The sequence below is a fragment of the Pseudomonas sp. KBW05 genome, assembly GCF_003852405.1.
Classification (GTDB): domain Bacteria; phylum Pseudomonadota; class Gammaproteobacteria; order Pseudomonadales; family Pseudomonadaceae; genus Aquipseudomonas.
In genome coordinates this window covers 1-57,671 of the sequence record NZ_QAJM01000027.1, presented here as the reverse complement: position 1 = coordinate 57,671, position 57,671 = coordinate 1, and the positions used below count along the sequence as shown (strand labels likewise).

The window sequence follows — 57,671 nt, the reverse complement described above, 5'->3', positions numbered from 1 at the left end:
ACGCCGTCCAGGCCCACACAATCCGCGAGCAACTTATCCTGACCTGCCTCAGCCCGGAACCGTCTGCCCTGCCCCGCCGCCAGCACAATCGCCGTGACCGTCACGCCACCACACCATTCTTGATCGCCACAATTTGCGCCAGCAACGACAGGGCAATCTCCGCCGGCGTATGACTGCCGATATACACGCCGATCGGCCCGTGCAAGCGCGCAATCGCCTGCGCCGACAACCCCAGCGCTGCCAAGTCTTCACGGCGCTTCTGGCTGTTGACCCGCGATCCGAGGGCGCCTATATAGAACGCGTCGGAATTGAGCGCCGTGAGCAACGCCATATCATCCAGGCGCGGATCATGGGTCAGGCAGACGATGGCCGTGCGCTCGTCGGTCTGGATAGTCAGCACCGCTTCGTCAGGCATGCCCGGCACAAAGCGGCCGTGCTGTTCTTCCCATCCGTGGACGAACTCGGTACGCGGGTCACAGATCAACACCTCGAAATCCAGCAGCCGTGCCATCTGCGCCACGTAGCGCGACAGTTGGCCGGCGCCGATCAGCAGCAGGCGCCAGCGCGGGCCGTAGATGGCGCGCAGGCGTTCGCCGTCGAATGTCAGCGCATCGGCCTTGCTCGCGGCGCTCAGCGTGACCTCGCCAGTGGCAAGGTTCAGCTCACGGGCGACCATCTGATGATCCTCACAGCGCGCCAGCAGCTCTGCCACCCACGCCCACGCCTCCACCCGCTCCTCGGTCAGGCGCAGGGTGCCGCCACACGGCAGGCCAAAGCGCGCGGCCTCATCGCGGGTGACACCGTAGGTCACCAGTTGCACGGGAGGCCCATCGTCGGCCAGTCGGCCGTCGTACAACCGGGCGATCAAGTCATCCTCGATGCAACCACCGGACACCGAGCCGATCACCACCCCGTCGCCGCGCAAGGCCAGCATCGCCCCCGGCGGACGCGGCGCGCTGCCCCAAGTCTGCACCACGCTGTACAACACCACGCGCTGTCCGGCACGGCGCCATTCGAGCACGCTGCGCAGGACATTCAGATCCACGCTGTCCATCAAACCTCCAGCAAGCGTTACCACGCAAAACAGATGCCCCACTGTAAAACAAAAAAACCGCCAGAAACGCAAACGCCCCGAACAGGTCGGGGCGTTTGTGCGTAGCGGTGGGCGTCAGTTCACGCCATCAGCGCCTTACTTGACGGCAGGTGCAGGGCCTTCGGCCACGCCCAGGTCGTCCAGTTCGCGGGTTTCCGAGATACCGGTACCGCCAGACGCCAGCTCGCTTTGCAGCTTGTCGGTGTCCAGTTCCTTGACCCACTTGGCCACAACGATGGTGGCAACGGCGTTACCCACCAGGTTGGTCAGTGCGCGGGCTTCGGACATGAAGCGGTCGATACCCAGGATCAGCGCCAGGCCGGCAACCGGCAGGTGGCCTACGGCCGACAGGGTGGCAGCCAGTACGATGAAGCCCGAACCGGTCACGCCAGCAGCGCCTTTGGAGGACAGCAGCAGCACCAGCAGCAAGGTGATCTGGTGGGTGATGTCCATGTGGGTGTCAGTCGCCTGGGCGATGAACACGGCCGCCATGGTCAGGTAGATCGAGGTACCGTCGAGGTTGAAGGAGTAGCCCGTTGGAATCACCAGGCCTACTACGGATTTCTTCGCGCCCAGACGCTCCATCTTGATCAGCATGCGTGGCAGTGCGGATTCGGAGGAGGAAGTACCCAGTACGATCAACAGCTCTTCACGGATGTAGCGGATCAGTTTGATCACGCTGAAACCGTGAGCGCGGCAGATACCGCCCAGCACCACCAGCACGAACAGGATGCAGGTGATGTAGAAGCAGATCATCAGCTGGCCCAACTGCACCAGCGAACCGACGCCATAGGCACCGATGGTGAACGCCATGGCGCCCAGGGCACCGATTGGCGCGAGCTTCATGATCATGTTGATGATATTGAACATCACGTGGGCGAAGCGATCGATGAAGTCCAGTACCGGCTTGCCGTAGGCACCCAGGCGGTGCAGGGCGAAACCGAAGATCACCGAGAACATCAGCACTTGCAGGATGTCGCCGTTGGCGAAGGCGCCGACGATGGTGTTCGGGATAACGTTGAGGATAAAGCCAACGATGCTCTGGTCTTTACCGGCGGTCACGTAGGCCGCGACTTTGGACGCATCCAGGGTCGCTACGTCGATGTGCATGCCGGCGCCCGGTTGCACGACGTTTACCACGATCAGGCCGATCAGCAGCGCGACGGTGGAAACGATTTCGAAGTACAGCAGCGCATAGCCGCCGGTCTTGCCCACCGATTTCATGCTTTGCATGCCAGCGATACCGCTGACAACGGTGCAGAAGATGATCGGGGCGATGACCATTTTGATCAGTTTGATAAACCCGTCACCCAGCGGCTTGAGGGCCACGCCGGTGTCTGGGTAGAAGTGACCGAGCAAAATGCCGATTACGATGGCAACGATCACCTGGAAATACAGGGATTTGTAGATTGGCTGACGAGTCGTCATTGCAAAGTTCCTCAATCGTCCCGTGTGGCAAAGATCCGCCATTGCCCACGACACTTCAATTGCGAACCCTCCTGCACTGGAGGGATTTGTTGTTTGCGAAGCCTGTAGGTCCAGGCCTGCGCTGTAATCCTTATCGCAAACGTCGTGCCACTTTCCTGAAAACGCCTGAAGGCCTTTAGACATCAGGGCTGCGGGTTTTCAGACGCCTTCCAGAGCGCCGAATCAGGTGGCGGATTTCCGCCCACTCATCCAATCCCGTCCTACAATTTGGCGGATATCCGCCTTGTCGCCTTATCCGCCGATGGCTAAGATCCGCCACTCCATGGACGAGGCCTTCGCATGCGTGAACGTACCATCGCCAGTCACTACGCCCGGGCCGCGCTCGGCGGTGCACGCCGGGCGGGTTACGACTATTCGGGGCTGTTGCAGCAGGTGGGGATCACCCCGGAACTGCTGAGCGAACCCCGCGCGCGCATTGCCCCGGAGCAATTCACCCGACTGCTGCAAATGCTCTGGCTGGGGCTGGATGACGAATACCTGGGCTTCGCCGAGGGCCCGAGCAAACGCGGCACCTTCGCCATGATGTGCCACGCGCTGATCCACTGCCGCACCCTGGAGAAGGCGCTGGAACGCGGCTTATTGTTTTATAGCCTATTCCCACAGGGCCCGCGCTGGCAGCTGACGCGCGAAGGCGACATGGCCCGCTTGAGCCTGGACGACTCACAACTATGGGACCCGGATCACTTCCTCAGTGAATGCCTGCTGGTGATCTGGCATCGCCTAGGCAGTTGGCTGATCGGCCAGCGCATCCGCCTGCACCAGGCCACGTTCAGCTACCCGATGCCGGCCCATGCCAGCGAATACGACTTGTTGTTTCCCTGCACCCTGGTATTCGGCGCACCGAACAGCAGCCTGGTGTTTCCCGCACGGTACTTGAGCCTGCCGCTGTTGCAGGACGAACGCACGCTCAAGCACTTCCTGGAGCGCTCACCGGCCGACCTGCTGTCGCGGCCGGACGAAGGCGACAGCTTGAGCAGCCAGTTACGCCGCCTGCTGAGCCGCGACCGGACGCCCTGGCCGGATCTGGAAGCGGTCGCCCAACACCTGCATATCAGCCCGCAGACGCTGCGCCGACATTTGCGCGAAGAAGGCACCAGCTTTCAGGCACTCAAGGATGAGCTGCGGCGGGACATCGCCATCTATCATTTGGGACGGGCGAATTTGTCGTTGCAGGAGATTGCCGAGCAGTTGGGGTTTTCTGAGCCGTCGGCGTTTCATCGGGCGTTCAAGAAGTGGACGGGGGTGACGCCGGGGGCGTATCGGGCGCAGGAGAGTTAGAGGTGTGTTGGTTAGGCTGGCCTCATCGCGGGCAAGCCCGCTCCCACATTTTTGATTTGTGAATGCATTCAAGTGTGGGAGCTGGCTTGCCTGCGATGAGGCCAGCAAAAGCAATAAAGATCAAACCGCCGGAAAATGAATCTTGAAAGCGGCCCCACCCAACGGCGAATCCCCCAAGGTCAGCCGCGCGCCGTAACTTTCTATGATGTCCTTGACCACCGCCAACCCGATCCCCTGCCCCGGGTGCTGACGGTCCAGCCGTTCACCCCGTTGCAGAATCCGTGCACGCTGGTCCGGCGGTACGCCCGGCCCATCATCTTCGATGCATAGCTCGCTGCCTTCGAGGCTTTCCACCAGGTGGATGCGCACTTCGCTCAAACACAGGCGATAGGCGTTTTCCAGCAGGTTGCCAAGCATCTCCAGCAAAGCGCCCTTCTCAATGGGTACGTAGCACTCGTCCGGCAAGTCAAAGGCTACGGTGACACCCTTGTCGCGATAGACCTTGTCCAACGTGTCGCACAGGCTTTGCAACACCGGCTCCAGACGCACCTGGTGGCGTACCAGGCCGCTTTTGCGCAGGCTGGCGCGCTGCAATTGATAGCTGATCTGTTGGCTCATGCGCTCGATCTGCGATTGCAGCACCCAGGCCTGATCGCGGTCTTCGGGGCGCTGGGCCATGTCTTCGCTGACGCCCTGCAACACAGCGAGCGGGGTTTTCAGGCTGTGGGCCAGGTCATCCAGGGAATCGCGATAGCGTGCCCGTTGCTCGCGTTCGCTGGCGAGCAAACGGTTGAGGGAGCCGGTGAGGCGCAGCAATTCACGCGGGTGTTCTTCGGAAAGACTCTCGCGGGTGCCGCCTTCGATCTGGTCCAGCTCCTGGCTCAAGCGCCGCAAGGCTTGCAGGCCCCAGGTCAGGCCCAGCCACAGCAACGTCAGCAGCACCAGCAAGGCCGCGCCGAAACCCAGGTAGAGGTTTTCCCGCAGGCCTTCGAGGGTCAGCTGATATTCACGCACCGGCTGCAGGGCGACGATACTGAACGCCGCGCTCTTGCCGCCGAGCAGCTTGACCTCCACGTCATAGACGAAGAATTCCTGGCCATTGGCCTCGCGAATCCGCGCAAACTCATTACCACGCCCGTCGTAGCGCGGCTTGTAGTTGATGTTTTCTTCCTTGGTCGCCCGCGAGCGCCACACTAGATGGCCTTCGCGGTCGTAGATATAGCCGAGCAGGCGGCTGTCAGTCAGGTTGAAGCGTTCGTCGGGCAATTGCGCCGGCATCAGCAGGCGGTTGTTTTCCACGCGTGCGGCGGAGATCAGCGTGGTGACGTCCGACGCCAGACGTTGCTCGATGGAATCCTGCAACGCCAGGCTGAACGCGCCCTGCATCGGCGGCAGCAAGCCGAGCATAAACAGCACGGCCAGGGTGGCGGCCGCCAGCATCAGGCGCACGCGTAGCGAGCGAATCAAACGCAGCGCTCATTGAACAGGTAGCCCAGGCCACGCACGGTGTCGATCGGCTTGAACCCCGCCGGGCCTTCCAATTTGCGGCGCAGGCGGCCAACCAACACTTCGATGACGTTTGGATCGCGCTCGTCGTCATCCGGGTAGAGCTGTTCCATCAGGCGGTCCTTGGCGACCACCTGCTGGTGATGGCGCATGAGGTATTCGAGGATGCGGTATTCATAGGCCGTCAGCGCCAAGGGTTGCTCGTCAAGGGACGCCTGCTTGCGATTGAGGTCGAGCATCAACGGCCCGGCCACGATAGTGGACTGGGTGAACCCGCTGGAGCGGCGCAGCAAGGCGTTCATGCGCGCCTCCAGCTCTTCGAACTGGAACGGCTTGACCACGTAGTCGTCGGCGCCGGCGGCGAGGCCTTCGACCTTGTCCTGCCAGTTGCCGCGCGCGGTGAGGATCAGGATCGGAAAAGTCTTGGCCTGGGTGCGCAACTGGCGGATCAGGTCCAGGCCGCCCATGCCGGGCAGGCCCAGGTCGATGATCGCCAGGTCATGGTTGAATTGGCCGGTCTGGTACAACGCCTCTTCGGCGTTGGCCACGGCTTCAACCACGTGGCCGCTGTCGGTCAGGCGGGTCAACAGGTGATGACGCAGCAGCGCCTCATCTTCCACCACCAGCAATTTCATAAGGCTCTCCAAAGCAAATCAACTGTCCGACAGAGGGATATCATAGCGGCCCTGCAGGTCTTGCGGGCGCAGTTTAGTGCCATTGTAGTGGCCCGTCAGGTGTTCGTAGCCGGTGCGGTACGCCGGTTGTGGCGCAGTAAAGCCCAAGGCTTGGCCCCACGGCGTGGGCTGGCTGCCCGCGTCTTCGAAGCTGACCCGCTGGATCAGCGTGCTGGATTTCTTGGTCTTCTCGCTGCCAAATGCCGGAAAGAATCCGTCGACGGCCTGGGCCCCAGAGGTGGCACTGAGCATGGTTAACGCCAACATCAGCTTTTTCATCGCAGTCATGGTGCTTACCTCTACGCGTTTGGCTGTTGAAGCCAGACTACGCAGGCGCCCCTGAACTCCCCCTGAACAGCGGGCTATCCTCTGGCCTATCAACTCGGCAGAATACCGCCCATGACTCACCTACCCGCCTGCTGCACCCCACTCGACGCCCATTGGCCGCTGCCCGCCCCCTTGCCCGGCACGGTGCTGCTCAGCACCCGGTTCGACCCGGCTTTATTGGCCGAAGGCGACTTCCAGCGCAGCGCCGTGCTGCCACCGCCAAGCATCCAGCGCTCAGTAGCCAAGCGCCAGGCCGAATTCCTTGCCGGTCGCCTGTGCGCGCGTGCGGCGTTGCAACAACTGGATCAGCTCGATTGCATCCCCGCCATCGGGGATGACCGGGCACCGGTGTGGCCTGGGCATATCAGCGGCTCCATCACCCACAGCACCGGGCATGCCGCGGCGATTGTCGGGCACAAGGCGCAGTGGCGCGGGCTGGGCATGGACCTGGAGAATGTGATGCCGCTGGACCGGGCGGAGCGCCTGGCGGGGGAAATCCTCACTGCCGACGAGCTCAAGCGCATGGCCGAGGTGCCGCGCGAGCAGATCGCGTTGCTGGTGACGCTGACGTTTTCGGTCAAGGAGAGCTTGTTCAAGGCGCTCTACCCGATTGTGCAGAAGCGCTTTTATTTTGAGCATGCCGAGGTGGTGGAGTGGAATGAGTCAGGGGCTGTGCGGTTGCGGTTGCTGACGGATCTGTCCAGTGAGTGGTGTTATGGCAAGGAGTTGGTGGGGCAGTTTGTGGTGGCGGATGGGCAGTTGTTGAGTCTGGTGGCTATCGGGGCCTGATATACCGCATTCGCGAGCAAGCCCGCTCCCACAGTTGACCGAGTACATCCTTTGGAATGAGGTCGAATGTGGGAGCGGGCTTGCTCGCGAAAGCTATCTCAGGGTTTCTCCTGATCCCTGGGCCAACTCAAGCTGAAACAGGCGCCACCCAAATTGTTGCTCTTGCCAATCAACGCCCGCCCGCCATGCCAATAGATGATCCGCCGCACAATCGACAACCCCAGCCCATGTCCACCGGAAGCACGGGTGCGGCTGTCATCCAACCTCAAGAACGGCGTAAAGATCCGCTCCCACGCGCTTTCCGGCACACCCGGGCCGTCGTCCTCCACATCGATGCGGCAACGCACCTGCCCCACCTGGTAACTGATCATGACCTGACCCTGGGCATGCCGCATGGCGTTGCTCACCAGGTTTTGCAGGGCACGGTGCAGGTAGCGCGGCTCGGCTTCGACCCAGGCGTCATCCCAATGCGCCGACGACAGGCAAATACCCCGGGTAACCGCGACCTGCGGGCGCAGTGGCGATAATTCGCCGATCACCTGGTCGAGCAACGCACTGAGGTCAACGCGCTGGAAATTCAGCTCCGGCGCGCCCTGCTCCAGGCGGGCATAGGTGAGCATTTCGTCCACCAGGCCATCGAGGTCCTGGATGTCGCTGTCCATACCCTCCAGGTATTTGTGCCGCGCTTCTGGCGTGGTGGCATCGCCGACCATCTCCAGGCCGAAACGCAGGCGCGCCACCGGCGTGCGCAATTCGTGGGACACGGCACGCACTAACTCGCGCTGGATCGCCAGCAATTGCTGCAAGTGCTCGGCCATGCCATTAAAGGCCGCAGCCAGGCGTCCCACCGAGTCGGCACCACGGGCAGGCACGCGCACTTCCAGGTTGCCTTTGGCGATCCGTGTGGCAGCGGCTTCCAGGCCTTTGAGGCGCCGCTCCAGCTGGCGCACCAATAGATAGACGATCAAGCCAATCAGGGTCAGGCCGATCAACGCGATCAGGATCAGCCATTGCGGCGGGTAAGGGTTCATTTGATACAACGGGCCGATTTCCAACACCCACGGCGTGCCGACCATGCCGGCAAACACGCGGATAGAATCGCCACCTTTGCCCAAGGCCATCACCGTGTCGCCTTCCGCGACGCGACGACGCTGGTCGTCGTCCATATCGGCTTGGTCGAGGGCCAACAAGTGCATCTCGAAGCCAAAGCCCTTGGCTTCCTTTATGTCGGCCAAACGTTGCGGCTGTTCGGCCACGGGGTAGCGCACCAGTTCATCGGCCAGCAGGTAAATCGTTGCGCGGGCCAATTGCTCGCTGATCTGCTGCACTTCGCCGGTCAACACCAGCGACTCCTGCTCGCTGACCAAACGCAGCACCCGCGCCGCGTGGGGGCCGGTCTGCTGCACCAGCACCTGGCCGCGTTGCAGGCGATTGCGCTGGCTCAGGTCCAACTGCGCATCGCTGAGGCTGCGCAGTTCCAGGGGAATGCCGAGCAAACGCTCCCAGACCGCCAGGGCGCGCTGGCGCTCGATGGGGCTCATCGGCTTGAGGTTGTCGCCCATCAACGCAAAGGTGCCGTGGGCCAGGCGCTCGCGGTACTGGCCGCTGCGCACTTCGTTGAGCAGGTGCAGGGCCAGCACGCCCAGCAGCGCCACGAGGATCAGGGCCGCGCACATACCACCATAGATGCGCAGGAAGATCGAGTTCACAGCGGCATGTCGGCGGCGGCTTCGGGGACAAACAGATAGCCTTTGCTGCGGATGGTCTTGATCAGACGCGGATGAATCGGGTCGTCGCCTATTTTTGGGCGGATACGTGAGATACGCACGTCAATGGAGCGGTCCTGGCCGTCGTAGCCAATGCCGCGCAGGGCGATGAAGATCTCTTCGCGGGACAGGATGCGCCCGGCATTTGCCACCAGTAGCCATAAAAGGTCGAATTCGGCGCTGGTCAGCTCGATGCCGCCGTCATGCAACCAGGCTTCGCGCAAGGCGTTGTCCACCACCAGCGGGCCGAATTGCAGGCGGCGCAGGTTTTCGACAATGGCCGGCTCGGTCGGCTCGCTGCGCCGCAGCAGGGCCTGGATGCGCGCCAATAAGAGGCGCGGGCGCACGGGTTTGCACACGTAGTCGTCGGCACCCATGTCCAGGCCGAGCACCTGGTCCATGTCGTCGGTGCGTGCGGTGAGCATCAGGATCACGCCGTCGTAGCGCTCGCGCACCTTGCGGCAGATGCTCAGGCCGTCTTCGCCGGGCAGCATGAGGTCGAGGATCACCAGGTCCGGCTGTTCGGCGATGATCCGCGCCGCGGCCAGGGCGCCGTTACCTTCCACCGAGACGCGCAGGCCGTTGCTTTCCAGGTAATCACGGGTCAACTCGGCCAATCGTTCGTCGTCCTCGACGATCAGTATTTGCCAGGCTTCTTGCTCCACGGGTGGTCCTCGTTGTTATTAGAAAGTGGTCGGGATAGCACAGCTTATTTGTAATCTTTTGAGGGCATAACAGAGGCCGATTGTAGCCATGCTGACGGCCTGTAGCACAAGGCGGGAAATCCATTCGGCGATCGGGATATTTTGTGATAGGGTTCGCGCCCTTCGAAAATGGCCCAGCTGTTTTGAGCCGGAAATATTTCATGACAAACGGCGTAACGCAGCAGTAATGCGGCCTACACGCAGGTTGGACCTTTCATACACATTTTACCCACAGCGTTATCCACAGGTTACTGCGTTGCCAACCCTTCCGAAACGCATTATCTTGTACCTCAGCGACACGACAGACCCTATATGTGGGGTTTTCGACCAAATCGCTCAACCACACAAGTGGCTCGGAATTCAAGCGTTTTATTGCTAGCGCAGCATGGAACCAATCGATTTTCAGTAGACCAAACCGCTCACGCGGATGGCAGCTGTTTCCCATTCCCCGATATGGAAAACGGTACGGGTGTTGCAGGAAGAGCCTGGCACTCGCAATCAAATATAGAACGTGGAGACAACCCCCCATGCAAACCGACACAACTCGCGAGAACCCGCAAGGCTCCGTGACGCAGGCCGCTGATTCGAACCTGGATCTGTCCGCCACCGCACCCGGCCAACTGCGCGTGATCAAGCGTAACGGCACTGTCGTTCCTTACACCGATGACAAAATCACCGTCGCCATCACCAAAGCGTTTCTTGCAGTTGAAGGCGGCACCGCTGCCGCTTCGTCGCGCATCCACGACACCGTTGCCCGCCTGACCGAACAAGTCACCGCGACCTTCAAGCGTCGCATGCCATCGGGCGGCACCATCCACATCGAAGAAATCCAGGACCAGGTCGAACTGGCCCTCATGCGTGCCGGCGAGCAGAAAGTGGCCCGCGACTACGTGATCTACCGTGACGCCCGCTCCAAAGAGCGCGCCGTGCGCACCCCGGCTGAAGAAGCTGCCGTGCAAGCTCACCCGTCGATCCGCATCACCCTGGCCGACGGTACCTTTGCACCGCTGGACCTGGGCCGCCTGAACACCATCATCACCGAGGCCTGCGAAGGCCTGGAAGAAGTCGATGGTGACCTGATCCAGCGCGAAACCCTGAAGAACCTGTACGACGGCGTGGCCCTGACCGACGTCAACACCGCCCTGGTGATGACCGCCCGTACCCTGGTTGAGCGTGAGCCGAACTACTCGTTCGTGACCGCGCGCCTGCTGATGGACACCCTGCGTGCCGAAGGCCTGGGCTTCCTCGGCGTCGCCGACAGCGCCACCCACCACGAAATGGCCGACCTGTACGCCAAGGCCTTGCCTGCGTACATCGCCAAGGGTATCGAATTCGAATTGCTGAACCCGATCCTGGCCACCTTCGACCTGGAAAAACTCGGCAAGGCGATCAACCACGAGCGCGACCAGCAGTTCACGTACCTGGGCCTGCAAACCCTGTACGACCGTTACTTCATCCACAAGGACGGTATCCGCTTCGAACTTCCGCAAGTGTTCTTCATGCGCGTGGCCATGGGCCTGGCGATTGAAGAGAAGCACAAAGAAGACCGCGCCATCGAGTTCTACAACCTGTTGTCGTCCTTCGACTACATGTCGTCGACCCCGACGCTGTTCAACGCCGGCACCCTGCGTCCACAGCTGTCCAGCTGCTACCTGACCACCGTGCCGGATGACCTGTCGGGCATCTACCACGCGATCCACGACAACGCCATGTTGTCCAAATTCGCTGGCGGCCTGGGCAACGACTGGACCCCGGTGCGTGCACTGGGTTCGTACATCAAGGGCACCAACGGCAAGTCCCAGGGCGTCGTACCGTTCCTGAAAGTCGTGAACGACACCGCCGTAGCGGTCAACCAGGGCGGCAAGCGCAAAGGCGCAGTGTGTGCCTACCTGGAAACCTGGCACATGGACATTGAAGAGTTCATCGAGCTGCGCAAGAACACCGGTGATGATCGTCGTCGTACCCACGACATGAACACCGCCAACTGGATCCCTGACCTGTTCATGAAGCGCGTCTTCGACGACGGCCAGTGGACCCTGTTCTCGCCTTCCGAAGTGCCGGACCTGCACGACCTGACCGGCAAGGCCTTCGAAGAGCGCTACGAGTACTACGAAGCCCTGTCCCAGTACCCGGGCAAGATCAAGCTGTTCAAGACCATCCAGGCCAAAGACCTGTGGCGCAAAATGCTGTCCATGCTGTTTGAAACCGGCCACCCATGGCTGACCTTCAAAGACCCGTGCAACCTGCGCAGCCCGCAGCAGCACGTGGGCGTGGTCCACAGCTCGAACCTGTGCACCGAGATCACCTTGAACACCAACAAGGACGAGATCGCCGTTTGCAACCTGGGCTCGATCAACCTGCCGAACCACATCGTCAACGGCAAGCTGGACACCGCCAAGCTGGAACGCACTGTCAACACCGCAGTACGCATGCTCGATAACGTAATCGACATCAACTACTACTCGGTGCCACAGGCGCAGAACTCCAACTTCAAGCACCGTCCAGTCGGCCTGGGCATCATGGGCTTCCAGGACGCTTTGTACCTGCAGCACATTCCTTACGGTTCGGATGCTGCGGTCGAGTTCGCCGACAAGTCCATGGAAGCGGTCAGCTACTACGCGATCCAGGCTTCCTGCGACCTGGCCGACGAGCGCGGCGCCTACGAGACGTTCCAGGGTTCGCTGTGGTCCAAGGGCATCCTGCCGCTGGATTCACAACAGATCCTGATCGAAGCCCGTGGCCAGAAGTACATCGACGTTGACCTGAACGAAACCCTGGACTGGGCGCCGGTACGTGCCCGTGTGCAGAAAGGCATTCGTAACTCCAACATCATGGCCATCGCGCCGACCGCGACCATCGCCAACATCACCGGCGTCTCGCAGTCGATCGAACCGACCTACCAGAACCTGTATGTGAAATCGAACCTGTCGGGCGAATTCACCGTGATCAACCCGTACCTGGTTCGCGACCTCAAGGCCCGCGGCCTGTGGGACTCGGTCATGATCAACGACCTGAAGTACTACGACGGTTCCGTGCAGCAGATCGAGCGCATCCCGCAAGAACTCAAAGAGCTCTACGCGACTGCCTTCGAAGTGGACACCAAGTGGATCGTTGACGCCGCCAGCCGTCGTCAGAAGTGGATCGACCAGGCCCAGTCCCTGAACCTGTACATCGCCGGTGCATCGGGCAAGAAGCTGGACGTAACCTACCGCATGGCTTGGTACCGTGGCCTGAAAACCACTTACTACCTCCGTGCCCTGGCTGCGACCAGCACCGAGAAATCGACCATCAACACCGGCAAGCTGAACGCTGTATCCAGCGGCAACCACGGTGATGATTCGGTTCTCGCTGCCCCTGCCGGCCCGGCACCAGTGCCAAAAGCCTGCGCGATTGACGAGCCGGATTGCGAAGCTTGCCAATAAGCTGAGCCAGTGAGCGCTGAGAGGCGCTCACTCGAAACCCCCGACAAGCCCCCTGGGTTTGCCGGGGGTTTTCTTTTATGGGCATGACACAGACCTCTTTTATGCAATGCAATCACCTGTGGGAGCTGGCTTGCCTGCGATAGCTATCTGTCAGTTGATACCTCTTTGGCTGATACACCGCCATCGCGGGCAAGCCCGCTCCCACAGTTGGTCCTCATTGCCCTGGAGATCACCCACAAAAAAGCCCCTCGTATGAGGGGCTTTTTGTTGAGCGCTACCGCATCAGGTCATCTGGATGATGGTCTGCATGATGGTGCTCTGGGTGGAGATGGTCTTGGCGTTCGCCTGGTAGTTGCTCTGGGCCTTGATCAGGTCCACCAGTTCGTTGGTCAGGTTGACGTTGGAATTCTCCAGGGAGCCGGCCACGATCGAACCCAGGGTGCCAGCTTGTGGGGAGTCGTAGCCCGGCTGACCCGACGCGAACGTCTCTCTCCAGGTGGTGCCGCCGGCAGGTTGCAGGCCCTGTTCGTTGTTGAAGCTGGCCAGGGAGATCTGGCCGATAGCCTTGCTCTGCTGGTTGCTGAAGGTGGCGAACAGCACGCCGTTACCGTCGATTTTCAGGCCGGTGATCTGGCCAGTGGCGTAGCCATCGGTGACCGGCGGGTTACGGTAGGTGGCCGAGTTGTATTGGGTGACATTGGACATGTTGATCGCAATGCCGTCTTTGTTCGCCGTCGCGTCATTGGCCTTCCATACGCCGTCGGTCACCGTACCTGGCACCCAATCCTTGATGGTCAAGGTCGTGCCAGCCACACCGCCGGTCACGATGCTCTTGAGATTACCGGCACCGTCGAAGGTCAACGTCGAAGGCACAGGCGCTTTCATGTTCGGATCAGTGCCGGTCGGCGGCGAACCGTCAGGGTTGCGGCCATCGATCAAGGTGTACGACTGCCATTCGTTGGCGTCGGTTTTCACCACGTACTGCACCATCGGGTGGGCGTTGCCTTGGGAGTCGTACAGCGTGGTGCTGTAGGACGTGGTGAAGGTATCGGTCTTCAGTGGATCAAACGGCTTCTTGCTCTGATCGATGACCGGCTCCGAGGAGTTCAGGTTGCTGCTGGAATCCACTTTGGTGGACGCCTTCGGCGGCAGGTTTGCCAGGTTCAGCTGCAGATCGACCAGGCCACCCTTGGTGATCTTGCCATTCTCGTCGGCCGCATAACCTTGCAGGCGCGAGGTGCCGGTGTTGTTGGTGATGTAGCCGTCTTTGTCGGCACGGAAGGCGCCGCTACGGGTGTATTCCAGCGAACCGTCACTGGCCTTCTGCACGAAGAAACCACCACCCTGGATAGCCATGTCCAGGATGCCACCGCTGGCGTTCACTTCACCCTGGGTGAACTGCTGGGACACTGCCGCCAGGTTCACACCGTTACCGATGGTGTTCTGGCCGGTGCCGAGCTTGGACGCGGCATAGATATCGGCGAACTCCGCACGGGACGACTTGAAGCCAGTGGTCGCGACGTTGGCGATGTTGTTGCCGGTCACGTCCAGTTGTTTGTTGGCCGCATAGAGGCCGCTAAGGCCGATGTTAAAAGACATGTTTCTCTCCCTCTGCCGTATTTAGCCGGCTCTATGTACCGATAGTCTGAATTTGCGACAGCTTGACGCTGCCCATGCCGCCTGCAAGGTTGAGCAGCATTTCGCCGCCGGTCTTGCTCAAGGTCACGCTGGTAACCGTGGCTGGCAGCGAAGTCGCCAGGACGACCGCGTCGCCCTTGTCATTCTTGGTGGTGGCGGTAAAGGTGTAAGTGCCAGCCGCGGCGACCTCACCTTTGTCGTTCTTGCCATCCCAGATAAAGTCGGCCGAACCGGCGCTCTGTGCGCCCATTTCGACGGTGCGCACCACATTGCCGTCTTTGTCGGTGATCTTCACCGAGACGTTGCCCACCGCCGACGTGACGGCGACCGAACCGGTCATGCTCTTGCTGGTATCCACCAGGGCCTTGTCGGTCTGGGTGATGATCGAACGCCCCACCAGCGACGACGCTTGCAACGCTTGCGACGAGCTGAAGTTGCTGGAGATCGCATTCACCGAGTCGTTCAGGGTGTTGATGCCTTCCAGGCTGCTGAATTGCGCCAGCTGGGCGACGAACGCGCCGTTGTCCTGGGGCGACAGCGGGTTTTGGTTCTTCAGCTGGGTGACCAGCAGTTGCAGGAACGCATCCTTGCCCAGGGACTGGTTGCCCGTGGCAGCAGTGGCAGTGCTCGCAACGTTGTTCGTGGCGGTCTTGACCTTGGTGTTGAAAAGGTCCTGGACTGCCGTGTTGGTCGTGGTATCAACAATGGCCATTATTTGGCGCCCCTTATCACTGACCCAGGGTCAGGACCTTCTGCATCATGGCTTTGGCGGTGTTCATCATTTCCGCATTGGTCTGGAACGAGCGACTGGCAGAAATCATGTCAGCCATTTCCTCGACCACGTTGACGTTGGGGTAGTAGACGTAACCCTTTTCGTTCGCGGCGGGGTGGTTAGGCTCGTAGCGGGCTTCCAGGTTGCTCTGGTCTTCAACCACACCCAGCACCTGCACGCCGGAACCGGCATTGCCCTGGTCCTGGAACAGCGAATCGCTGCCACCGCTCTGGCCGCCCTGGAACATGGTGGCGAACACCGGGTGACGGGCGCGGTAGGTCTGGTCAATGCTCGACGACACGGTCTCGGCGTTGGCGATGTTACTGGCGACGGTGTTCAGACGCGTGGTCTGGGCGCTCATGCCACTACCGGCAATATTGAAAACACTGGACAGGGACATGGCTTACTCTCCACGCAGGGCTGACATCAGCCCTTTGAATTTGCTGTTGAGCAGGGTAAAGCTGGCCTGGAAGTTCACCGAGTTCTCGGCGTAGGCCGATTGCTCCAGCTGGGCGTCGACGGTGTTCTGGTCGATCGACGGCTGCATCGGCGTGCGATACAGCAGCGACTCGTCCCCACTGCTCAGGCCTTGCGCTTCGATATGACGGTTGTTGGTCATGTTCAAGGCGAAGGTGCCGTTCTTGGTCTTGTCCTGCTGTGCAGCGAGCACGGCGGAGAAGTCCAGGTCCCGAGCCTTGTAGTTCGGGGTATCGGCGTTGGCAATGTTGTTGGCCAGGACTTCGGCACGCTGGGCGCGGAAGCCCAGGGCTTGTTCGTGGATACCGAGCGCTTTATCGAAGCTGATGCTCATGGCGGAAACCTTTAGGCTGACCTGCTGTTCGTTAGCAGGGTTATAGCAAGGTGTGTGCCAGTTTTTCGAAGGCCCGTATTTCAGGGGTTTGCGGGGAGATTGCCGGGCGGCAATGCCAGAAAAGCGGCAACGGGTTTCCGCGTGGTGCCAGTAAAGCGGCAATCCGGGTTGCCGCTATTGAAAGGCTTGCCGCAAAACAAATGTGGGAGCGGGCTTGCTCGCGAATGCAGTCTGTCAGTTGATACATGCATCGACTGACACTGCGCTTTCGCGAGCAAGCCCGCTCCCACATTTTTTACCGCGTACGACTTACTTGGCCTGATAGATGATGCCCGGGCTGCACTGCACCATCTGGTAATGATCCGGCAAACCGTTCAGCGCTTCGGAAGCACCGAGGAACAGATAGCCCCCACGCTTGAGCGTGCCATGGATGCGCAACAGGATGTCTTTCTTCACCTCGGCCGAGAAGTAGATCAGCACGTTGCGGCAGAACACCATGTCGAACTTGCCCAGGCTGGCGTAGCTGTCGAGCAGGTTGAACGAACGAAACTCCACGCGGCTCTTGATCGGCGCCTTGACCGCCCAACGCCCTGCCCCTTTCGGGTCAAAGTAACGCTGCAGGCGCTCTTGGGACAAACCCCGGCCCAAGGCCAGGCTGTCGTACTCGCCGGTCTTGCAGTTGGTGAGCATGGTGCCGGACAGGTCGGTGGCAACAATTTGCGCACCCGCCTTCAGTTGGCCCATGTTGGTCCGCTCGAACTCGTCGATGGACATCGAGATCGAATACGGTTCCTGCCCCGAAGAGCAGGCCGCCGACCAGATGCGCAAGCGCTGGCCCGGGCTGGCCTTGATGGCTTCCGGCAGCACTTTGCTCTTGAGCACTTCAAATGGGTAGGTGTCACGAAACCACAGGGTTTCGTTGGTGGTCATGGCATCGACCACCATTTCCTTGAGCCCGCTGCGCGGCTGCCCCTGAATACGCTGAACCAGCTCACCCAACGACTTGATGCCCTGCTGTTCCATCAGCTTGTTGAGACGGCTGGATACAAGGTACTGCTTGTTTTCACCGAGCAATATGCCACAGGCTTTTTCCAGGAAGACCCGGAACTGTTCGAAATCCAAATTACCCGTAGACAATGATACCGCCTCTTAAATCGTGTGACCGCCAGGGGAAATCCCCTAGCCGTGATCTGCTGCCTTGATCCGGTCGACAACCCGGTTTGCCAGGTCATCCGGACGGAATTTGGCCAGGAAGTCATCGGCACCGACCTTCTTGACCATCGCCTGGTTGAATACGCCCGACAACGAAGTATGCAGGATGATATGCAATTTTTGCATGCGTGGATCGTTGCGTATCTCGGCCGTGAGGGTGTATCCGTCCATTTCCGGCATCTCGATGTCGGAAATCATCATCAAGAATTCTTCTTCCGGCTTTTTGCCTTCATCCACCAGTTTGCGCAGGTAGTCCAACGCCTGGCGCCCATCATTGAGTGCCACCACCTCTACGCCGACGGTTTGCAGGCAACGGGTCACCTGCTTGCGCGCCACCGAGGAGTCGTCCACCGTCAGCACCCGCAGCGAGATCGCCTTGTGCGCTGTCTCGGCGTCGACCACACCGACGGAAATCGCTTCCGAGGTGGGCGCCACTTCGGCGAGGATCTTCTCCACGTCGATGATTTCCACCAACTGGTTGTCCACCCGCGTCACCGCCGTGAGGTAGTGATCGCGGCCGGTGCCCTTGGGTGGCGGATGGATCTCTTCCCAGTTCATGTTGACGATGCGCTCCACCGAGCGCACCAGGAAGCCCTGGGTCTTGGTGTTGTACTCGGTGATGATCACGAAAGGGTTTTCACGGTCCTGCAAACCTGCCGAGCCCGTGGCCAGGGACAGGTCAAGGATCGGAATGGTCGCGCCACGGATGTTGGCCACGCCACACACCACCGGGCTGGACTTGGGCATGATCGTCAGCTTGGGGCACTGCAGCACTTCCCGCACCTTGAACACGTTGATGCCGTACAGCTGTTTGCCATCCAGGCGAAAAAGCAACAACTCCAGGCGATTCTGCCCTACCAGCTGTGTGCGCTGGTTTACTGAATCCATTACTCCTGCCATGCCTTGACTCCCACGCTAAAACCTTTGGCCATACCTATAAGGGCAGTGACGCGCACCCAACACTAAACGGCACGAGCTTTGCTATTTATTGGTCATGGATATTAAAACGACAGTTTCCCGACACCTTGACCTGACACGGTATTGCCGCTTGTTTTGCGTACCGCTGGCGCTGCTTGCCTTGGGCTTGGGCACCACGGCCCGCGCGGACAACGTCACCTTGCCTGATCTACTTATCGGCGTCACCCAAGGGTTTCTTGAGTTCACTGTAGAAGATTATCTGGCGACCACCCAGACGCCCGGACGTTATGAAATCCAGGTCAACCAACTCGACCCGCGCCTGCGCATGCCAATGTGCGACAAGGAATTGACAGCCACCCTGGAAAGCCCCGCCCAGCCGATTGGCCGCGTGACCGTGAAAGTACGCTGCGAGGGCGCTGCGCCGTGGACGGTGTTCGTGCCGGCGCAGGTCAAGCTGTTCCGCGACGTGGTGGTGGTGGCTCGGCCGCTGAAGCGCACCGGCATCATCGGTTACGACGATGTTGTGCTGCGTGAGCGTGATATCAGCCTGATCAGCCAGGGCTATCTCACCTCGGTCGATCAGGCAGTCGGGCAAAAACTGACCCGACCAGTGGTCACCGACCAGGTCATTACCCTGGTACACCTGGAACAGGCCGAGGTCATTCGCAAGGGTGACCAGGTGGTTATTTCCGCCAGCAGCGGTGCCTTGCAGGTAAAAATGCCGGGGGAAGCGCTGTCCAATGGCGGCATGAGTGAACAGATCAGGGTCAAGAACCTCAATTCCAACCGCGTGATCAAGGCACGGGTGACGGCACCCGGCCAGGTCGAGGTGGCTTTATAGAGAACTGGTATCAGGCGCCAGCTTTTCCTACACTGTGTACCAGACATGTGCGCATGCAGGTTTATTGTCAATCGAGCCTAAAGTTTGTCCGGGTATGGCCGAAAACATGGCAAGCGTCCAAATACCCAGAGGTTTTTTTATCATGGTCATCGATTTCAGCCGTTTAAATAATTCCCAGGCATTGCCCGGCTCTACGCGCACCACCGGTGCCAAGGACAGCGTAGAAGCCAAGTCCCAGCCACTGCCCGCCAAGGCAGAACAGGCCGGCGCGAGCCAAAGCGGGGAATCCGTACACCTGAGCAATGAGGCTCAACAGTTGCAGAAGGTCACTGACTCGCTGCGCGATCAACCGGTAGTCAACAGTGCCCGTGTGGCCGAGTTGAAACAGGCAATCGCCGATGGCAGCTATAAAGTCGACAGCAACCGTGTAGCCAGCAAGCTGCTCAACTTCGAAGCCGAGCGCTAGGCAAAGGCCTGCGCCGGGCTTTTGGACGCTTAAAACCCAAGGCCAGCCATGCACCACGACGAAACCCTGCTTCAACTGATCATTGATGATCTGGCGCCGACGCAACAATTGCTCGAGCTGCTCAAAGAAGAATCCCTGGCCCTCTACGGCCGGGATATGCGCCTGCTGGAAGAAATCCTCGCGCGCAAACAGTCGCTCATCGTGCTCCTTGAACAGCATGGCAAGAAGCGCAGCCAGATCCTGGCCAGCCTCGGCCTGCCAACCGATCACGACGGCCTCGCCCAACTGGCCAGCCATTCCTCCGTCGGCGACGAGTTACTGGCGCAGAGCCAGGTACTCAATGAGCTGCTCAGCCAGTGCCAGGAAGCCAACCTGCTCAACGGTCAGTCGATCCAGCTGCAGCAAGCCACGACCGCCAACCAGTTGCGTATACTCCATGGCGGCGAGCCACCGGCCCTGTATAACGCCCAAGGCTCCACCTCACGCCTGGTCAAACCAGGCACCCGCAGCCAAGCCTGACGCCGGTTTACAGCGCGCCCTATCCAAGGCGCGCTACATGCTGGCAAAATGCCGGTTCTTGCGTGTAGTCGTATTTTGTCTGGAGATGGAAGAACCGTGTTCAACGCCCTTAATGCGGAAGATACACCGCAGCCACCCAAGGTACTCACTACACCTCTGGAAATTGTCGGCACCCTGCGGATGCTGCAAGAAAGCCACGACCCGCTGATCATTACCTTCCACGAACGCAGCCAGCGCTTCCAAAGCTACCTGGTGGACGTCGACCGGGACAGCAAGACCCTGGCACTGGATGAAATGATCCCGCGCGATGGCGAGCGCTTCCTGGAAAGCGGCGAACCGTTTCGTATCGAAGGTTTCCACGAAGGCGTGCGCGTCGCGTGGGAAAGCAACGGCACCTACAGCGTCAGCGAAAAAGACGGCCACCGTATCTACACCGGCAGCATGCCGGACGAGGTGGTCTACCATCAGCGCCGCAATGCCTTCCGCGCCGCGCTGAAGCTGGCGCAACTGGTGAACATCGAGCTGGGCGGCGAGAAACTCAAGGCGCCGGTCAGCGGCAAGCTGCTGGACATCTCCGCCACCGGCTGCAAATTGCGCTTTGAAGGCGACATCTCCGAGCGCCTGCAACTGGGCCAGGTCTACGATCGCTTTATCGCCGCTCTGCCCTTCGGCAGCATGACCACCTCCGTCGAACTGCGTTACCTGCACTTCGAAGAAAAGATCAACACCACCTTTGCCGGCGTGCGCTTCCACAACATGAGTGGATTGGTGCAACGCCAGGTCGAGCGCTTTGTGTACCAGCTGCAACGCGAAGCGCGGCGCTTTGACAAAGACGATGACTTTTAAGCCTTAAAGCACGCCACAAAAAAACGGGCAAATCCTGATGGGATCTGCCCGTTTTTGCGTTCAGGGGCGCGCCCTGCTCAGGTCATGGGGGTGCTCTTCCGGCCCCAGAGGCTCCGGCGGCCCCTCGAATGCGGGCTCATCCGCCGGTGGCTGCGGCCCGTCTTCAGGCTCGGGCTCTTCCGGCACAGCGGTCTGCATCTGCTCCTGCACCACCTGCTCGTCTACCCGCGGGTCCAGCGCAGCCACCAGCGGCGAGCTGGACATGCTGTCGGGCATCGCCACGTGATGCAGTGGCGCATCATCCACCTGATGCAAGTTGGTCACCGCCTTAGGTCGGATGCGCCACACCAGGATCAGCGCACACAAACTGAAAAACGCGTAGAGCATCTGACTGCCGAAGAGCTTCATCACCACACCCGCCAACAGCGGCCCAATACTGGCACCGACGCCGTAGGTCACCAACAGCATGGCGGTCAGCGACACGCGGCGATCACCCTCGACGTGGTCGTTGGAAAACGCCACGGCCAACGGGTAAAGGCAGAACTGCACCAGCGAACACAGGAAGCCCGCCACGAACAGCACCTCCAGCGGCACCTGCGTCATGATCGCCAAGGGCAACGCGGCGACCGCCAGGCACAAGGCAAAACAGCGAATCAACAAGGCCCGGTCATAACGGTCGGACAACCAGCCGAGCGGCCACTGCACCAGCAGGCCGGCAAAAATGCACGAGCCCATGAACAGACCGACCTGCTCAGTCGTCAGCCCTTGCTGGGAAGCATAAAGCGGCGCCAGGCCGTAGAACGAACCGACGATCAGCCCCGCACCCAGCACCGTGCTCAGCGACTGCGGCACGCGCTTGATAAAGAACCGCGGCTCCATCGGCGCAGGATGCAGCGGCGCCGGGTGAATCCGCCGGGTCATGGCCACCGGCACCAGGCACAGGGCAAAGCACAGCGCGACCAGCATCAGCAATTCCAGCCCGAGCTGGGGATGCATCACCAGGATCAACTGACCGAGCACCAGCCCCAGGTAGGAAGCGATCATGTAGCCACTGAACACTACACCGCGCTGCTTGGCGTCCGCCTGCTCATTGAGCCAGCTCTCGATGACCATGTATTGGCACATCATCCCCAGGCCGACGATGATCCGCAGCACAATCCAGGCTGGCAGCCAGTCGATCAGCCCGTGCCCCAGCACCGCCGCACCGACGATCCCGGCACAGGTGGCATACGCACGGATATGCCCGACCCGGGCGATCAGGCGGTGCCCGATCTTGCCACCCAGCACCAGGCCAAAGTAGTTGGCCGCCATCAGCGCACCGACCCACAGGCTGTCCACATGGTCGGCCGCCAGGCGCAAGGCCAGGTAAGTACTGAGCAGGCCGGAGCCGATCAGCATCATCAAGGAGGCGAAATAAAGGGCTCGAAAAGATTTCCAGATCTGGCGCATCGGCGTTCCGAGCGGCTCCTTGCAGTGAGGGACAGGGCTATCGGCATGATAGTCCTGGGTGACGGGCCCGGACAGGCAGCAAATACTGTTTCCGGGGATTATTTTGCTTAACCGTCAGACGCTGCCCGGTTGCCTGTCAGATACACAGATCACGATAAATAAGCCGTGCACCTGCTGTGAACCCAGAACGGCGGCAAGGTTCGCCGCTTCTTTGACGAACGCCCACAAAAAAGCCCCGCCAGAAGAATCTGTGCGGGGCTTTGGATCTGGTGTCCCAGGGCCGGTTCGAACGGCCAACCTTCCCCTTAGGAGGGGGATGCTCTATCCAATTGAGCTACTGGGACAAATGGCCGTCACTGCGCCAGGGGCAGTGCGACGGACGGCGTGCATGTTAACGGCCGAGGTGGGTTTTGTCATGTCGTCCGTAGGCTTTTTGAGTGTAGGCCGCTGCCTGCCCGGGCGACTACAGCTTCCCCCAGCAAATCCGGGCACTTGGCGCCATCGTGCAAAATGCACTCCCCCAAAATGCCATCATTGCAAATTGCAAGGAAACCGACCCTCAAAAACAACCTAAACTACTGATTTTATTGAAATAAAACGTTGGCACGGGTTCTGCAATACTTCTCCTACAACACCCATTTGGCCACGCCAGCCACGGAGAACATGATCATGAACAGCGCGCTTCTGTTAGCTCTCAATACCGTGGCCCTGGCCGCATTGGTGATGTTCCACTTCCAATCGGGCAATAGCGAAGACACCGCGCAGCTGCACCAACCCGTGCCGCACCACTTGCAACAGCGCCCGCAACTGGCCGTGATGACCGCCAAGCCACAATCCGACATCCACCTGACACAGGGCACTCAACCAGCGCCCTCCGCCGAACACTGGGTTTTCTGAGGACACACCCATGAGCAAACCTGCCTGGCTGTTCCTTTGCCTGACCTTGGCCGCTGCCATTCTGGGAGTCAACGTCAACGCCCAGGACGAGCAAACCACCTCCTTCATTGCCAGCGGTGTGTTTGCGAGCCTTCTCTTGCTGACGCTCATCGTCGGCCGGCGGATCAAATTCGACCCCGTGCTGCGCTGAGCAGCCCCCTCCCCACTGCCTACCTTATGTCGCCTCGCGCTAGTAAATCGGCAGATTGCCACTAGTCTTAAAATCAAGGGCAAAAGGCCACATTGCTATACGATGTGCGCCCTTCAGCCCTTTTGTGGCCGGGGTGTGGGCGAAAATTGCTGGATGAAGTTTTTCGTCGAAAAGTTTTCCAACCAGTCCGCAAAAAAGCAAATCAGTGCTGGCATTAAGCCTTTAGGCAGTTCAATATTTGTCACAGAATTGACGCCAAGGAACTGGCAAATCTGAGGCATGATGCGGCCTCTTTGCAATTCAGGTTGAACTTTGGTCGTGAGCCTTGTCTTAACTCTCATCGCTTGCGGCCAATTCCAAAAACCGCTCCCCTGAACTAACCGGTTAAATATATGCGCCCATTGAAACAGGCAATTTATTCCAGCCGTACGGCTGACAAGTTCGTCGTACGTCTGCCAGACGGAATGCGGGAACGCATTGCCGAGGTGGCTCGCAATCATCACCGCAGCATGAACTCCGAAATCATCGCGCGCCTGGAGCAAAGCCTTATTCAGGAAGGTGCGTTGGGCGAAGAGTTGAGCATGCGCCTGGACAGCCCCGAGCTGTCGCTGCACGAACGCGAACTGCTGCAGCGTTTTCGTCAGCTCTCCCACCGCCAGCAAAATGCTCTCGTCTCGCTTATCGCGCACGACGTTGAGGCGGCCGCAGAAGCCAATTGATAGACGACTGAAAGCCGAAGCCAGCCAAGTGCTGGCTTTTTTTTGTTTGAAATTTGAGTTTGGAATGCAACAAGGGGGCAGAATTGCCCCCTCAGGACGGGATCAGAGCAGGAAAATTGTTGCCAGGCCCAGGAAGATGAAGAAACCGCCGCTGTCGGTCATCGCGGTGATCATCACACTGGCGCCCATTGCAGGATCGCGCCCAAGGCGGGCCAGGGTCATGGGGATCAACACCCCCATCAGCGCCGCCAGCAGCAGGTTGAGGGTCATGGCGGCCGTCATCACGACGCCGAGCGACCAACTGCCGTAAAGCAAGTAAGCCACCACACCGATCACCCCACCCCACACCAGGCCGTTAATCAGGCCCACCGCCAGCTCTTTGCGCAGCAAGCGCGACGAGTTGGCCGTACTCACCTGGTCCAGCGCCATGGCGCGCACGATCATCGTGATCGTCTGGTTGCCCGAGTTGCCGCCGATCCCGGCCACAATCGGCATCAGTGCCGCGAGCGCCACCAACTTTTCGATCGAACCTTCGAACAAGCCAATCACCCGCGACGCGATAAAGGCGGTGATCAGGTTGACGGCCAACCAGGCCCAACGGTTTTGCAGCGAGCGCCAGACCGAGGCGAAAATATCTTCCTCTTCACGCAGACCCGCCATGTTGAGGACTTCAGTCTCACTTTCTTCACGAATCAAGTCGACCATTTCATCGATGGTCAAACGGCCAATCAGCTTGCCGTTCTTATCGACCACCGGGGCCGAGATCAAGTCATAACGCTCAAATGCCTGCGCAGCTTCGTAGGCATCTTCGTCCGGGTGAAAACTCACAGTATCGCTGGCCATCAGATCCGCGACTTTCTTGTCCGGGTCATTGACCAGCAAACGCTTGATCGGCAGCACGCCCTTGAGGATGCCTTCGTAATCCACCACGAACAGTTTGTCGGTGTGGCCTGGCAGCTCTTTGAGGCGACGCAGGTAACGCAATACCACTTCCAGGCTGACGTCTTCGCGGATGGTGACCATCTCGAAGTCCATCAGGGCGCCGACCTGATCCTCGTCATAGGACAGCGCGGAGCGCACTCGCTCACGCTGCTGGCCGTCGAGGGCCTCCATCAGCTCATGCACGACGTCACGCGGCAGCTCAGGGGCCAAGTCAGCGAGTTCGTCGGCATCCATCTCCTTGGCCGCAGCCAGGAGCTCGTGATCGTCCATGTCGGCGATCAGGGTTTCACGCACCGAGTCGGATACTTCGAGGAGGATGTCGCCGTCACGGTCAGCCTTGACCAACTGCCAGAGGGTCAGTCGATCATCCAGCGGCAAGGCTTCGAGAATGTAGGCGACGTCGGCGGAGTGCAGGTCATCGAGCTTGCGTTGTAGCTCGACGAGGTTTTGCCGGTGAACCAGGTTTTCGACGCGGTCGTGGTTCGGACCTACCTGGCGATGCGTGAGGTCTTCGACCACGCGCTGGCGCTGCAGCAGCTCGATGACTTGAGCCAGGCGATCCTGCAGGCTTTCTTGTGTTTTCTTTACTTCTACTTCGGTCATAGGCGAACTCCACTCCCAGCAGCGGGGCACGCCGGAAGGATCAATCAGTCAATTCATGATTGGTAAAACGGGGTACTGAGTAACTACTGGGTAAGTCCATGGAGGTATTCCACAAGCCCCGGCGGGGCTGACGGGCGCAATGATACACCGCCCGACCGCTTTAAACGTTAAAAAACTGGAAAGAACAAGCGCTTGCGAGCAAAAGCTGAGCAACGGCTGGATCTATGAACTGCGACGACGCAGCCCGAAAGGAAAACACATGGTGTAGGAGAAAAGATAAAACCCGGGATAAATCCTACTTAAACCCCAGACGGCAAAAAGCCCGCACTAGGCGGGCTTTTTGTTTGTATGGTGCACTCGACAGGATTCGAACCTGTGACCGCTCGGTTCGTAGCCGAGTACTCTATCCAGCTGAGCTACGAGTGCAGATTGTGTTTTTAGACCAGATCACAACTGGTTGGAGCCAAGTCACCTGCATTGCTGCAACTGACTCTTAAATGGTGCACTCGACAGGATTCGAACCTGTGACCGCTCGGTTCGTAGCCGAGTACTCTATCCAGCTGAGCTACGAGTGCATTTGTTGCCGCGCATTATAGGCCGTTCAATCTCTATGTAAAGCTATTTTTTCGTTTATTTTCAACAACTTACGAAAAAACCAGATTGCAACGTACTAAGCAAATAATGGCGGAGAACGGGGGATTCGAACCCCCGACACCCTTTTGAGGTGTACTCCCTTAGCAGGGGAGCGCCTTCGGCCACTCGGCCAGCTCTCCGCAACACGGGGCGTATATTAACCACGTTCTTCCCCGTTTGCAAACATAAAAAACGATAAAAATTAAAGGCTTGGTTCTTCGTCCTTCTCTTTCTTGATCCGCAGGTAGATTTCCTCGCGGTGGACCGCTACCTCTTTCGGAGCGTTAACCCCAATACGCACTTGATTGCCTTTGACGCCGAGCACGGTCACGGTGATTTCGCCATCACCGATAATCAGGCTTTCTGCGCAACGACGAGTCAGAATCAGCATACCTTTCTCCTCACGCATTTCAGTTCAGGAACAACAGTCTGCAAAAAAAAGGCGTTCGACCTACAACCCAATGGCCATAGCCCTACCCGCCTAAGTATTGTCGAGCCCACGCAAAAGAACATGCGCCCTACAAAAAAAGGAAAGGCGCGGTAAACCGCGCCTTCCTGGCATTACATCACTCGCCCTGTCGGGCCGGAGCGTCCAGCTCGAACGCGGTATGCAGCGCGCGTACAGCCAACTCCAGGTACTTCTCTTCGATCACCACCGAGACCTTGATCTCCGAGGTGGAGATCATCTGGATGTTGATGCTCTCCTTGGCCAGCGCACCAAACATGCGGCTGGCAACGCCGGCATGGGAACGCATGCCCACACCCACGATCGACACCTTGGCGATCTTGGTATCGCCAACCACTTCACGGGCGCCAATCTCGCTGGCGGTGTTCTCCAGGATCTTCAGCGCCGCATCGTACTCGTTGCGGTGCACGGTGAAGGTGAAATCGGTGGTGTTATCGTGGGAAACGTTCTGCACGATCATGTCGACTTCAACATTCGCGTCGCTGATCGGGCCCAGAATCTTGAAAGCCACGCCCGGGGTGTCTGGCACGCCACGGATAGTCAGCTTGGCTTCATCACGGTTGAAAGCGATACCGGAAATGATCGGCTGTTCCATGGATTCCTCTTCATCAATAGTAATGAGGGTGCCCGGACCCTCTTTGAAGCTGTGCAATACGCGCAGCGGAACGTTGTACTTGCCGGCGAACTCCACCGCGCGGATCTGCAACACCTTGGAACCGAGGCTGGCCATTTCCAGCATCTCTTCAAAGGTGATCTTGTCCAGGCGCTGGGCCACGGACACCACACGCGGGTCAGTGGTATAGACGCCGTCCACATCGGTGTAGATCTGGCATTCATCGGCCTTGAGAGCCGCTGCCAGCGCCACGCCGGTGGTGTCCGAACCGCCACGCCCGAGGGTGGTGATGTTGCCGTGCTCGTCCACACCCTGGAAGCCCGCTACAACTACCACGCGCCCTGCTTTCAGATCAGTACGAATTTTCTGATCGTCAATCTGCAGGATGCGCGCCTTGGTATGTGCGCTGTCCGTAAGGATGCGTACCTGGCTGCCAGTGTAGGACACCGCCGGCACACCGCGCTTGTTCAGCGCCATGGCCAGCAAGGCGATGGTCACCTGCTCACCGGTGGACACGATCACATCCAGCTCACGCGGCAGCGGCGGTTGATCTCCGCTGATAGCCTTGGCCAGGTCGATCAGGCGATTGGTCTCGCCGCTCATGGCCGACAGCACCACCACCAGGTCGTCGCCGGCATCACGGAATTTCTTAACCTTGTCGGCCACCTGCTCGATTCGTTCGACGGAGCCGACCGAGGTGCCTCCAAATTTCTGTACGATCAAAGCCATTTCTAAGCCGCCTCAGCCCGTAAAGGGGCGCCCAATAAACCAATCTTCCAGCACCTGCGCGAGCCCATGACTAGACCATGGGCCCGCCACCAGTGCCTTAAATACCTGCCTCGACAAACGGCACGGTCAGGGCCAGGGCCGCGTCCAGGGCACCGGCGTCTACACCACCGCCTTGTGCCATGTCCGGACGACCACCGCCCTTCCCGCCCACTGCCGCAGCGGCTTGCTTCATCAAATCACCGGCCTTGAGTTGGCCAGTCAGGTCCTTGGTTACACCGGCAACCAGAACGACCTTATCCTCATGGACACCGCCGAGCAGGATCACTGCGCGGCCGAGCTTGTTCTTCAACTGATCGACCAAGGCCAACAGCGCCTTGCCGTCCTGACCGTCCAGGCGTGTCGCCAGGACTTTCACACCCTTGACGTCCAGGGCCGTGGCCGACAGATCGTCGCCCGCCGCGCTGGCTGCCTTGGCTTGCAACTGCTCCAGCTGTTTCTCCAGGGCGCGGTTGCGCTCCAGCACGGCGGACAGTTTGTCGATCAGGTTGTCGCGGCTGCCCTTGACCAGGCTGGCCGCTTCCTTGAGTTGTTCTTCAGCGGCATTCAGGTAGGCCAGGGCCGCAGCGCCTGTCACTGCCTCAATACGGCGCACACCAGAAGCCACGCCGCCTTCGCTGATGATTTTCATCAGGGCGATGTCACCGGTACGGTTGGCGTGGATACCGCCACACAGCTCCACCGAGAAATCGCCGCCCATGCTCAGCACGCGCACGCTGTCGCCGTACTTCTCGCCGAACAGCGCCATGGCGCCCTTGGCCTTGGCGGTCTCGATGTCGGTTTCTTCGGTTTGCACCGGGGTGTTCTTGCGGATCTCGGCGTTGACGATGTCTTCCAGCGCCTTGATCTGCTCAGGCTTGATCGCTTCGAAGTGACTGAAGTCGAAACGCAGGCGCTGGCTATCCACCAACGAGCCTTTCTGCTGGACGTGATCGCCCAGGACCTGGCGCAATGCCGCGTGCAGCAAGTGCGTGGCCGAGTGGTTCAGTGCAGTGGCGTGGCGTACATCGGCATCGACCTGGGTATCGACCGGCGCACCGATCGTCAGGTTGCCCAGCACCATCACACCGTGATGCAGGAACGCACCGCCGGTCTTGGTGGTGTCGCGCACGTCAAAACGGCCCGACGTCGAACTCAGGAAGCCACTGTCACCGACCTGGCCACCGGATTCGGCGTAGAACGGCGTCTGGTCCAGGACCACCACCGCTTCTTCGCCTTCGTTCAACACATCGACCGACTTGCCGTCTTTGTAAATGGCGACGATCTTGGCCGAGCCCACGGTAGCGCTGTAGCCGGTGAACTCGGTCGGCACATCAACCTTGACCAGGGTGTTGTAGTCCAGGCCAAAGGAACTGGCGGAACGCGCACGCACACGCTGGGCTTCCATCTCACGCTCAAAACCGGCTTCGTCGATGGTCAGCTCGCGCTCACGGGCGATGTCGGCAGTCAGGTCCATCGGGAAGCCGTAGGTGTCGTACAGCTTGAACACCACGTCGCCCGGCACCACGGTGCCCTTGAGGCCAGCCAGATCCTGCTCGAGAATTTTCAGGCCGTGGTCCAGGGTCTTGGAGAATTGCTCCTCCTCAGCCTTGAGCACGCGCTCGATATTGCCTTGCTGCTGCTTGAGTTCCGGGAAGGCTTCGCCCATCTCGGCAACCAGCGCGGCAACAATCTTGTAGAAGAAGCTGCCGGTGGCGCCCAGCTTGTTACCGTGGCGGCAGGCGCGACGGATGATGCGGCGCAGCACATAACCACGGCCTTCGTTCGACGGCAGTACGCCATCGGCGATCAGGAAACCGCAGGAACGGATGTGGTCCGACACCACCTTGAGCGAAGACTGGCTTTCGTTGGCGCAGCCAATGGCCGCCGCCGAGGCGCTCAGCAGGTTGGTGAACAGGTCGATTTCATAGTTGGAGTGCACGTGCTGCATCACCGCACTGATCCGCTCCAGGCCCATGCCGGTGTCTACCGACGGCGCAGGCAGCGGATGCAACACGCCATCGGCGGTGCGGTTGAACTGCATGAACACATTGTTCCAGATCTCGATGTAACGGTCGCCATCTTCTTCCGGCGAGCCCGGCGGGCCACCCCAGATGTCGGCGCCGTGGTCGTAGAAGATCTCGGTGCAAGGGCCGCACGGGCCGGTATCGCCCATGGTCCAGAAGTTGTCGGAAGCGTACGGCGCGCCTTTGTTGTCGCCGATACGGATCATGCGCTCTTCAGGCACGCCAATTTGTTGGGTCCAGATGTCATACGCTTCGTCGTCCGTGGCATACACGGTGACCCAGAGTTTTTCCTTCGGCAGCTTCAGCACGCCAGTCAGGAAGGTCCAGGCGAAGGTGATCGCATCTTTCTTGAAATAGTCGCCAAAGCTGAAGTTGCCCAGCATTTCGAAGAACGTGTGGTGACGCGCGGTGTAACCGACGTTTTCCAGGTCACTGTTCTTGCCGCCGGCGCGTACGCACTTCTGGCTGCTGGTGGCGCGGGTGTAGGCGCGCTTTTCCTGGCCCAGGAAGCAGTCCTTGAACTGGTTCATCCCCGCGTTGGTGAACAGCAGGGTTGGGTCATTGCCTGGGATCAAAGAGCTGGAGGCTACACGGGTGTGGCCTTGCTCTTCGAAGAAGCGAAGGAAGGCTTCACGGATTTCTGCGCTTTTCATTAGGTTCTTCCACGGAGGCTGCGGCCAAAGGCCAGTGCGCAACATCATCAGACGGAGCGACGGCAAAGGGCCGCATTATATCGGCCCTTTGCCGGTGGTACAGCGTGTTTATACGATTGAAACGTTCAATTAGACGGTGTGCAGGCTCATTTGCGCGAAAATTCGACGAATGTCGCCAGCACCTGTTCGATCTGCGCGCGGCTCACATCCAAATGGGTGACCATGCGCAGGCGCGGTGCGGCGCTCAACTTGATCCCGCGCTCGGCGGCAAACGCCTTGAGCGCCTGGGCCTGGTCGCCGATCTGCACGTAGACCATGTTGGTCTGCACCGGCTCCACCGTGTAGCCGGCTTTGCGCAGCTCATCCCCCAGCCATTGCGCGTTGGCATGGTCGTCGGCCAGGCGCTGCACCTGGTGATCCAGCGCGTACAGCCCCGCCGCCGCCAGCGAGCCGGCCTGGCGCATGCCGCCGCCGACCATCTTGCGCAAACGCCGCGCCTTGGCGATCAACGCCGTAGAACCACACAACACCGAGCCAATCGGCGCCCCCAGGCCTTTGGACAGGCACACCGAGACCGAATCGAAATACCCGGCGATCTCACGCGCATCCACGCCCAGCTTGACCGCCGCGTTGTAGATCCGCGCGCCGTCCAGATGCAGCGCCAGGCCATGCTCACGGGTAAACGCCCGCGCCCTGGCCAGGTACTCCAGGGGCAGCACCTTGCCCTGCATGGTGTTTTCCAATGCGAGCAGGCGCGTGCGGGCGAAGTGGAAGTCGTCGGGCTTGATCGCTTCCCGCACCTGGTCCAGGTCCAGGGAGCCGTCCGCCTGCACCTCCAGCGGCTGTGGCTGGATCGAACCGAGCACCGCCGCGCCACCGCCTTCGTATTTGTAGGTATGGGCTTGCTGGCCGACGATGTATTCCTCGCCGCGCTCACAGTGCGCCATCAGCGCCAGCAGGTTGCTCATGGTGCCGGTGGGCACGAACAACGCGGCGGCGAAGCCCAGGCGCTGGGCCATTTCGGCTTCCAGATGGTTGACGCTGGGGTCTTCGCCATACACATCGTCGCCGCTGGCGGCGTTGGCCATGGCATCCCGCATGCCGGGGGTGGGTTGGGTCACGGTGTCGCTGCGCAGGTCGATCACAGACATGAAACAGGCCTCTTGGGGATTGAATAAGTCCTTTTGAAGATCATTACTGCGGGCAACACCACGGAATATCAAGCCCCGGGCATATTCAATCGAATACCAACCAAACAAACCGATATAGCCTATCGATACGGCAGCCGTGCAGTTTTTGAAAAACCATGATAAAAACTCTCCGCCGCCAGGGTTCTGGTGGCAACGTTCTCAGGGCGGGGTGCAATTCCCCACCGGCGGTAATTACACGCAATGTGTATAGCCCGCGAGCGCTTGGCGCCTCGAACTGCTCACGCAGGACGGCGACAAGGTCAGCAGACCCGGTGTGATCCCGGGGCCGACGGTCATAGTCCGGATGAAGAGAGAACGGGATTGGCACCTAAGGGCCGCTCGTCTTGCGCACCCTTAAATCCCATTCGATTCATATCGCCCTGTTTTTTTCTTAAACAGGAGTCAGAACATGCAACCCACCGCAATCGACAGCAAAAGCAAAAACCACCACGGCGAGCGCGTCGCGTTTATCCAGGCCTGCTGGCACAAGGATATTGTCGACCAATCGCGCAAAGGCTTCCTCGCCGAAATGATCGCCCAGGGCTACCAGGAATCGGACATCGATTTCTTCGAAGTCGGCGGCGCCTTTGAAATGCCCCTGCACGCCAAACTGCTGGCCAAGACCGGCCGCTACGCTGGTATCGTCGCCGCCGCGCTGGTGGTGGACGGCGGCATCTACCGTCACGAATTCGTCGCCCAGTCGGTGGTCAGCGGCCTGATGCAGGTGCAGCTGGAAACCGAAGTGCCGGTGTTCTCGGTGTCCCTGACGCCGCATCACTTCCATGCGGGCAGCGAGCACCACACCTTCTTCTACGAGCACTTCGTGCACAAGGGCCAGGAAGCTGCACGCACCTGCGCCGATACCCTGCACAAGGTCCGTGCGATCCGTCGCAGCGAGCAGAAACTGGCGGTCTGACACACTCTCAGCCCGTTATCAAAAAAGCCCCGGCAAGCCTGCTTGCCGGGGCTTTTTCATTCCCGCGTGTATATCTACCGCTTCAAGACCGAGCCTCTCGCGTTAAGTAAGGCCTGCACACCTCTTACTTGAACCAAGGGACACGCGATATGTTAACGACCCGAAACGCTGACGGCGTCTACGTCATCAATGCCAATACACTCACCCCAACCCCCAGGCGTGAGCCCACCAACGAACGCCCTGACGGCCCAGGTTTTATCGAAATCCACGACATCCTTGAAAATGAAACGGTGCGTATCGAGCGCAAGTTGTTCAGGGATGAAGACATCGACCAACTCTGCCTCACCACGTTCGCTGCACCCGACGCGGTCCATATCTTTGCCGCCGCGTACGTCGACGCCCAATTGACACTGATGGTGCAGGTCAATCAATCGCGCTATGAGATCACCCTCAACTGGCGCACACAAACGCTGGTGCTCGACACTCAGGGCGGCAACGACCGGATTCATATAGACGACAACGTGATTGTGCCGGTTTTCGTCTATAGCGGCGAAGGTGACGACCGCATAATCAGTGCCGCCAAAACGGCCACCCTCTACGCGGGCCCCGGCGATGACTTCATCGCGGTTGTCAACGGCGCCTGCCATGTGGAGGCCGGCGATGGCAACGACGAAGTGCACGGTTTTCAAGACGCCCACATGACCGTCTATGGTGGCCCCGGCGCAGACGACATCAGCGGCGGCAGTGGCTCGTGCTTCATCGATGGCGGCCAGGGTGATGATCATATCGTCGGTGGGCGTGGGCAGAACATCCTCAGCGGCGGCCCCGGCAACGATCGGATCAAGGCCGGCCCGGCCAAAAACGTCATCTACACCGGCGACGGGCTCAACGATGTCACACGACTCAAGGCTGACGACGTCACGTACTACAATTTCAAAAGCAACCTGACGGTCGACTGCGCCATGATGATGCACCCGGACATCCCTGATGACCTTCCTCCCGGGCAATTGGCGTCACACGCGGTGCACCTTGAACCCAAACCCGTGGGCAACAGTGGCGTCGTCGTGCAAGGCAGCGCGCAATTCGTCCAGCGGGTCAACGACGACCTGAGGCTGCTGCTCAGTTCACCCACCGGTCAACGCTTGCTGGCGCAATTGGAACGCGCAGCGCTGCACAGCGGGCATCCCGTGACCATCCATGAGTTTTATCCCAGGCTCAACGGACAGTTCGTGCCTGTGCCCGGCACCGAAAGCTGGCCCTTTATCGATAACAACCAGCCAGGCAAACCCTCTTACGGCGGGAACATCTGGTACAACACCACCGATATAAGGCCTGGAACGCCGAGCATCGTGACCCTGTTCCACGAGCTGTGCCACGCTTACAACCACGTCAGCGGCACATTGCTGCGCGGCGAAAGCCCGGACGGCATCGACGGCGCCCAGCCACGAGACTGGGTGAACAATCATGAACTGCAAGCCGTAGGCCTGCCGACTTCAGCGCCGCCGTTCGATTTCGACCATGACCCAAGCACTCCACCCACGACCACCAACCCGCCAGCGTTCAGCGAAAACGGGCTGCGCAAGGAACTCGGGCTACCGCCGCGCAAACAGTACCGAAACCATTAACGCAGGCCTTGCTCGGTGGTTGGCACGATCAGGATCCCCGCCCGCAAGCCATTCTTCACTTTCGGGTTGGGGAAAATAATCCGAGCGCCCTGCTCCTCGATCACCCAACGCGTCTTGGCCACGTCTTCGGCCAGCAGGTAGCCCTGGTCCAGTGGCGAAAAGTTTTCCACATCGGCAGGCAAGTGCATGAGGAACGCGTCGCTGTGCTTGATGACTTCGCGGGACACGGCGAACAACTGCAGGCCGTCCAGGCTGTCGGTTGGCGGTTCGTTGCCCTCGATGATCTGCTTCAAGCGCACCTCCAGGCGTGACACATCCACGCCCTGGTTTTGCCCGAACGGTCGCGCCTTGCCCAATTCCAGGGTGAAGGCCTCGGCGTCCAGCTGCTCGTAGGTAAACGCGGTGAAGGTGATCGAGGTCTTGTTCTGCAACAGCACCGCTTCCATGCCGGCGGCACGCAGGCGCGCCAACTCTCGACGCGAATGCTGGCGACCGTCCTTCCAGGGGTACAGGGCGAACTGCTCGATCTTCGAGCCACGGATGGCCGTGTGCAGATCGTAATGCAGGCGCGAACGACCCGGTTGACTGAAGAAGGTGCGGGCCAGTTGTTCAAGTTCGGCGGCGCGCATGGCTTCGGGGCCGATGTTTTGTTCGTGACGGCCATTGAACAGCCGGTTGACGTCCAGTTCGAGGTAACGCTCGCCGCGGCGCATGGCCTCGGGGTTGCCGAACAGGAACAGAATACGGTTGCGGGGCTTGATCTCCCCACGGGCAATGCCATGCAACAGGCGGTCGAGCAGTTCGATCGGCGCCGTTTCGTTGCCATGGATGCCAGACGACAGCAGCAGGTCGCCGCCATCGTCCTTGCCCTGCGGCGGGCGCACTTCCAGCGCGCCCTCGCTGAGCCAGCGCATCTGCACGCCGCCGACAGTCAGTTGAATTTTTTGCGCCGGTTCACGACCGGCGAGGGTCAGTTCAAGCAGTTTGCCGAGGGCGAGCATAAGCACACTTCCTTAGTGGTTGCAGCCTGGGCCGTGGACGTGATCGTCGTCATCACCTTCAACGTCGGCCGGTTCCATTTCCAGTTGCAGGCTCATCAGGTTGGTGGCCAATGGGCGCATCAGCAGGTTGGCGTACTCGGCGTCGCCTTCTTCCACGTCCACGCCGATCAGCAGTTGGCCACGGCCGTCGTGCTGGATCCAGATTTCCTTGCCCTGCCACACCACGGCGACGCGAGTGCAGGAAGTTTCCAGCTGGGTGCCGTCGGTGTCTTCAAGAATCAGTTTCAGGGTGTCGGTGGTCATATATATAACTCTCAGCCGTGCGGCGTTAATTGATCTGGAAAGGATAAACCGAGCCCAGTTTAAGGATTTGCGTCAGTTCATCCAGTGCCGTCCGGCATTCAAGCAGCAATTGCGGGTCAGCCAGATCGGTTTCCCGTAAGCTGTCGCGGTAGTGCTTGCCTACCCACTGGGTCAGTGTTTCGTACAACGGCGCGGTCATGATAACCCCTGGATTCACCGCCGCCAGTTCCGTTTCATTCAACGCCACACGCAAACGCAGGCACGCCGGGCCACCGCCGTTCTGCATGCTTTGCTTGAGGTCGAAGACGTTGACTTCACGGATCAACCCACCCGACGCGGTCAAGCCTTGCAGGTAGTTCCACACGCGCTCGTTGGCGCGGCATTCTTCCGGCACGATCAGCAGCATCGAGCCGTCGGCGCGGGTCAGCAACTGGCTGTTGAACAGGTAGGAACGCACCGCGTCCTCGACGCTGACCAGGGCGCGGGGCACGCAGACCGACTGGAAGTTGCCACCCAGCTTGCCCAACTTGGTTTGCAGCTCAGCCAGCATCTGTTCGGTATTGAGGAACGCATCCTCGTGATAGAACAGCACTTCGCCGTTGCCCACGGCGATCACGTCGTTGTGGAACACACCGGCATCGATCACCGCGGGGTTCTGCTGGGCGTAGACCACGCCTTCGTCCTTCAGGCCGTGCAAACGCGCAACCGCCTGGGATGCTTCGAGGGTCTGGCGCGCCGGGTACTTTTGCGGCGCCGGGAAACGGCTATCGAACGCACTGCGGCCGAACACAAAAAACTCCACGCCCGCGTCACCGTACTCACGGCAGAAACGCGTGTGGTTGGCCGCGCCTTCGTCACCGAACTGCGCCACCGCCGGCAACGCGGCGTGGTGGGCGAAGTGCTTCTGATCGGCAAACATCGCCCCCAGCACTCGGCTGGTGGTCGGGTGCTCGATGCTGCGGTGGTATTTGCAATTCAAGTTGGCAGCGGTGAAATGCACGCGGCGGTCAAAGGTGTCAGCGCTTGGGCTGACCGTGGCGGCATTGGCCACCCACATGCTCGATGCGGAGCAACTGGCGACCAGCAACGGCATGGCGTCCTTGGCGGCTTGCTGGATGACTTGGGCGTCGCTGCCGCTGAAGCCGAGACTGCGCAAGGCGGCCACGTCGGGACGTTCCTGCGGTGCGAGCACGCCTTGCACAAAGCCCATGTCCATCAGGGCTTTCATTTTTTGCAGGCCCTGCAACGCCGCTTCCTTGGGGTTGGAATGCTGCTGGCTGTTGCTCTGGGACGCGACGTTGCCAAAGGACAAACCGCCGTAGTTATGGGTCGGCCCCACTAGACCGTCAAAATTGACTTCATAGGATTTCATCGGCGAGGCTCCACGAACATCTGTTTTTATAGGCTTCAAATTACTTCAGCACACAGCAGGACCAATGTGGGAGCGGGCTTGCTCGCGAATGCGGTGTGTCAAATACACATTTATTGACTGATCCACCGCTTTCGCGAGCAAGCCCGCTCCCACATTTAGATCAGCGTAATACCTGGGGTCAGCGTGGCGGGCACTACCAAGCTTGGCGTTTCCAACGACGCCACCGGGTACGCACAATAATCCGCCGCGTAATACGCACTGGCGCGATGGTTGCCCGAGGCCCCTACCCCACCAAACGGCGCAGTACTCGCCGCGCCGGTCAGCTGTTTGTTCCAGTTGACGATCCCCGCGCGACTTTCCAGCCAGAACTGCTGGTAACGCGCTTCGGAGTCCGACAACAAGCCAGCGGCCAGGCCGTATTGGGTGTTGTTGGCCTCGGCAATCGCCGCTGCAAAATCAGCGTAGCGGATCACTTGCAGCAACGGGCCGAACAGTTCTTCGTCTTCGCGTTCGGTGACGCCGGTCACATCGATGATGCCTGGTGTCAACAGCGCGGCCTGAGCCTGCGGCTGGGTCATTTCCAGCAGCGCCACGGCGCCGTTGGCGAGCATCAACTCCTGCGCATCCATCAAGGCTTTGGCGGCCGCCAGGGAAATCACCGAGCCCATGAACGGCGCCGGTTGTTGATCAAACGCGCCAACCTCGATAGTCGCGCTGACTGCCACCAGGCGTGCCAGCAACGCATCGCCCCACGCACCTTCCGGCACCAACAGGCGACGGGCGCAGGTGCAACGCTGGCCAGCGGAGATAAACGCCGACTGGATAATGGTGTAGACCGCCGCATCCACGTCGGCCACTTCATCCACCACCAGTGGGTTGTTGCCGCCCATTTCCAGCGCGAGGATCTTGTCCGGGCGCCCGGAAAATTGCTGGTGCAGATGATTGCCGGTGCGGCTGGAACCGGTGAAGAACAACCCGTCGATCCCAGGATTCGCCGCCAGGGCGATGCCGGTTTCCCGCGCGCCTTGCAGCAGGTTCAACACGCCCGCCGGCAAACCGGCTTCGATCCAGCATTGCACGGTCAGCTCGGCGACTTTCGGGGTCAGCTCGCTCGGCTTGAACAGCACGGTATTGCCCGCCAACAGCGCCGGGACGATATGCCCGTTGGGCAAATGACCGGGGAAGTTGTACGGGCCAAACACCGCCACCACGCCGTGGGGCTTGTGACGCAGCACGGCAGTAGCGTCGCCCAGCGGGCCGCTCTTCTCGCCGGTACGCTCGCGGTAGCTTTGCACCGAGATGGCGATCTTGTTGGCCATGCTGGTGACTTCCGTGGCCGATTCCCACAGAGGCTTGCCGGTTTCCTCACCGATGCAGCGGGCGATTTCATCGGCGCGCTTTTTCAGAGTGGCGGCGAAGGTTTCCAACACACCGATGCGCTCTTCCAGCGAACGCTTGGCCCAGGCCGGAAACGCCTGGCGTGCAGCCTGCACAGCCGATTCAACCTGCTCGGCGGTGGCGCCATTACCGGCCCACAATACTTGCTGGGTCACCGGGTTGCGCGACTCAAACAGCTCACCCTGGCCCGCCAGCCAGCTACCTGCGATATACAGCGAATTCATTATTTCGACTCCCGAGCAGCAGACAACGGAACAGCACGCACTTGGTCACCCACCACCAGTTGCAGGCGCTTGGCGGTCTGCGGATCGACCACCAGCGTGCCTGCCGCCAGACGGGCCGGAGCGGCCGTGATGCGGCACTCCTCGCGCTTGCGGTTATGGATCAGGAACGGCGTGGCGTCGTCCCCCGGCGTGCCGATGGCCAGCACCAACGATTGGCTGTCGCGCACCGCACGGATCTTGCTGGTCTCACACTCCACCGCCGGGCCGGCATCGAAGATATCGACGTAGCCCTGGTAGCTGAAGCCTTCGCTCTTGAGCATGCTCAGCGCCGGTTCGGTGTCCGGGTGGACCTTGCCGATCACGTTGCGCGCATCCTCGGACAAGAAGCAGCTGTACAGCGGAAACTTCGGCATCAGCTCGGCGATAAACGCCTTGTTGCCCACGCCGGTGAGGTAATCCGCCTGGCTGAACTCCATCTTGAAGAAGTGCCGGCCCAGGCTTTCCCAGAACGGCGAACGCCCAGCGTCGTTGGACACCCCGCGCATCTCGGCAATGATCTTGTTGCCGAACAGCTGCGGGAACTCGGCGATAAACAGCATGCGCGCCTTGGCCAGCATGCGGCCGTTGAGGCCGGTGCGGTAATCGGCGTGCAGGAACAACGAGCACAGCTCGGAGTTGCCGGTGAGGTCGTTGGCCAAAAACAGCGTGGGGATTTCGCGGTAGATATTCAGTTCCTGGGAGGCGCTGACCGTCAGGCCGACCCGGAAGTTGTACCAAGGTTCGCGCAGGCCAACGGCGCCAGCGATGGCGGAAATGCCCACCACTCGGCCCTCGTCGTTTTCCAGCACGAACAGGTAGTCGGCATCACCACGCCCGGCTTCGCCACGAAAGGTTTTCTCGGCCCAGCCCACCCGGTGGGTCAGGCGCTCTTCGTTGGCCGGCAAGGTGGTGAGGCCGGTGCCGGTGCTGCGCGCCAGATCAATCAGGGCAGGTAAATCGCTGCTGCGTACGGGACGAACGATCATGCTATCTCCTCAGACGGGCCGCCCGCTAAAGGCCACCCGCGAAACTCTGTGTTAAACCGCAACCAGACGCACACTCGCGCCTTCGCCGACACCCAGCGCTTCCGCCGCAGCCAGGTCCAGGGTCACCGGCTTGCCGGGCGCGTAGTCCAGTTCCAGCAGCACCGCGCGGTAATCCTGCAACGACGCATTGCTCACCAGGTACTGGCGGCCGACACCCTTGGCCATCTCGCCGATCTTCACCGGCACCACGCGGCTCTGGGCGATGGAGCGAATGCCCGAGACCCGTGCATGCAGCGTCGGGCCACCGTCGAAGATGTCGATGTAATGGTCGGTCTCGAAGCCTTCGCGCATCAGGATGTCGAAGGTGATCTGCGCACGCGGATGCACCTGGCCCATCGCCTCCTGGGCTTCGTCCGGCAGCAGTGGCACGTAGATCGGGTAGTGCGGCATCAGCTCGGCGAGGAAGGTACGGCTTTTCAGCCCGCACAGACGCTCGGCGGCGGCGTAGTTGAGGTCGAAGAAGTTGCGACCGATGGCGTCCCAGAACGGCGAGTCACCGTTTTCGTCGCTGTAGCCGACGATCTCGGTCACCACCGAGTCGGCAAAGCGCTCGGGGTGGCTGGCGACGAACAGCAGGCGGCCACGGGAATTGAGTTCCGACCACGGCGAACCGACCAGCTCGGGCACCACATAGAAGCTGGTGAGCAGGCTGTTGCCGGTAAGGTCGTGGCACTGGGAAAGCACGTGGATCTTGTTGTGGATCTTCAGCTCGCGGGAGGCGTGCACGAAGGTCTCGTTACGAAAACTGTAGAAGGGCTCCGAATAGCCGGCCGACGCGACAATGGCCGAGCACCCGGCGAGCTTGCCGGTCTCGGTGTCTTCGAGCACGAAGAAATAGCTTTCTTCACCGTTGAAACTCACCTCGGCCGCGAAGGACGCTTCGCTGGCGGCGATCTTGTCGCTGAGGCGTTCGACATCATCCGGCAAGGAGGTGACACCAATCGGGCTGTCCGCAGCCAGACGCTGTACCTCGCCCAGATCAGCCATTTGCGCGGGGCGCATCACCAGCATGGTGTCACTCCTTAACTCGAAAAACTTGCAGGAAAAAATGCCGGACACGATCTTGAAACCAGTGAGGTCAAGTGTGGGAGCGGGCTTGCTCGCGAAAGCGGCGTGTCATTCAACATTTGAGGTGACTGAACCACTGCATTCGCGAGCAAGCCCGCTCCCACATTTGATCTTCACAGCTCCAACAAAGGAGTCCGGCATACAAAATTTGTGTTCGGGCCCGAACACCGGGCACCGAACGGTCTATCAAGCTTGTGTCAGGGCTTTCACAGCACGTTCAAAGCGATCCAAACCTTCAGTGATATCCGCCTCTTCCACCACCAGACTCGGTGCAAAACGCACCACGTCCGGGCCGGCTTGCAGGATCATCAGGTTTTCTTTCTCGGCCGCATTGAACACGTCCTTGGCCTTGCCTTTGAACGCATCGCTCAGCACGCAACCGAGCAACAGACCCATGCCACGCACTTCGGTGAAGATGCCGTACTGCTTGCCGATCTGCTCCAGGCGCGCCTTGAACTGAGCGTGCTTGGCGTTCACGCCGGCCAGCACTTCGGGGGTGTTGATCACGTCGATCACCGCTTCGGCCACCGCACAGGCCAGCGGGTTGCCGCCGTAGGTGGTGCCGTGGGTGCCGACCACCAGGTGCTTGGCCAGCGCTTCGGTGGTGAGCATCGCCGCGATCGGGAAACCGCCGCCCAGGCTCTTGGCGCTGGTGAGGATGTCCGGGGTCACGCCGTAATGCTGGTAGGCGAACAGCTTGCCGCTGCGGCCCATGCCGGTTTGCACTTCGTCGAACACCAGCAGCGCGTCGTGCGCGTCGCACAGCTCACGGGCACCTTGCAGGTAAGCCAGCTCGGCCGGCAGTACGCCGCCTTCGCCCTGGATCGGTTCCAGTACCACGGCGCAGGTCTTGTCCGATACGGCGGCTTTCAGCGCAGCCAGGTCGTTGTACGGGACGTGGGTGATGCCGGTAATTTTAGGCCCGAAACCATCGGAGTACTTGGACTGGCCACCGACGTTGACGGTAAACAGGGTACGGCCGTGGAAGCTGTTCAGCGCGGCAATGATCTCGTACTTCTCGCTGCCAAAACGGTCGAACGCGACGCGACGGGCCAGCTTGAACGCGGCCTCGTTGGCTTCGGCGCCGGAATTGCAGAAGAACACGCGCTCGGCAAAGGTGGCGTCGATCAGCTTGTGCGCCAGGCGCAAGGCCGGCTCATTGGTGAAGACGTTGGACACGTGCCACAGCTTGTTGGCCTGTTCGGTCAACGCACCGACCAGCGCCGGGTGGGCGTGGCCCAACACGTTGACCGCGATGCCGCCGGCAAAGTCGATCAGCTCGCGGCCCGCCTGGTCCCAGACACGGGAACCTTGGCCACGCACGGGGATGAATGCGGCAGGTGCGTAGTTGGGAACCATGACCTGGTCAAAATCGGCACGTTGCACCGGGGCTTGCTCAACGGACATCGGAGTCTCCTGAAGAGGAACGCCTGCCTGGACATGGCGGGCGATGCAGGGATTGTAAGGACAGTTTTCAGTGCAGCCTTGTCGCCAAGCGACAACTTCTTATAGCGCCAACCCCCGTTTTTGGCGGGTTTACGCCAATGCGACAAATAGCGTCGCAAAGGCGCAGTTTAAACTGCCGCGCAGGTTTGCGGCAGGATGAATGCGGGGGCCGCGCCCTAACTATCTAAGCTCATGCGCCTTCGTGCGGCTGATTTACTGGCAGTTTTCTTGGTTCCAGAGATCAATCCCATGACCACCACCTCCACCTCGCCCCCATTGGCCGAGGACACGCGGCCCCCGGACACCCACTACACCCCGCTGCAAAACAGCTTCCCGGACTGGCTGGGCCAGGCCTCCACCCGCAGTCGGGCCGCCCTGAACAGCGCCAATCCCAGGCACGCCAAGGCCATGGCAACGGCCTCCGCCGCCCACAAGCGCCAGTTACAGCAGCTGACAGCCGAGCACTGGAAAGCCCGCTCCCGCGTGGAGCAGGCACTGGAGAAACTTCAGGATGCAAAAGCATTCGCCAAGCCGATCCTTGAAGACGCCCTGCTCTCCCGCTACAGCCTGGACGTCAACACCGATACGCTGTTCCTGCGCCTCTACATTCCTCAGCACCTGCCCTGGTTCCCGGCCATCGGCTCCGGTGGTGCACGCACCTTGACCGTATCGCTGCTGGACGCGGCGCTGCACAATTTTGATCTCAAGGAGACCCGCCCCGACGCCTACGAGGCGCAGTCGAGCTATATCACCCGCCCCTCCGGCAGTGGCCAGTTCGACACCGTGCCGGCGGTCAAGCAGGTGATGCCGATTGCGTCCTTCATTGGCCTGTGTCGCGAGCTGGATATCGGCGCCCGCTACGCTCGCCATTTACGCACCGAATTGGGCCTGGATGAACCGCTCGCCAGTGCCGTGCTGCAACACAAGGTTGTAGCCAGCCAGAAGGCCAACCTGCGCGCGTCGCTGCAACTGGCGCGCCTACAAGGCGACATCCAGGCGGACTACGCCCTGGCGATCGAAAACCTGCTTGCCGATCACCCCGGCGTGACCTTCAATCGCCTGCCGTTGCGCTGTCACGCCCTGAGCATGATGGACGTGCCGCTCACCGGCATCCTGCTGTTCGCGCCAGACCTGGAACAGACCCGTACCGTGCAGCGCCTGCTGGCCTACATCCCTGACGACCCAAAGCACCCGCTCAAGGAGTACGCCTCGGCCCGGGCCTTCCAGCGAGCGCTGACGCAACAGTTGCGCGAGGAGACCTACCAGCGCTTTTTCAGCCGCTTCATCCCCCATGACCAGCTCGGCGTGTTTTTCGCCGGTCTCACCCAACGCCTGGCCACAATCACCTGGCATCCGCCCCAACCCGGCAGCGGCCTGGCGCCCTGGCGCGAAGAACCCAGTGCAGCGCCCAAGCTGCAATTTGCCGCATCGGCGATCGGTGGCGACCTGTGGCAGCACCAATACCAACAGAGGCTCAACCAACTGCTGAACGACGCACGTACGCGTGCGGTGCCCACCGCCGATGCAGACCGCAATGCCCGCTGGGCACGATGGGATGCGCTGGTCAACGTCGCGTCTTCGATTCTCAACGCCGTGCTGCTGGTGGCGGCGCCGTTCATTCCCGGCCTCGGCGAACTGATGCTGGGCTACATGGCGTACCAACTGCTGGATGACGCCTTCGAAGGCATCGTCGACTGGGCTGAAGGCCTGCGCACCGAGGCGTTCAGCCACCTGATGAGCGTGCTCGAAACACTGGTGCAAGCCGGTGCGTTCGCCGCCGGCAGTACCATTGGCGCCAGCGAGTTGCGCAAGCTGTTACCGCAGGACGTGCGCGCATTCATCGACGGCTTCAAGCCCGTGACCCTGGCCGGTGGCAAAACCCGCTACTGGAAACCGGACCTTGAGCCTTACCAGCAAACCCTCAACGTGCCGGCCCGCCTCGGCCATGACCGGCTGGGGCTGCTGCGCATACGCGACGAAGACATCCTGGCGCTGACAGGCAAGCACTATGCCGTGGAAAAGGTCACCGGCACCGAGCAGTACGTCATCAAACATCCCACCCGAACGGACGCCTACCGCCCCGCCCTGACCCACAACGGCGCCGGTGCGTGGCACACGGAACTTGAGCACCCCCAGCACTGGGACCAGCCGACGCTTCTACAGCGCCTGGGCCACCGCGCGCAGCCACTCAGCGATAGCGATCGCGCCCTGGCCCTGCAATTGAGCGGTGTCGAAGAGGCTGCCTTACGCAGGATGCACCTTAACGGCGACCCCCTGCCGCCGCTGCTTGCCGATACCCTGACACGGCTGCGCATCGACCGCGCCATCGGTCAGCTGATCGAACAACTGCGCAGCGATGATCCAGCGGTCTATCACGCCATCGACCCGCAGGATCAATTGCAACTGCTCACCAGCTACGGCTATTGGCCTGCCTCCAAGGCCCTGCGTTTTCTCGATGCCCAGGGCAACATTGTGTGGCGCTTCGGTGAGAACCACCGCCCCGTGGTGCAGGTGCATGAGGCTCAGCTGAGCAACGGCGATTTGCTCAAAACCGTCCTCGAGGCCCTCACGGCCGACGAAATCCGCGCCTCATTCGGCGAGCGCGCCAGCGACCCGCAATTGAGCCTGCAAACCCGCGTCAAGCACTTGCGCCGCCGGCTGGCGGACATCGCCGAACGCGAACGCGCGCAATTGTTCGACTCACGCTACAGGCCGCTGCAACAAACCTCGGACCATGGGACGCGACGGTTGATAGACGCGGCGCCGAGCCTGCCGACCGAGGTGGCCGAGCATTTGCTCAGCCATGCCACTGGCGCAGAACTGCAGGCCCTCGACCAACAACGCACCCCTGCGCGCCTGGCCGAACTCGCACGTGCGGCGTGGCAGGAGGTACGCCTCAACCGCGCCTATGAGGGCCAGCATCTGGTGGCGGCGGGCAGCCTGGACACCGATCGCCTGGCCATGAACTCACTGAAACTGCTCCCCGGCTGGTCGGCGCACATACGCCTGGTGGCGCGGCATTACTCGCTGCAAGGCGAGGTATGGAACAGCGTCGGGCCTGAGGACGCCCGTATCGTCCGGACACTGGTGCGCACCCTCGACGGCCGCTATGTCCCCTACAACGGCAGCGGCCCGCTGTTCGGTGAGACCGACCTGTACAGCGCCATCCTCAAGGCCCTGCCCGACGCTCAGCGCAATGCGTTGAATATCCAGGTCACCGACAGCCTCGAACTCAAGCGTCGCCTGCGCCAACAGCCCCTGCCCCGCGAAGCGCTGCGGGCAGTGCTCGATGAGGGCGTGCCAAAGCCACCAACGCGGGAAACGTTGCGCCTGCTGGGCAACAACGACGGTTACGCCGCATTACCGGCGCCGCCCCAGCAACTACCGACCTTGTTGGAACGTGCCGGGCGGCTGTACCCACGCCTTGATAACGCACGGCTGCGCACCCTCCTCGAGCACCTGGAACGCCAGCCGGGTGGCGCGGCCAATCGCCTGTCAGCCCTGACCGAGGAATATCGGCAACTGCAACATGACCTCGCCGCGTGGCGCGACGCCACGCCGAACCAGCACCCACTGACCGGTCAGGCCCTGTCGGCGGGCGAGCGCCGCTACGACCAGCGCAATCGCCGGCATATGGCGCAATGCATCGAGCAGGCCTGGCGCCGGGAGAGCGAAATCGACAGCTACTTCGATGATCCGACACGCGATGGTTATTGCCTGCGACTCAACCTGCCGATCATCGGGCCATTGCCCAGCCTGACGGCCAACTTTGAGCATGTGTCATTACTGTCCCTGGTCGGCGCACGTACCAACCAAGGTGCGCAGGCATTTCTGGCCAGCTTTTATCAGGTGCGCCATTTGGATGTACGCAACGTTCCCCTCGGCAGCCTGCCTTTGCAGGTGCATACCTGGCCCAACCTGAACACCCTCAGCCTGAGCGATTGCAACGTTGTACTGACGACGGCCAATCAGGTTGAACTGGCCTCTATGACACGCCTGCAGACCCTCGCACTCGACCACAACCCCTTGGGCCAGGTACCCAGCGTGGAAGCCATGCACGACTTGGTCGCCTTGGACCTGACTCACACCGGCATCGATCGCCTGCCACCCGGCATACTCAGCCGCACCGAACTGGAGGCCGCCATACTGAGCGAAAACCAGATAAGCGAATTGCCCGACGCACTGTTCGAACAACCTGCGAGCATCAGCCAAAAGTTCGACTTATCGAAAAACCCTCTGTCGACGCCGACCCTGCAACGGATAAAAGCCTACTTTCAGACCCACGGAGCCCATTGGGAGGCCGATGCCCACCCTGCGGATATCCGTGAAGCACAACAGCTGTATCCCTCGCTCGACGGCAACGCGATCAACCGGTTCATTTTCTCCCTGCCCGGCGATATCGAAGCCGGACGCGTTGAATTGGCACGCCTGGCTGCAGAACTGGATACCCTGCAACAGGAACTCAGCACCTGGGCCGAAGTGCCGAGACTTCCCCACCTGGAACGGGCTCGGCGCCGAGCGTTGCGGCAATTACTGGAACAAAGCTGGCGCAGAGAACCACCGCAGGAAACTCATCTGGCACGCTCGCTGGTGATCAACCCACCGCTGTCGGGCGACCTGCCCACCCTCAGCACTCGCTTAAGGCACGTGCGCTCCCTCATCATCCAAGGCAACGGCCGCGCGTTGCGACCCGAGGGGTTTCTCGAGAGCTTCCCCGATCTCGACATCCTCAATATCGAAAACGCAAAGCTTGGGCAGATCCCGTCCTCGATACTGGCCCGCCAAAACCTCACGTTCCTCGGCCTGCAACGCTGCACTCTCACGTTGTCGCCAGCACACGTGCAGGCCCTGCAGGGCATGCAGGGCCTGGAATACCTGGACCTGAGCCACAACCCCCTGGGCCTGATACCGGATTTTCATCAATTGCCCCATCTGGTCAGCGTATTGCTGAGTAACACCGGCTTGCAGGAGGTGCCTGCCAGCCTGTTCAGCCATGTGCCGCGCAACAGGGTGGACCTGAGCAACAACTTCATCGAACAGCTGCCGGCGCCATTGTTCGATCTGCCGGCATCGATGAGCCGGGCTTTTGACCTGTCCGGCAACCCGCTGTCTGCTTCGGCACTGGAGCAGATCAAGCGCTACAGCCAGGCACGGCAGGAGCATTTCAACGCCCAGGCACCCGAGGCCGACCGCCAGCGCCTGCTAAGGCTATACCCGACCTTGACACCGGGCGAGGCCGACCGGTTCGTGTTTCAACTGCCCGGCACGATGCAGTCGGTAGCAGGCGCACTGGCCAGCCTTGAAGCCGAGTACGCCCAACTCAGCACCGACCTGCAACAGTGGATGCTGGCGGTGCCCGAGCGCCACCCTGTGTTGGATATTCCATTGGATGAAGCAGAACGTGCGCGCCAGCAACTGTTACGCAACGACTTCAAGACGCTGCTGGAACAGACCTGGCGCCGCGAGGGCGAAGAAGATGAAGAAAGCCTGGATGACGCGCTGACCCACGCCCTGATCCTGGACACGCCGATCATGGGCAATCTGCCGCAGCTGAGCGCGCGATTCGAGCATGTGTCCTGGTTTCAATACACCGGCGACGGCGGTACCACCGCAGTCGATGGCACCTTGCAATGCTTCACCAAGCTGCAATCGTTGAGCCTGAATCATTGTCACCTGGGTGCGATCCCCACTTCGGTGTTCAGCATGCCGCGATTGTCCAGCCTCGACTTGTCGGACTGTGCAATCACCCTCACGCCAACCACCAGTCGCACGCTGGGTGACGTGACGGAGCTGGATTTCCTCGACCTGAGCAACAATCCTCTGACCCTGGCACCGGATGTCAGCCAACTGAGCCAAATCACTTCATTGCATTTGCGTAACGCCCGGCTCAGCCAGTTGCCCCAGGGTGTATTTTCACTCCATAGCCTGCACACCCTGGACCTGAGCCAGAACCAGATCCGCGAGCTCACCAGCGATTTGCTGGAGATGATGGCCACCTTCAACGAAGACTCGGACTTGAGCGGGAACCCGTTGTCCGCACAGAGCATCGCCTACCTGCGCACCTACTACGAACGCACCGGCATTGACTTCCAGGTGGCAGAGGCGACGGTCGATGAGCTAGGTAATGCGTTGACACCGCCGTTGGACCAGCCCACCACGAACCCGCGCCCACAGGAGGAGTGAATGCCCACCTCAACCGCGCTCGGCAGGCACCGACGACAGCTCGAAGGGGCTGCTGCTGCGCCGCTGGTTGCGGTCTTCACGGGGGGTGGCGCCAAAGAAATTGCGGTAAGCGCTGGAGAAATGCGGCCCCGAGGAGAAGCCGCACGACAGGCCAATCTGGATGATCGACTTGCTGGTTTGCATGAGCATCTGGCGCGCCTTGTTCAGGCGCAATTCCAGGTAGTACTGGCTGGGAACGCGATTGAGGTATTGCTTGAAGATGCGCTCGAGTTGTCGTCGCGACACGCACACGTGCTGGGCGATTTCGTCGGTGGTCAGCGGCTCTTCGATATTGGCCTCCATCAGCAACACCGCCTGGGTCAGCTTGGGATGGCTGGAACCGAGGCGGTTTTGCAGTGGAATGCGCTGGCGCTCGCCGCCTTCGCGGATGCGCTCAACCACCAACTCTTCAGAGACCGCACCGGCCAGTTCGGCACCATGATCACGAGCCAGTACCGCCAGCAACAGGTCGAGTACCGACATGCCACCGCAGGCGGTGAGGCGATCGCGGTCCCAGTCGAACAGATGGCTGGTGGCGATAACCTTGGGGAAGCGCTCGGCGAAATCGTCCTGCCAGCGCCAATGCACGGCGGCGCGGTAGCCGTCGAGCAGACCGAGCTGGGCCAGCGGGTATACACCGGCGGACAGCCCGCCGATCACACACCCGGCCCGCACCAGCTGCTTGAGGGCGGTGCTCAGTTGGGAGGCAATGGCGGTCGGCGGTTCGTCCGCCAGCAGAAACAGTTTCTGGAAGCCTTCCAGCTTGCCCGCCCACGGCTCGCCCGGCAGTTGCCAGGCGCCATCGGTGGCAGGCTCGGCGAGCAGGAACGACAGTTCGTAGACCACATCGGGATGCACCCGCTGAGCAACGCGCAAGGCCTCCTCAGCCAGCGCAAGCGTTAGTGCTTTTGTGCTGGGCCAAATCAGGAAACCAATGCGATGGGCGGTCATGGAGGGCTATCCGAAGCGAAGAACGGTAATGAAGGGGTGGGCTAATGCTAGCCCGTAAACCCACACAAATCTTTAAAGCTGATGAGTTTCCAACTGTGGGAGCTGGCTTGCCTGCGATGGCGGTGGTTCAGTGGGCAAAGCTGTTTCTGATAGACCGCTATCGCAGGCAAGCCAGCTCCCACCAGGGATTGGGGCCAGCCTCAAGATTGTGGAGCATGCACTACTTCAGTGCACAAAAGCAGCCTTGATTATTTCAAGCTACCGGACAAGAACTGCTGCAAACGCTCGGACTGCGGGTTCACCAGCACTTCACGCGGGTTGCCACGTTCTTCGACGATGCCTTTGTGCAAAAACACCAACTGGTTCGACACTTCACGGGCAAAGCCCATTTCGTGGGTCACCACCACCATGGTGCGGCCTTCCTGGGCCAGGTCCTGCATCACCTTGAGCACTTCGCCAACCAGTTCCGGGTCGAGGGCCGAGGTGGGTTCGTCAAACAGCATCACCTCCGGCTCCATCGCCAGGGCACGGGCAATCGCCACACGCTGCTGCTCACCACCGGACATATGCCCGGGGAACGCATCCTTGCGATGGCCCACGCCGACTTTGGCCAGGTAGTGCTCGGCCTTTTCACGGGCGTCTTTCTTCGACATGCCCAGCACGTGCACCGGCGCTTCCATGACGTTTTCAATCGCCGTCATGTGCGACCACAGGTTGAAATGCTGGAACACCATGGACAGGCGCGAACGCATACGCTGCAGCTGTTTAGGGTCGGCGGCCTTCATGGCGCCGTCCTTGTTGGCCACCAGTTTCAGCTCTTCGTTGTTGAGCAGAATCTTGCCGGCGTGGGGTTGCTCCAGCAGGTTGATGCAGCGCAAAAAGGTACTTTTGCCCGAACCACTGGAACCGATGATGCTGATCACATCACCGGCCGCGGCGGCCAGGGACACGCCTTTGAGCACTTCATGACTGCCATAGCGTTTATGCAGGTCTTGGACTTCAAGTTTGTACATGCGGTCGGTTCTCACAAAAACAGTGGGTCAGTCATTCAGCAAATTGCCATGGCGCAGGGCTTCACGCCCCGCCACCTTGGCCAGCCAAAAACCTGCTTGGGCATAGCGCAGCCGTTCGACGGCAAACAACACCCCGGCCGTGCTGGCGCAGACAATGCTGACCTGATCGGACAAGGGATCAATCACTTCAAAAATCGGTTCGCCCGCTTCAACCCAACAGCCCGGGGTGCACAGGAAACTGATCACGCCAGCATGGGGCGCATACAGCATTTCCGTGCCCTCGAATGGCATGCCCTCGCACGGTTCGTGCTGCGGCGCAGGCCATTCGCCTTGAATCAGGCCTTGCTCGGCGAGAAAAGCCAGAATGCCTTCGGCATGGAAGATTGCAGCGTCCCGGCCCGTATCAGATTGCCCGCCCAATTCCAGGGTAGTGGCCATGCACGCCAGGGGGATCTGTGCATCCGGGAACAATCCGGACAACCGCAACCAAGGCGTCGAGCAGGCTTCATCAAACGAACTGCCGCCGGAGTCTTCCGCCAGCAGGCCGACTTTCACATTCAAATGCGCCGCGAGTGAGCGCCACTGCGGCCAGTGCTGGGGCAGCGCGTACATATGCAGTGCGGCTTCGCAGTCACAATGCAGGTCGAGCACCACATCGGCGGTGCAGGCATGGCTGAGCAAGATGCGCTGCATGCCTTGCAGCTGACTGGTTGGCGCGGGCAATGCGTTGAGTGCAGCGCTCATTGCCTGGCGGATCAGGCGCACGTTGGCGTGGGGATCGTCCCCCAACTTGCCGTCGAGCAGCGCGGCAACCGGTTCGCTCAACTCCGCGAAATCACGGTTGAAGTTCTTGCCGCTGCCCACCTCGAAACGCCCCTGGTGGCTGCCTTGCAGCAACTGGCCCAGGCCCATCGGGTTGGCCACTGGCACCAGCTCGATCACGCCGTTGAGGGCGCCTTGCTGTTCCAGTTCGGCGAGACGCTTTTTCAGCTCCCAGGCGGCACGCATGCCGGGCAATTCATCGGCGTGCAGGCTGGCCTGGATATAGGCCTTGCGCTCGCCACGGCCGAAGCGGAACACGCTCAGCTGGCGCTCGCAGCCCAGGTGGCCCCAGGGCAACAGATGATCGATACGTTCCATTTCAATGCTTCCGTGGAGCCAGGTAGCTCAGCCAGCGGCGCTCGGCCAGCTTGAACAGGCGAACCAGGATAAAGGTCAGGCACAGGTAGAACACACCAGCGGTGATATAGGCTTCGAACGGCAGGTAGAACTGGGCGTTCACCGTGCGCGCGGCACCGGTGATGTCGATCAGGGTGACGATGGAGGCCAGGCTGGTGGTCTGCAGCATCATGATCACTTCGTTGCTGTACTGCGGCAGCGCGCGGCGCAGGGCCGACGGCAGCAAGATGCGGCGGTACAGCTTGTAGCGCGACATGCCCATGGCCTTGGCCGCTTCGATCTCGCCATTGGGCGTGGCCTTGAGGCTACCGGCAATGATCTCGGCGGTGTACGCACTGGTGTTGATCGCAAACGCCAGGCACGCACAGAAGGTGGCGCTGGACAGCAGTGGCCACAGGAAGCTTTCGCGTACCGCTTCGAACTGGGCCAGGCCGTAGTAGATCAGGAACAGCTGCACCAGCATCGGCGTGCCGCGGATCACATAGGTAAACAGCCAGGCCGCACCGTTGACCACCGGCTGCTTGGACACGCGCATCAAGCCCAGGGGCAAGGCGGCGAGCAGGCCGAAGAACAACGAGATGGCGAGCAGTTTCAGGGTGGTCAGCAAGCCGCCAAGGTACAGCGGCATGGCCTCCCAGATGACGTTGTAGTCGAAGATCATAGATCAGCCGCCCTTACGCCTACCGAGTAGCGCTTCTCAAGGTGACGCAAGGCCAGCAACGACACGCTGGTGATCACCAGGTACATCGCCGCCACTGCGAGGAAGAAGGTAAAAGGTTCGCGGGTGGCGTCTGCCGCCTGCTTGGCCTTGAACATCATGTCTTGCAAACCCACCACCGAGATCAACGCGGTGGCCTTGGTCAGTACCAGCCAGTTGTTGGTGAAACCAGGGATCGCCAGACGAATCATCTGCGGCACCATCACCCGGAAAAACACCTGCAAACTGCTCATGCCATACGCAAGGCCGGCCTCGGCCTGACCCTTGGGAATGGCCATGAAGGCGCCACGGAAGGTTTCCGAGAGGTAGGCGCCAAAGATGAAACCCAGGGTGCCGATACCGGCGGCCAAGGGGTTCAAGTCAATATAGTCGTCGTAGCCCAGCATCGGCGCGACGCGGTTGAGCAGGTCCTGGCCGCCGTAGAAAATCAGCAGGATCAGCACCAGGTCAGGGATCCCGCGGATCACTGTGGAGTACAAGTCACCCAGCCAGGCCAACCAGCGCACCGGCGACAGGCGTAACGCGACCCCGATCAGACCCAGAACAATGGCCAAGGCCATGGACGACAAGGCGAGCTGAAGCGTCAACCATGCGCCATCGAGGATGACGGCCCCGTAGCCTTTCAACATGATTCAGGTCCTCGAAAAGGGGGATGAAAAAATGGCGCAAACCGCAGGAATTCTGTTGCTTGCGCCATTTCGGACAGACAGCTAGGACGATTTACTTAGGGTCAGCGCCGTAGATATCAAAGTCGAAGTACTTGTCCTGGATTTTTTTGTACTCACCGTTGGCACGGATCGCGGCAATGGCTGCGTTGATACGGTCGAGGTTTTCCTTGTCGCCTTTGCGTACGGCGATGCCGATGCCGTCACCGAAGTACTTGGCGTCGGTGAACTGTGGGCCCACGAACGCGTAGCCTTTACCGGCTGGCGTCTTCAGGAAGCCGTCCTGCAGCAGGGTGGCGTCGGCCACGGTGCCGTCGAGGCGACCGGCTTCCACGTCCAGGTAGATTTCGTTCTGCGAGCTGTAAGGCACAACCGTGGCGCCTTTAGGGGCCAGGACTTCCTTGGCGAAGCGATCATGGATCGAACCGCGTTGTACGCCGATTTTCTTACCCTTCAACTCATCCAGGCTGTCGCTGACGGTGGTGCCTTCCTTCATCACCAGTTGCGCTGGGCTCAGGTAATAGCGGCCGGTGAAGTCCACGGACTTCTTGCGATCTTCCGTGATGGACATGGACGACAGGATCGCGTCGATCTTGCGCACTTTCAGAGCAGGGATCAGGCCGTCGAACTCTTGCTCGACCCAGGTGCACTTCACGTCCATCTGCTTGCACAGGGCGTTGCCGATGTCGTAGTCAAAACCGACGATGCTGCCATCGGGTGCTTTAGAGGCAAACGGAGGGTAAGCCGCTTCGATACCAATTTTCAGAGGCTTGCCTTCAGCGAAAGCCTGCATGGACAGCACGGACAGCGCCAGGGCGCCCAACAGCACGAGTTTCTTCATCTTGGGACTCCATCGGTATAGGGCAAAACAGCAGTATGAGCCATGGCCCACGATGCGACTTAAGGAAAACCGAATTGCGGTGCTGCGTCCTACACCGATTCAACATCGGAGACGACGAGCGAGTGATCGGCATTCTAACGACAGGCCGGAAGCCGATATTTCCTCAATGCGACAACAATTTACAGAAGCACTGAGAAAGCGGTTCCAGCACATTGACAGCCCCTGTTTTTTATGCAGAGACAAAAGACATTAAACCTGTAGACGCTGCAAATTGCGGGCCTATTATTCGCAAACCCTTCTAGCACGGCAAGTCTGGCGTTTAATCTTATTTGCGGGGGTGTCTAAAACGCGGCTTTTCGGGGCAAAGGTGTAGCACATTGCCTCATGTTTGGGCGTTGGGTTACACATTTGACGACGGCGGTAACATTCAGAAATGCCCCACATGAAAAACCGATATTTATTGGCTTGATGGTTTGCAGGGTCGCCAGACAGCTCACCGGCCGCCATTTGAAATGCGATCCAACTGTGGGAGCTGGCTTGCCTGCGATAGCAATCTGTCAGTTGGTCCACCTGTACCTGACACACCCTCATCGCAGGCAAGCCAACTCCCACACTTGATCTCCATTGGTTTTGAGATCCCACAAAAAAGCCCCATCCGGCCTACACCGAACGGGGCTATTTCTGACTATCGCGCCTTACGCGACGTTCATGGTCTTGTGCGTCTCGATCAAATGCGCCACCACACCCGGGTCTGCCAGGGTAGAGATATCCCCCAACCCGTCGTACTCAGCCGTGGCAATCTTGCGCAGAATCCGCCGCATGATTTTCCCCGAACGCGTCTTCGGCAAGCCCGGTGCCCACTGGATCACATCCGGCGAAGCAATCGGCCCGATCTCTTTGCGCACCCAGTTTTTCAACTCCAGGCGCAGCGCTTCGTTCGGTTCTTCACCATTTTTGAGGGTGACGTACACATAGATGCCCTGGCCCTTGATGTCATGCGGCACACCCACCACCGCCGCTTCGGCGACTTTCGGGTGGGCAACCATGGCACTTTCGATCTCGGCGGTGCCCATGCGGTGGCCGGACACGTTCAACACGTCATCCACACGCCCGGTGATCCACCAGTAGCCGTCTTCGTCGCGACGGGCGCCGTCACCGGTGAAGTACATGCCACGGAAGGTTTTGAAGTAGGTATCGACAAAACGGTCATGGTCACCGTACAGGGTGCGCGCCTGGCCCGGCCACGAATCGAGAATCACCAGGTTGCCTTCGGCAGCGCCTTCGATGATGTTGCCCAGGTTGTCCACCAGTGCTGGCACCACGCCGAAGAACGGCCGCGCAGCCGAACCTGGCTTGAGCGCATGGGCGCCCGGCAGCGGGCTCATCAGGGTGGCGCCGGTTTCGGTCTGCCACCAGGTGTCAACGATCGGGCAACGGGATTGGCCGACGTTCTTGTAGTACCAGTCCCACGCTTCCGGGTTGATCGGCTCACCCACCGAACCCAACAGGCGCAAGCTGCTGCCGTCCACGCCTTCGCAGGCGGCGGTGCCGGACGCCATCATTGCGCGAATCGCGGTCGGTGCGGTGTAGAGGATATTGACCTTGTGCTTGTCGACGATCTTGCCTACGCGGGTGATGTCCGGGTAGTTCGGCACGCCTTCGAACAGCAGTGTGGTCGCGCCATTGGCCAGCGGGCCATAAACGATATAGGTGTGGCCAGTGACCCAGCCGACGTCGGCGGTGCACCAGTAGATCTCGCCCGGGCGGTAGTCGAATACACGCTCGTGGGTCAGCGCCGCGTAAAGCAGGTAGCCGCCGGTGGTGTGCTGCACGCCCTTCGGCTTGCCGGTGGAGCCGGAGGTATAAAGGATGAAGAGGGCCTCTTCGGCGCCCATTTCTTTAGGCGCGCAGACCGTGCCGGCCACTTTCATCAGGTCTTCGTACCAGATGTCGCGATGCTGGTTCCACTTGATCGCGCCATTGGTGCGCTTGCACACGATGACTTTCTGGATGCTGCTGGTTTCCGGATTGGTCAGGGCGTCATCGACGTTGGCCTTCAACGGAATCTTCTTACCGGCGCGGATACCTTCGTCGGCAGTGATCACCACCTTCGACTTACAGTCAATGATGCGACCGGCCAGGGCCTCCGGCGAGAAACCGCCAAATACCACGGAGTGAATCGCACCGATGCGGGTACACGCCAGCATGGCGACCACGGCTTCGGGGATCATCGGCATATAGATAGTCACCACGTCGCCGCGATGCACATCCTGGCCGCGCAAGGCGTTGGCGAACTTGCAGACTTCTTCATGCAGCTCGCGGTAGGTGATGGTGCGGCTTTCGGAAGGGTCATCGCCTTCCCAGATGATGGCTGCCTGGTCGCCACGTTCGGCGAGGTGACGGTCCAGGCAGTTGTAGGAAACGTTCAGGGTGCCATCGGCAAACCACTTGATATCGACATGGTGGTCGTCGAACGAGGTCTGCTTCACCGCGGTGAAAGGCTTGACCCAGTCAAGGCGCTTGGCTTGCTCACGCCAGAAACCATCGGGGTTGACCACCGACTGCTGGTACATGGCCTTGTAGGTCGCCTCGTCGGTCAGCGTGTTGGCTGCTACTTCGGGGCGAACGGGGTACAGGGAAGCCGCACTCATCTTTCTTACCTCGGTGACAATAGTTGTTTTTGTATGCCCTGTTGTAGCCGGGGCTGCCCCATAGAACCATTCGACGATGGTAGTAACAAGCCCCTACATTTTGCCCTGCTATCTGCTTTGGCGGCTCTGGCCCGCGGCCCGTGGCGCTTTGCGCCAAGATGAAAAAAGCTTTACCACGGGATTGTTACAAAAACCGCCAACAGTGTTTATCAAAAGCACGGGTATATGAATATAACCCGCAGGCCTAGAATCACTTCCGCCAACACAGGCATTGTGATTAACACCGTAACCGCCCCCACGAAGGCAACGTTAATCCGAAACAACCAACCCTAAGTTACACACGCGGCCTCACAAAGGCCCCGTGACCCCTTTCGCCCTGAATAAGGTAAATAAAGAAATGAAAGCTCTAGTAGTTATGGCCCTCAGCAGCTTGTGCGCCACCGCCGCCCTGGCCGACGAAGCCCCGACTGACGTAGCTAGCCGCAACACCCCGATTGTTGAAGACTACACTTACAGCACCCACCTGGATGTGGCCAAAGTATTGTCCATGAGCAGCATTCCAGAAGTCTGCGAAGTTGTACCGGTGAAGATGGAATATGAAGATTCGCAGGGTCAGCGTCATATTCTTAATTACCATGTGATGGGTAATGGTTGCTCTAACGGATAACAACTTAGTTAGTGTGATCTGAACCTGATCTTATTCGCCGCAAGAAATCGTTCTTGCGGCAAAGAACCCACCCCAGAAACACCGCGATCCCCCTGTGGGAGCTGGCTTG

Annotated in this window: 48 protein-coding genes, 4 tRNA genes and 1 riboswitch (1 of these 53 running past the window's edge); of the genes, 14 read left to right on the top strand and 38 right to left on the bottom strand. The window is 60.4% G+C overall.

The features are described from left to right. The 3 genes from DBR46_RS24045 to DBR46_RS24035 all read right to left on the bottom strand — a co-directional run. Positions 1–104, bottom strand: partial view of an NTP transferase domain-containing protein gene (locus tag DBR46_RS24045; RefSeq protein WP_124528220.1) — the beginning only. The gene continues 481 nt to the left of window position 1, outside the view; the window shows 104 of its 585 coding nt (coding positions 1–104); its start codon is at positions 102–104; the stop codon falls past the left edge of the window. Next, positions 101–1,054 (bottom strand): XdhC family protein, encoded by a 954-nt coding sequence (locus tag DBR46_RS24040; protein ID WP_124528219.1) that lies wholly within the window; start codon positions 1,052–1,054, stop codon positions 101–103. Before DBR46_RS24040 ends, DBR46_RS24045 begins: the two co-directional genes overlap by 4 nt. Positions 1,055–1,189: 135 nt before the next feature. Further along, positions 1,190–2,521 (bottom strand): dicarboxylate/amino acid:cation symporter, encoded by a 1,332-nt coding sequence (locus tag DBR46_RS24035; RefSeq protein WP_124528218.1) that lies wholly within the window; start codon positions 2,519–2,521, stop codon positions 1,190–1,192. Between the two features lie 339 nt (positions 2,522–2,860). Here DBR46_RS24035 and DBR46_RS24030 point away from each other — a divergent pair, with 339 nt between their 5' ends. Continuing rightward, entirely contained in the window at positions 2,861–3,859 is a 999-nt protein-coding gene (locus DBR46_RS24030; protein ID WP_124528217.1) for an AraC family transcriptional regulator, read from the top strand. A gap of 120 nt (positions 3,860–3,979) precedes the next feature. On the opposite strand, the gene DBR46_RS24025 is transcribed toward DBR46_RS24030, so the two are convergent. The 3 genes from DBR46_RS24025 to DBR46_RS24015 are packed head-to-tail and all read right to left on the bottom strand — an operon-like array spanning position 3,980 to position 6,327. Further along, positions 3,980–5,326 carry an ATP-binding protein gene (locus tag DBR46_RS24025; RefSeq protein ID WP_124528216.1) on the bottom strand — a complete coding sequence of 449 codons (1,347 nt, stop codon included), beginning with the start codon at positions 5,324–5,326 and terminating at the stop codon, positions 3,980–3,982. Beyond that, the gene (locus DBR46_RS24020) at positions 5,323–6,000 is read right to left on the bottom strand and encodes a response regulator transcription factor (RefSeq protein ID WP_017738184.1); all 678 of its coding nucleotides are present in this window, start codon (positions 5,998–6,000) and stop codon (positions 5,323–5,325) included. The genes DBR46_RS24025 and DBR46_RS24020 overlap by 4 nt, the downstream gene beginning before the upstream one ends. Positions 6,001–6,018: 18 nt before the next feature. Continuing rightward, complete coding sequence (locus DBR46_RS24015) at positions 6,019–6,327, bottom strand: hypothetical protein (RefSeq protein ID WP_124528215.1); 309 nt, start codon at positions 6,325–6,327, stop codon at positions 6,019–6,021. A 111-nt stretch (positions 6,328–6,438) separates the two neighbouring features. Here DBR46_RS24015 and DBR46_RS24010 point away from each other — a divergent pair, with 111 nt between their 5' ends. After that, on the top strand, positions 6,439–7,155 hold the full coding sequence (locus tag DBR46_RS24010) for a 4'-phosphopantetheinyl transferase (protein WP_124528214.1): 717 nt from the start codon (positions 6,439–6,441) through the stop codon (positions 7,153–7,155). Positions 7,156–7,253: 98 nt separating this feature from the next. Here the strand turns inward: DBR46_RS24010 and DBR46_RS24005 are convergent, their stop codons facing one another. Continuing rightward, entirely contained in the window at positions 7,254–8,864 is a 1,611-nt protein-coding gene (locus DBR46_RS24005; protein ID WP_124528213.1) for an ATP-binding protein, read from the bottom strand. Further along, positions 8,861–9,586: a response regulator gene (locus DBR46_RS24000; RefSeq protein ID WP_124528212.1), complete on the bottom strand. Its 726-nt coding sequence runs from the start codon at positions 9,584–9,586 to the stop codon at positions 8,861–8,863. Before DBR46_RS24000 ends, DBR46_RS24005 begins: the two co-directional genes overlap by 4 nt. 566 nt (positions 9,587–10,152) lie before the next feature. Between DBR46_RS24000 and DBR46_RS23995 the strand changes: the two genes are divergently transcribed. After that, positions 10,153–13,047, top strand: a complete 2,895-nt coding sequence (locus DBR46_RS23995) for a ribonucleoside-diphosphate reductase subunit alpha (protein ID WP_124528211.1) — start codon at positions 10,153–10,155, stop codon at positions 13,045–13,047. Positions 13,048–13,329: 282 nt separating this feature from the next. On the opposite strand, the gene flgE is transcribed toward DBR46_RS23995, so the two are convergent. From flgE to DBR46_RS23960, 6 genes are all read right to left on the bottom strand, one after another. Further along, positions 13,330–14,646: a flagellar hook protein FlgE gene (flgE, locus tag DBR46_RS23990; protein WP_124528210.1), complete on the bottom strand. Its 1,317-nt coding sequence runs from the start codon at positions 14,644–14,646 to the stop codon at positions 13,330–13,332. 31 nt (positions 14,647–14,677) lie between these two features. Continuing rightward, positions 14,678–15,397 (bottom strand): flagellar hook assembly protein FlgD, encoded by a 720-nt coding sequence (gene flgD / locus DBR46_RS23985; RefSeq protein ID WP_124528209.1) that lies wholly within the window; start codon positions 15,395–15,397, stop codon positions 14,678–14,680. Positions 15,398–15,413: 16 nt separating this feature from the next. Continuing rightward, the gene (flgC, locus tag DBR46_RS23980; protein WP_124528208.1) at positions 15,414–15,857 is read right to left on the bottom strand and encodes a flagellar basal body rod protein FlgC; all 444 of its coding nucleotides are present in this window, start codon (positions 15,855–15,857) and stop codon (positions 15,414–15,416) included. Between the two features lie 3 nt (positions 15,858–15,860). Further along, complete coding sequence (gene flgB / locus DBR46_RS23975; protein ID WP_017529461.1) at positions 15,861–16,268, bottom strand: flagellar basal body rod protein FlgB; 408 nt, start codon at positions 16,266–16,268, stop codon at positions 15,861–15,863. Between the two features lie 309 nt (positions 16,269–16,577). Beyond that, positions 16,578–17,405 carry a protein-glutamate O-methyltransferase CheR gene (gene cheR, locus DBR46_RS23965; RefSeq protein ID WP_016979774.1) on the bottom strand — a complete coding sequence of 276 codons (828 nt, stop codon included), beginning with the start codon at positions 17,403–17,405 and terminating at the stop codon, positions 16,578–16,580. A gap of 42 nt (positions 17,406–17,447) precedes the next feature. Continuing rightward, the gene (locus tag DBR46_RS23960) at positions 17,448–18,380 is read right to left on the bottom strand and encodes a chemotaxis protein CheV (RefSeq protein ID WP_122540748.1); all 933 of its coding nucleotides are present in this window, start codon (positions 18,378–18,380) and stop codon (positions 17,448–17,450) included. Positions 18,381–18,474: 94 nt separating this feature from the next. On the opposite strand from DBR46_RS23960, the gene flgA reads away from it, so the two are divergent. The 4 genes from flgA to DBR46_RS23940 all read left to right on the top strand — a co-directional run bounded on the left by flgA (position 18,475) and on the right by DBR46_RS23940 (position 21,070). Then, positions 18,475–19,239, top strand: a complete 765-nt coding sequence (gene flgA, locus DBR46_RS23955; RefSeq protein ID WP_124528206.1) for a flagellar basal body P-ring formation chaperone FlgA — start codon at positions 18,475–18,477, stop codon at positions 19,237–19,239. 142 nt (positions 19,240–19,381) lie between these two features. Next, positions 19,382–19,705: a flagellar biosynthesis anti-sigma factor FlgM gene (flgM, locus tag DBR46_RS23950; RefSeq protein WP_017738197.1), complete on the top strand. Its 324-nt coding sequence runs from the start codon at positions 19,382–19,384 to the stop codon at positions 19,703–19,705. Between the two features lie 48 nt (positions 19,706–19,753). Further along, positions 19,754–20,224, top strand: coding sequence for a flagella synthesis protein FlgN (locus tag DBR46_RS23945; RefSeq protein ID WP_124528205.1), 471 nt, complete (start codon positions 19,754–19,756; stop codon positions 20,222–20,224). A gap of 96 nt (positions 20,225–20,320) precedes the next feature. Continuing rightward, positions 20,321–21,070, top strand: a complete 750-nt coding sequence (locus tag DBR46_RS23940) for a flagellar brake protein (protein ID WP_124528204.1) — start codon at positions 20,321–20,323, stop codon at positions 21,068–21,070. Positions 21,071–21,130: 60 nt separating this feature from the next. Here DBR46_RS23940 and DBR46_RS23935 read toward each other — a convergent pair whose 3' ends face one another. Continuing rightward, the gene (locus DBR46_RS23935; protein ID WP_124528203.1) at positions 21,131–22,519 is read right to left on the bottom strand and encodes an MFS transporter; all 1,389 of its coding nucleotides are present in this window, start codon (positions 22,517–22,519) and stop codon (positions 21,131–21,133) included. 267 nt (positions 22,520–22,786) lie between these two features. Beyond that, positions 22,787–22,863, bottom strand: a tRNA-Arg gene (locus DBR46_RS23930). A gap of 325 nt (positions 22,864–23,188) precedes the next feature. Here DBR46_RS23930 and DBR46_RS23925 point away from each other — a divergent pair. The 3 genes from DBR46_RS23925 to DBR46_RS23915 all read left to right on the top strand — a co-directional run bounded on the left by DBR46_RS23925 (position 23,189) and on the right by DBR46_RS23915 (position 24,325). After that, positions 23,189–23,416 (top strand): hypothetical protein, encoded by a 228-nt coding sequence (locus DBR46_RS23925; RefSeq protein WP_124528202.1) that lies wholly within the window; start codon positions 23,189–23,191, stop codon positions 23,414–23,416. A gap of 10 nt (positions 23,417–23,426) precedes the next feature. Next, positions 23,427–23,606, top strand: a complete 180-nt coding sequence (locus DBR46_RS23920) for a PA3371 family protein (RefSeq protein ID WP_124528201.1) — start codon at positions 23,427–23,429, stop codon at positions 23,604–23,606. A 392-nt stretch (positions 23,607–23,998) separates the two neighbouring features. After that, positions 23,999–24,325 (top strand): Arc family DNA-binding protein, encoded by a 327-nt coding sequence (locus DBR46_RS23915; RefSeq protein ID WP_003193592.1) that lies wholly within the window; start codon positions 23,999–24,001, stop codon positions 24,323–24,325. Positions 24,326–24,427: 102 nt separating this feature from the next. Here the strand turns inward: DBR46_RS23915 and mgtE are convergent, their stop codons facing one another. From mgtE to ltaE, 8 genes are all read right to left on the bottom strand, one after another. Further along, positions 24,428–25,870, bottom strand: coding sequence for a magnesium transporter (gene mgtE / locus DBR46_RS23910; protein WP_124528200.1), 1,443 nt, complete (start codon positions 25,868–25,870; stop codon positions 24,428–24,430). Between the two features lie 349 nt (positions 25,871–26,219). Then, positions 26,220–26,296, bottom strand: a tRNA-Arg gene (locus DBR46_RS23905). A gap of 72 nt (positions 26,297–26,368) precedes the next feature. Further along, a tRNA-Arg gene (locus DBR46_RS23900) sits at positions 26,369–26,445 on the bottom strand. A 107-nt stretch (positions 26,446–26,552) separates the two neighbouring features. Continuing rightward, positions 26,553–26,643: transfer RNA gene (locus DBR46_RS23895), tRNA-Ser, on the bottom strand. Between the two features lie 62 nt (positions 26,644–26,705). Then, entirely contained in the window at positions 26,706–26,894 is a 189-nt protein-coding gene (csrA, locus tag DBR46_RS23890) for a carbon storage regulator CsrA (protein ID WP_003175645.1), read from the bottom strand. 175 nt (positions 26,895–27,069) lie between these two features. Next, positions 27,070–28,311: an aspartate kinase gene (locus tag DBR46_RS23885; protein ID WP_124528199.1), complete on the bottom strand. Its 1,242-nt coding sequence runs from the start codon at positions 28,309–28,311 to the stop codon at positions 27,070–27,072. Between the two features lie 97 nt (positions 28,312–28,408). Continuing rightward, positions 28,409–31,027, bottom strand: a complete 2,619-nt coding sequence (gene alaS / locus DBR46_RS23880; RefSeq protein ID WP_124528198.1) for an alanine--tRNA ligase — start codon at positions 31,025–31,027, stop codon at positions 28,409–28,411. Between the two features lie 146 nt (positions 31,028–31,173). Further along, positions 31,174–32,178 carry a low-specificity L-threonine aldolase gene (gene ltaE / locus DBR46_RS23875; RefSeq protein WP_124528197.1) on the bottom strand — a complete coding sequence of 335 codons (1,005 nt, stop codon included), beginning with the start codon at positions 32,176–32,178 and terminating at the stop codon, positions 31,174–31,176. Positions 32,179–32,368: 190 nt separating this feature from the next. Next, a riboswitch (FMN riboswitch) is annotated at positions 32,369–32,538 on the top strand. 88 nt (positions 32,539–32,626) lie between these two features. Here ltaE and DBR46_RS23870 point away from each other — a divergent pair. Together DBR46_RS23870 and DBR46_RS23865 are read left to right on the top strand one after the other, a co-directional pair. After that, positions 32,627–33,133 carry a 6,7-dimethyl-8-ribityllumazine synthase gene (locus tag DBR46_RS23870; protein ID WP_056861672.1) on the top strand — a complete coding sequence of 169 codons (507 nt, stop codon included), beginning with the start codon at positions 32,627–32,629 and terminating at the stop codon, positions 33,131–33,133. Positions 33,134–33,282: 149 nt separating this feature from the next. Beyond that, positions 33,283–34,758, top strand: a complete 1,476-nt coding sequence (locus DBR46_RS23865) for a M91 family zinc metallopeptidase (RefSeq protein ID WP_124528196.1) — start codon at positions 33,283–33,285, stop codon at positions 34,756–34,758. On the opposite strand, the gene astE is transcribed toward DBR46_RS23865, so the two are convergent. The 7 genes from astE to DBR46_RS23825 form a co-directional block, all read right to left on the bottom strand. After that, the gene (gene astE / locus DBR46_RS23860; protein ID WP_124528195.1) at positions 34,755–35,759 is read right to left on the bottom strand and encodes a succinylglutamate desuccinylase; all 1,005 of its coding nucleotides are present in this window, start codon (positions 35,757–35,759) and stop codon (positions 34,755–34,757) included. The two genes, DBR46_RS23865 and astE, sit on opposite strands and share 4 nt — an antisense overlap. Before the next feature lie 12 nt (positions 35,760–35,771). Then, the gene (locus DBR46_RS23855) at positions 35,772–36,062 is read right to left on the bottom strand and encodes a hypothetical protein (RefSeq protein WP_003214319.1); all 291 of its coding nucleotides are present in this window, start codon (positions 36,060–36,062) and stop codon (positions 35,772–35,774) included. A gap of 25 nt (positions 36,063–36,087) precedes the next feature. Then, a complete protein-coding gene (gene astB / locus DBR46_RS23850) occupies positions 36,088–37,434 on the bottom strand; it encodes an N-succinylarginine dihydrolase (protein WP_124528194.1) in 1,347 nt (448 codons plus the stop codon). Positions 37,435–37,589: 155 nt separating this feature from the next. Further along, positions 37,590–39,059: a succinylglutamate-semialdehyde dehydrogenase gene (gene astD / locus DBR46_RS23845; protein ID WP_177414123.1), complete on the bottom strand. Its 1,470-nt coding sequence runs from the start codon at positions 39,057–39,059 to the stop codon at positions 37,590–37,592. Further along, a complete protein-coding gene (gene astA, locus DBR46_RS23840) occupies positions 39,056–40,081 on the bottom strand; it encodes an arginine N-succinyltransferase (RefSeq protein ID WP_124528192.1) in 1,026 nt (341 codons plus the stop codon). Before astA ends, astD begins: the two co-directional genes overlap by 4 nt. A 51-nt stretch (positions 40,082–40,132) precedes the next feature. Beyond that, on the bottom strand, positions 40,133–41,152 hold the full coding sequence (aruF, locus tag DBR46_RS23835) for an arginine/ornithine succinyltransferase subunit alpha (protein WP_124528191.1): 1,020 nt from the start codon (positions 41,150–41,152) through the stop codon (positions 40,133–40,135). Between the two features lie 243 nt (positions 41,153–41,395). Then, a complete protein-coding gene (locus DBR46_RS23825) occupies positions 41,396–42,616 on the bottom strand; it encodes an aspartate aminotransferase family protein (protein ID WP_124528190.1) in 1,221 nt (406 codons plus the stop codon). A 288-nt stretch (positions 42,617–42,904) separates the two neighbouring features. On the opposite strand from DBR46_RS23825, the gene DBR46_RS23820 reads away from it, so the two are divergent. Next, positions 42,905–48,838, top strand: a complete 5,934-nt coding sequence (locus DBR46_RS23820; protein WP_124528189.1) for a DUF6543 domain-containing protein — start codon at positions 42,905–42,907, stop codon at positions 48,836–48,838. A 9-nt stretch (positions 48,839–48,847) separates the two neighbouring features. Here DBR46_RS23820 and argR read toward each other — a convergent pair whose 3' ends face one another. The 7 genes from argR to acs all read right to left on the bottom strand — a co-directional run bounded on the left by argR (position 48,848) and on the right by acs (position 56,895). Next, positions 48,848–49,828: a transcriptional regulator ArgR gene (argR, locus tag DBR46_RS23815; RefSeq protein WP_124528188.1), complete on the bottom strand. Its 981-nt coding sequence runs from the start codon at positions 49,826–49,828 to the stop codon at positions 48,848–48,850. A 248-nt stretch (positions 49,829–50,076) separates the two neighbouring features. Continuing rightward, the gene (locus tag DBR46_RS23810) at positions 50,077–50,841 is read right to left on the bottom strand and encodes an ABC transporter ATP-binding protein (protein WP_124528187.1); all 765 of its coding nucleotides are present in this window, start codon (positions 50,839–50,841) and stop codon (positions 50,077–50,079) included. A gap of 27 nt (positions 50,842–50,868) precedes the next feature. Then, positions 50,869–51,981, bottom strand: coding sequence for a succinylglutamate desuccinylase/aspartoacylase family protein (locus DBR46_RS23805; RefSeq protein WP_124528186.1), 1,113 nt, complete (start codon positions 51,979–51,981; stop codon positions 50,869–50,871). 1 nt (position 51,982) lies between these two features. Then, entirely contained in the window at positions 51,983–52,681 is a 699-nt protein-coding gene (locus DBR46_RS23800; RefSeq protein ID WP_017734152.1) for an ABC transporter permease, read from the bottom strand. Next, positions 52,678–53,367, bottom strand: a complete 690-nt coding sequence (locus DBR46_RS23795; RefSeq protein ID WP_124528185.1) for an ABC transporter permease — start codon at positions 53,365–53,367, stop codon at positions 52,678–52,680. The genes DBR46_RS23800 and DBR46_RS23795 overlap by 4 nt, the downstream gene beginning before the upstream one ends. Positions 53,368–53,458: 91 nt before the next feature. After that, positions 53,459–54,244 carry an ABC transporter substrate-binding protein gene (locus DBR46_RS23790; RefSeq protein WP_124528184.1) on the bottom strand — a complete coding sequence of 262 codons (786 nt, stop codon included), beginning with the start codon at positions 54,242–54,244 and terminating at the stop codon, positions 53,459–53,461. Positions 54,245–54,939: 695 nt separating this feature from the next. After that, a complete protein-coding gene (gene acs / locus DBR46_RS23785) occupies positions 54,940–56,895 on the bottom strand; it encodes an acetate--CoA ligase (protein ID WP_017734150.1) in 1,956 nt (651 codons plus the stop codon). A gap of 397 nt (positions 56,896–57,292) precedes the next feature. Between acs and DBR46_RS23780 the strand changes: the two genes are divergently transcribed. Next, positions 57,293–57,562, top strand: a complete 270-nt coding sequence (locus DBR46_RS23780; protein WP_124528183.1) for a DUF2790 domain-containing protein — start codon at positions 57,293–57,295, stop codon at positions 57,560–57,562. Positions 57,563–57,671: the final 109 nt, after the last annotated feature.

Bases quoted from the DNA above. Each gene is read 5' to 3' on its own strand.
- DBR46_RS24040 (WP_124528219.1), bottom strand. From the start codon at position 1,054: ATGGACAGCGTGGATCTGAATGTCCTGCGCAGCGTGCTCGAATGGCGC.
- DBR46_RS24035 (WP_124528218.1), bottom strand. From the start codon at position 2,521: ATGACGACTCGTCAGCCAATCTACAAATCCCTGTATTTCCAGGTGATC.
- DBR46_RS24030 (WP_124528217.1), top strand. From the start codon at position 2,861: ATGCGTGAACGTACCATCGCCAGTCACTACGCCCGGGCCGCGCTCGGC.
- DBR46_RS24020 (WP_017738184.1), bottom strand. From the start codon at position 6,000: ATGAAATTGCTGGTGGTGGAAGATGAGGCGCTGCTGCGTCATCACCTG.
- DBR46_RS24015 (WP_124528215.1), bottom strand. From the start codon at position 6,327: ATGACTGCGATGAAAAAGCTGATGTTGGCGTTAACCATGCTCAGTGCC.
- DBR46_RS24010 (WP_124528214.1), top strand. From the start codon at position 6,439: ATGACTCACCTACCCGCCTGCTGCACCCCACTCGACGCCCATTGGCCG.
- DBR46_RS23995 (WP_124528211.1), top strand. From the start codon at position 10,153: ATGCAAACCGACACAACTCGCGAGAACCCGCAAGGCTCCGTGACGCAG.
- flgE (WP_124528210.1), bottom strand. From the start codon at position 14,646: ATGTCTTTTAACATCGGCCTTAGCGGCCTCTATGCGGCCAACAAACAA.
- flgD (WP_124528209.1), bottom strand. From the start codon at position 15,397: ATGGCCATTGTTGATACCACGACCAACACGGCAGTCCAGGACCTTTTC.
- flgC (WP_124528208.1), bottom strand. From the start codon at position 15,857: ATGTCCCTGTCCAGTGTTTTCAATATTGCCGGTAGTGGCATGAGCGCC.
- flgB (WP_017529461.1), bottom strand. From the start codon at position 16,268: ATGAGCATCAGCTTCGATAAAGCGCTCGGTATCCACGAACAAGCCCTG.
- DBR46_RS23960 (WP_122540748.1), bottom strand. From the start codon at position 18,380: ATGGCAGGAGTAATGGATTCAGTAAACCAGCGCACACAGCTGGTAGGG.
- flgA (WP_124528206.1), top strand. From the start codon at position 18,475: ATGGATATTAAAACGACAGTTTCCCGACACCTTGACCTGACACGGTAT.
- flgM (WP_017738197.1), top strand. From the start codon at position 19,382: ATGGTCATCGATTTCAGCCGTTTAAATAATTCCCAGGCATTGCCCGGC.
- DBR46_RS23945 (WP_124528205.1), top strand. From the start codon at position 19,754: ATGCACCACGACGAAACCCTGCTTCAACTGATCATTGATGATCTGGCG.
- DBR46_RS23935 (WP_124528203.1), bottom strand. From the start codon at position 22,519: ATGCGCCAGATCTGGAAATCTTTTCGAGCCCTTTATTTCGCCTCCTTG.
- DBR46_RS23925 (WP_124528202.1), top strand. From the start codon at position 23,189: ATGAACAGCGCGCTTCTGTTAGCTCTCAATACCGTGGCCCTGGCCGCA.
- DBR46_RS23920 (WP_124528201.1), top strand. From the start codon at position 23,427: ATGAGCAAACCTGCCTGGCTGTTCCTTTGCCTGACCTTGGCCGCTGCC.
- DBR46_RS23915 (WP_003193592.1), top strand. From the start codon at position 23,999: ATGCGCCCATTGAAACAGGCAATTTATTCCAGCCGTACGGCTGACAAG.
- mgtE (WP_124528200.1), bottom strand. From the start codon at position 25,870: ATGACCGAAGTAGAAGTAAAGAAAACACAAGAAAGCCTGCAGGATCGC.
- csrA (WP_003175645.1), bottom strand. From the start codon at position 26,894: ATGCTGATTCTGACTCGTCGTTGCGCAGAAAGCCTGATTATCGGTGAT.
- DBR46_RS23885 (WP_124528199.1), bottom strand. From the start codon at position 28,311: ATGGCTTTGATCGTACAGAAATTTGGAGGCACCTCGGTCGGCTCCGTC.
- alaS (WP_124528198.1), bottom strand. From the start codon at position 31,027: ATGAAAAGCGCAGAAATCCGTGAAGCCTTCCTTCGCTTCTTCGAAGAG.
- ltaE (WP_124528197.1), bottom strand. From the start codon at position 32,178: ATGTCTGTGATCGACCTGCGCAGCGACACCGTGACCCAACCCACCCCC.
- DBR46_RS23870 (WP_056861672.1), top strand. From the start codon at position 32,627: ATGCAACCCACCGCAATCGACAGCAAAAGCAAAAACCACCACGGCGAG.
- DBR46_RS23865 (WP_124528196.1), top strand. From the start codon at position 33,283: ATGTTAACGACCCGAAACGCTGACGGCGTCTACGTCATCAATGCCAAT.
- astE (WP_124528195.1), bottom strand. From the start codon at position 35,759: ATGCTCGCCCTCGGCAAACTGCTTGAACTGACCCTCGCCGGTCGTGAA.
- DBR46_RS23855 (WP_003214319.1), bottom strand. From the start codon at position 36,062: ATGACCACCGACACCCTGAAACTGATTCTTGAAGACACCGACGGCACC.
- astB (WP_124528194.1), bottom strand. From the start codon at position 37,434: ATGAAATCCTATGAAGTCAATTTTGACGGTCTAGTGGGGCCGACCCAT.
- astA (WP_124528192.1), bottom strand. From the start codon at position 40,081: ATGATCGTTCGTCCCGTACGCAGCAGCGATTTACCTGCCCTGATTGAT.
- aruF (WP_124528191.1), bottom strand. From the start codon at position 41,152: ATGCTGGTGATGCGCCCCGCGCAAATGGCTGATCTGGGCGAGGTACAG.
- DBR46_RS23825 (WP_124528190.1), bottom strand. From the start codon at position 42,616: ATGTCCGTTGAGCAAGCCCCGGTGCAACGTGCCGATTTTGACCAGGTC.
- DBR46_RS23820 (WP_124528189.1), top strand. From the start codon at position 42,905: ATGACCACCACCTCCACCTCGCCCCCATTGGCCGAGGACACGCGGCCC.
- argR (WP_124528188.1), bottom strand. From the start codon at position 49,828: ATGACCGCCCATCGCATTGGTTTCCTGATTTGGCCCAGCACAAAAGCA.
- DBR46_RS23810 (WP_124528187.1), bottom strand. From the start codon at position 50,841: ATGTACAAACTTGAAGTCCAAGACCTGCATAAACGCTATGGCAGTCAT.
- DBR46_RS23805 (WP_124528186.1), bottom strand. From the start codon at position 51,981: ATGGAACGTATCGATCATCTGTTGCCCTGGGGCCACCTGGGCTGCGAG.
- DBR46_RS23800 (WP_017734152.1), bottom strand. From the start codon at position 52,681: ATGATCTTCGACTACAACGTCATCTGGGAGGCCATGCCGCTGTACCTT.
- DBR46_RS23795 (WP_124528185.1), bottom strand. From the start codon at position 53,367: ATGTTGAAAGGCTACGGGGCCGTCATCCTCGATGGCGCATGGTTGACG.
- DBR46_RS23790 (WP_124528184.1), bottom strand. From the start codon at position 54,244: ATGAAGAAACTCGTGCTGTTGGGCGCCCTGGCGCTGTCCGTGCTGTCC.
- acs (WP_017734150.1), bottom strand. From the start codon at position 56,895: ATGAGTGCGGCTTCCCTGTACCCCGTTCGCCCCGAAGTAGCAGCCAAC.
- DBR46_RS23780 (WP_124528183.1), top strand. From the start codon at position 57,293: ATGAAAGCTCTAGTAGTTATGGCCCTCAGCAGCTTGTGCGCCACCGCC.